Consider the following 48,783-nt stretch of genomic DNA (forward strand, 5'->3'; position numbering starts at 1 on the left):
GCGGTACGCGGCGGCCGTGCCGGCCCGGTGCCGCAGAGCGCGGCGCCCCGGGCCGCCCCGCCCGCCAGCCCCGCCCCGAGCCAAGGCCACGCCCCGAACCTGCCAGCCCCGGCGCAGCAGCTGCTGCGTGGCCTGTTGGGCCGGTGAGGAGATGCCGATGAAGCGTTTCTGGGAACAGGCTACCGCGACGCCGCGGGAGGAGGGCTGGGGCGTGCTGCTGGATGGCCGCCCGGTGCGGCTGCCGGGCGGCACACCGCTGGCCGTGCCCGCCGCCCCGCTGGCCGCCGCCATCGCCGCGGAATGGCAGGCGGCCGGCGGCACGAAGGGCGGCGAGATGCGGATGGAGGATGTGCCCCTCACCCGCCTCGCCGGCACCGCGCAGGAAAGGATCATGGCGGAGCCCGACGCGATGGTGGAGGGGCTGGCGAAATACGCCGAGACCGATCTGCTCTGCTACCGGGCGGAGGAGGCGAAGCTGGCCGCCGCCCAGGCGGCGCATTGGCAGCCCTGGCTGGACTGGGCGGCGCTGCAGCTCGATGCGCCGCTTGCCGTCACCGCCGGGCTGATGCCGGTGGCCCAGCCGCCGGCTTCGCTCGCCGCGCTGCGCCGGGCGGTCGCCGCCCGCACGCCGCTGGAGCTCGCCGCGCTCGGCGTGCTGGTGCCGGCCTATGGCTCCCTGGTGCTCGCCCTCGCCGTCGTGCATGGCGCGCTGGAGGCCGGCGCGGCGCATGAGCTGGCGACGCTGGATGAGCGGCACCAGGAGGAATTCTGGGGCCTCGACGCCGAGGCGGCGGCGCGGCGGGAGAGGGTGGCGGCGGATGTGGCGGTGGCGGCGCGGCTGCTCGGCCTGCTGCGGCAGGCGGCATGAACGCCCGGCATCTGCGCATCGAGGGCCGCGTCCAGGGCGTCGGCTACCGCGAATGGATGGTGCGGGAGGCGACGCGGCTCGGCCTCTCCGGCTGGGTGCGCAACCTGTCCGATGGCAGCGTGGAGGCGGTGGTGGCCGGGCCGGAGCCGGCGGTGCTGGCGCTGCTCACCGCCTGCCGCCGCGGCCCGCGCATGGCCCGGGTGGACGGCATCGTGGAGAGCTTTGCCGAGGTGCCGGACACGCCCGGCTTCCACCGGCGATGAGGCGCCTTGCCCTGGGCTTGGCCCTGCTGCTGGCGACCTGGCCGGCGGCGGCGGAGGTGCTGCGCGTCGGCCCCGGCCAGCGCTTCGCCCGACCCAGCGAAGCCGCCGCCCAGGCCCGTCCCGGCGACCGCGTGCTGATCGCTCCCGGCCAGTACCGGGATTGCGCCGCGTGGCACACGCCCGACCTGAGGATCGAGGCGGCGGGCGGCGAGGTGGTGCTGCAGGGCCCGGTCTGCGCCGGCAAGGCGCTGTTCGTCATTGCCGCGCCGCGGGTGACGATCGAGGGGCTGACCTTCCGCGGTGCCGCCGCGCCCGCCGGCAACGGCGCCGGCATCCGGGCGGAGGGCGGCGAGCTGACAATCCGCCGCAGCCGCTTCGAGGGCAACGAGAACGGCATCCTCACCGCCCCGGCGCCGGAGGCGACGCTGCGCATCGAGGACAGCGTCTTCCTCGGCAATGGCGCGCTGCGGCCGGGGATGGAGTGCGCGCACGGGGTCTATGCCGGGCAGCTTGGCGCGCTGGTGATCCTGCGCAGCCGGTTCGAGGCGACGCGGATCTGCCACCATGTGAAGTCCCGCGCGCTGCGGACCGAGATCCTGGACAGCCAGATCCTGGACACGCCGGCGGGCGAGGCGAGCTACCTGGTGGACATCCCGAATGGCGGGGCGCTGCTGCTGCGGGGCAGCCTGCTGCGCAAGGGGCCGCGGACGGGCAATGCCGGCACCGCCGTGGCGCTGGGCTTCGAGAGCGGGCGGAACCCGCCGGGGGCGATGCTGGTGGAAGGCAACCGGTTCGAGAACCTGCTGGGCCGGCGGACCAGCTTCGTGACCAACCGGCTGGTGCAGCCGGTGACGCTGCGCGGCAATGTGCTGACCGGGCCGGTGGTGCCGCTGGCAGGGGCGGGGCAGGTGGCGCCCTGAACTCCGGACGTCACCGATCGGGCGGAGGGCGGCCGGTGCTCGGACGGCTGAGGGCGTGGGCGTGGGCGATCAGGCGGGATGTGCATGCCCTCTGGCTGGCGGCGCGCGATCCGCGTACCCCCTGGTATGCCAAGGCCGTCGCGCTGGCGATTGCCGCCTATGCGCTCTCGCCCATCGACCTCATCCCCGATGTCATCCCGGTGCTGGGCTATCTCGATGAGGTGATCCTGCTGCCCCTGGCCATCCTGCTGGCCATACGGCTGGTGCCCCGGGAGGTGATGGCCGAGCACCGCGCCACTGCCGCGGGCGCGGCAGACAGGCCGACCAGCCGGGCGGGCGCCGCCTTCATCCTCGCCCTGTGGCTGGCCATGGCCGCGGCCCTGCTCTGGTGGCTGTGGCCCTTGGTCGAATAGCCGGGCCCCGGGTGGGCCACGGGAGGCGGCATCGGAATGGTGCCCTGCGCGGGCGGCCGCGCCGCCGCCCTGTCCCTGCGCACGCCGGCAGGTTTCCCCGCCCTGCTTCATGCCAACGGCAGTCGGTCATGGCCGATCGACGGCCCGCAGTCGCCGGGCGGGCCGCCGCCGCGGCCCTTGGCAAGGCGGCATGGGCCCCGGGCGGCATGCACAAGCTCGGCATCGGTCCATGCCCGATGTCGTTGGTATACGGTTCACGCAGGCATCCCGGGTGGAGCCCCGCCGAGGGCGCAGGGCTGAACCTCGGCAGAAAGATCGGCAGCGAAAGCGCCTGAGCTGCGTTATGCTGCGGCGCAATATACGCTAGCCGATGGAACAAGCCCTCATGACCATGGTCCCCACCCCGCCAGGCCGCGAATTCTTCACCCGCGGCGCCGAGACCATGTCGCGCGTGCTTGGCCAAGCCCAGGCCCTGGCCGATGTCGCCAACCGCCAGGCCACGGCGCTGATGCCCCGGCTGCGCCCGGCCACCCCGCCGCCCCTGCCGCCGGACCCGCTGGCGCTGCTGCGGGACGCCGCCGACTACGCCTTGGATGCCACGCAGCGCGGCCTGCTCTTCTGGGACACCATGCGCCGCGCCGGCAACGCCTTCACCGAGCACGAGGCGGCCGGCTGCCCCCCCGTGCTGGTCTTCGACTGGCAGATGGAGCTGGACGGCCGCAACCTGCCCCGGCCCTGCAACTATGCCCTGGTCCGCATCACCCCGCCGGCCGGCATGCCGCGGACCGACACGGCACTCCGCCCCTTCGTCATCATCGACCCGCGGGCCGGCCATGGCGCCGGCATCGGCGGCTTCAAGTCGGACAGCCAGGTGGGCGTCGCGCTGCGCCGCGGCCATCCGGTCTATTTCGTCATCTTCTTCCGGGATCCCGAGCCGGGGCAGACCGTGCTCGACATCACCGCGGCCGAGACCGCCTTCCTCCGCCGGGTGCATGAGCTGCATCCGGGCGCGCCGAAGCCGGTCGTCATCGGCAACTGCCAGGGCGGCTGGGCGGTGATGATGCTGGCCGCCAGCCAACCGGAGCTCTGCGGCGCGCTGGTGCTGAACGGCGCCCCGCTCTCCTACTGGGCCGGCGAGCGCGGGCGGAACCCGATGCGCTATCTCGGCGGCCTCGCCGGCGGCTCCTGGCCCGCCGCGCTGCTGGCCGACCTTGGCCATGGCAAGTTCGACGGCGCCAACCTGGTGCTGAATTTCGAAAGCCTCTCCCCCGCCAACACCTGGTTCAAGAAATACTATTCCCTGTTCCAGAAGGCCGACACCGAGGCCGAGCGCTTCCTGGAATTCGAGCGCTGGTGGGGCGGCTACTTCCTGATGAACCGGGAGGAGATCCGCTGGATCGTCGAGAATCTGTTCATCGGCGACCGCTTCGCGCGCGGCGAGATCTCGGCCGGTGGCGGCGCCACCTTCAACATGCGGGCGGTGCGCTGCCCGGTGGTGGTCTTCGCCTCGGCCGGCGACAACATCACCCCGCCTGGCCAGGCGCTGCGCTGGATCGCCGACGTCTACCGCGACGAGCAGGAGATCAAGGCGCTCGGCCAGACCATCGTCTATCTCATGCATGATGAGATCGGCCATCTCGGCATCTTCGTCTCCGGCGCGGTGGCGCTGAAGGAGCATACCGAGATCGCCGAGACGCTGGCGCTCATCGACAGCGTCGCCCCCGGCCTCTACGAGATGCTGATCACCCGGGAGCCCGGCGGCAATGCCTGGTCGGTGGAGCTGAAGGAGCGCTCCATGGCCGATATCCGGGCGCGCAGTGGAGAGGCGAAGAACGAGGCCTTCCCGGCGGTGGCGAAGATCTCCGCGCTGAACCAGTCGATCTACGACCTGGCCGTGGCGCCGGTGGTGCGGCAGGTGGCGACGGAGCAGGGCGCGGAGCTGCAGCGGCAGCTCCACCCGCTGCGGCTGCGCCGCACCCTGGTGAGCGACCGCAACCCGCTGATGGCCCCGGTGGCGCCCTTGGCTGAGATGGCGCGGCAGCACCGCCGGCCGGCCCGCAAGGGCAACCCCTTCCTCGCCTGGGAAGCGATGTGGGCCGGCGCGGTGGAGCAGGGCTTCGACACCTGGCGGGACTGGCGCGACGCCTGGACCGAGATCGCCTTCCACGGCGTCTATGGCTGGCTGGCGGCACTGGGCATGGCCGGCGGGGAGACGCCGGAGGAAGTTCCCGCCACCGCGGCGCTCGCCGATGCGCCGGAGGTGCGCCAGGCCCTCGCCCGCATCGAGGCGGGTGGCTATGCGGAAGCGGTGGTGCGGATGATGATCCTGCTGGCCCAGGCGCGCGGCGGGGTGCGGCGCTCCCGCCTCGCCCGCTCCAACGCCCTGCTGCGGACCGAGGAGCCCTTCGCCGGCATGACGGACAGTGCCCGCCAGGCGCTGATCCGTGAGCAGACCGTCATCGCCAGCATGGCGCCGGCCGAGGCGCTGGCCGCCCTGCCGAAGCTGCTGCCCGACGCTGCCGGGCGCCGCCGTGCCATCGCGGCGGTGGAAGACGTGGCCGGGCCGGAGGAGGAGCTGGGCGAGGCGGCGCAGGCCATGCTGGCGCAGCTCCGCAACGCCCTGCGCCTCGCCCCGGCCGAGGTGGTGCCCTTCCACGCCGCGGCCGTCCCGCATGGCCTCTGATCCCTATCCCCTCCCCCGCGCTGCGGGGGAGGGTCGGGGCAGCGCTGCCTACTTCCCCTTGAAGTTCGGCTTCCGCTTCTCGTTGAAGGCGCGGATGCCCTCCATCCGGTCCTCGGTCGGGATGAGCTGGTAGTAGGCCTCGATCTCGAACAGCATGCCGCTGGCGCGGTCCATCTGCAGCCCTTGGGTGATGGACTTCTTCGCCTGGCGGACCGAAAGCGGGGCGTTGGCGGCGATGGTCCGGGCGGTGTCCAGCACCGCGGGCAGCACCTCCCCCGGCGGGAAGAGCTTGTTTACCATGCCCCAGTCCAGCGCCTCCTTCGCGCTGAAGGGGCGGCCGGTCAGGATCACCTCCTTGGCGCGACGCTCACCGATGGTGCGCGGCAGGTTCTGGGTGCCGCCGGCGCCGGGCATGATGCCGAGCGTGACTTCCGTCAGCGCGAAGCGCGCCGTCTCGCTGGCATAGGCGAAGTCGCAGCAGAGGGCGAGCTCCAGCCCGCCGGCGAAGGCCGCGCCGTTGATGGCGCCGATGAGCGGCGGCGGGCAGGCCAGCACGGCGCGCGCCATCCGCTCGAACAGGTAGTGCTGCTTCGCGAATTGCTCGTCCGTCATGCCATTGCGTTCCTTCAGGTCCGCACCGGCGCAGAAGGCGCGCTCCCCGGCCCCGGTCAGCACCACGCAGCGGACGGCGCCGGGATCGGCCTCCAGCGCCTGGAACACCGCGACCAGCTCCTCGCCCATCCGCGTCGTGAAGGCGTTGGCGCGTTCCGGCCGGTTCAGCATCACCTGCAGGATGCCGGGCGAGGGCTCGGTGAGCAGCAGCGTGTCGAAGGCGCGGTCGAAGACAGGGGGCAGTGGCATGGCGAACTCTCCGGCCAGGTGATGCGAGGATGGGCGATGCCGGCGCCTGTCGCCGTGGTCGCCCGGGCTCCTTGACGGGACCGTCAACGGGACCGCCCGGGAGCCCCCCTCGCGGGGCAAGCTCCTTACCCGATCCGCCCGGCAGCCGGCGAGGGCAGCCCTCAGACCCTCGGCAGAGCGGGATCGGCGGCCTCGGTGCCCACGCCCAGGGCCCGCCGGAGCCGTGCCAGCGGGTGCCGCGCGGCCGCCGCCCGCAAGGAGTCGCGCTCCCGCCTCATCTCGGCAAGTTCGCCCCTGGCCACGGCCAGATGCGCCTGCAACGCCGCCATCTCGACCATCGCGGCCTGGGTCGTGGCCAGCTCAGCCCGGACCGTGGCCAGCGCAGCCTGGGTGCCGGCCAGGGTGACCTCGGCCCTAGCCAGCGCGGCGTGCAGCGCCGCCGCCTCGGCCTGCAGCCGGTCCCGCTCCTCGGTCAACACCGCCTGCCGCAGCCGGTCCTCGAGCTGTGCCTCGGCCCGCCGCAGCGCCGCCCGGAGGCCGGCCTCGGGTTCCTCGCCCGGCCCGAACCGCAGCCGTGCCAGCCGGTCGGCGCCGAAGGCGTAGGCCTCCGCCAGGAGACGCGAGTAGTAGGGGCCGTCCCAGGTGACATCCGGGCCGGTCACCTGCAGCGCCTCCGGCAGCGAGAGGATGTCGAGGCCGGGCAGGAGCCGCGCCTCCGCGATCATCTCCGCCAGCAGGGCATTCACCCTGGCGACCAGCCCGGTGTCCCCCCAGGGGGGGCCCGGGACCCCGAAGGCACGGCCGGTATAGCGCGCATCGTAGAGGATGACCCGGCCACCGCGCCGCAGCCGCGGCTCCAGCACCTGCGCGCGGAACCGCCGGAACCCTCGCGCCAGGTCTCGAGGAAGGCATCGTCGCGGAAGGAGAGCATGGGCGGGGCGCTCTCCAGCCCCAGCATCCGGAGCATGCCCGAGGGGTCGCTCGGGATGGTGCCGCCCCCGGGCAGGCCGATCAGCTCGGAGGGGTTGGCGATCCAGCTCTCGCCGAGCCGCAGGACGCCGGTGGCGATGTCCCGGATGAACTCGAACACCAGCGCATCGCTGCCATTCGCGGCGATGGCGGCGAGATGCACCTTGCGCAGATCGTCGCGGACATAGCGCTCGACCTCCGGCGGGGCGGCGAGGGTGCCGACCGCGCTGTCCGGCAGGGCGGGCGCCATCAGTGCAATGGTGGGCCGCCGCCAGAGCTGCGACTTGTGCAACCGGCCCGCCAGGTTGCCGATCAGCTCATGCAGGCTGCAGGCGCCGATGAGAAGCATGGAGGGCCGGGCCGGGGGCGGCGCGGCAGAAGCTGGCGATTCGTCCGCCATGCCCCGCAGGTTCCCGGCCATTCCGCCTTGGGATTGAAAATACGGGTGAATTTTCCCGCATCAAGCGAACATCTCCGCGCGGCGCCGGGGCCCGGGCACCGAAGATGTTGGCCCCGGGCGCGGAAGCGCCTAGCCTGCTAACCAAACAAGGCAAGGGAACGGGCCATGAGCAGCACACCCGATCTGGTCATCCGCGGCGGGACCATCCTGGACGGCACCGGCAAGCCAGGCTTCGAAGCGGATCTGGCCGTGAAGGATGGCCGGATCGCCGCGATCGGGCCGGACCTGCCGCGCGGGGCGGAGGAGATCGACGCCAAGGGCCGTCTGGTGACGCCGGGCTTCGTCGATATCCACACCCATTACGACGGCCAGGCGGTGTGGGACAGCCACCTCGCCCCCTCCGCGCTGCATGGCGTCACCACCGCCGTGATGGGCAATTGCGGCGTCGGCTTCGCCCCGGTGCATCCCGGGCAGGAGATGAAGCTGATCGAGCTGATGGAGGGCGTGGAGGACATCCCCGCCCCGGTGCTCAGCCAGGGCCTGGACTTCAAGTGGCAGAGCTTCGCCGAGTACCTCGCCGTGCTCGATGCCAAGCCGCGCGACATCGACATCTGCGCCCTCGTGCCGCATGCCGCCGTCCGCGTCTATGTCATGGGCGAGCGGGCGCTGGCGCTGGAAAGCGCCAACCAGGGCGACATCGCCGAAATGCGCCGTATCGTGGCGGAAGCGGTGGAGGCCGGCGCCTTCGGCTTCTCCACCAGCCGCACCATCAGCCACAAGACGCTGAAGGGTGATTTCACCCCCACCCTGCGGGCGCAGGAGGAGGAGCTGGCCGGCATCGCGGAGGGGCTGCGCGGGATCGGCAAGGGCTTCATGGAATTCGTCTCGGACTTCAACCAGCCGGACCCGGCCACTGAATTCGGCCTGATCCGCCGCGTGGTGGAGCGCAGCGGGAGGCCGGCGGTCTTCACCCTGACGGCGCGGCATGACCGCACCGAGCATTGGCGGGAGTTGCTGGCGCTGTCCAACCGCGCGGCGGCGGAAGGCGTGCCCATCCGCCCGGTCTTCCCGCCGCGGCCCATCGGCATCCTGATGGGCCTCTCCGGCAGCCAGAACCCCTTCAGCGGCACGCCGAGCTACAAGGCCATCGCCCATCTGCCGGTGCCGCAGCGCGTGGCCGCCATGCGCGACCCGGCGGTGCGTGCCCGCATCCTGTCGGAAGACCGCTTCGCCGGCAGCACCTTCCCGCTCATCGCGCGGCTGTCCTTCGAGCGCATGTTCCCCTTCGGCGACCCGCCCAACTACACCCCGGCGAAGGAGAGCAGCATCGCCGCCCAGGCGGCGCGCGAGGGCCGCACGCCTGAGGACGTGGCCTATGACATGCTGCTGGAGCAGAATGGCGAGGCCTTCATCTTCTGCGCCCTGACCAACTACGCCTATTACGACCTCTCCCCCAGCGAGGAGCTGCTGCGCCACAAGAACACCATCGTCGGCCTCTCCGATGGCGGGGCGCATGTCGGCTTCATCTCCGATGGCAGCTTCCCGAGCTTCCTGCTGGCCTATTGGGGCAAGCAGCGCGGCCTGCCCGTGGAGGAGCTGATCCGCCGCCAGACCAGCGACACCGCCAGCGCCGCCGGCCTGCCGGACCGTGGCCGGCTGGCGCCGGGGCTGCGCGCCGACATCAACGTCATCGACTATGACTCCCTGGCGCTGGAGATGCCCCGCATGGTGCAGGACCTGCCCGCCGGCGGGCGGCGGCTGATGCAGCGGGCGCGTGGCTACGACGCCACAATCGTCGCCGGGCAGGTGACCTACCGGCATGGCGAGGCGACCGGCGCGTTGCCCGGCAAGCTGGTCCGCTGCACGCACTGACCCCGGCATGGCGATCGACCGGGGCCTGAGGCTGCTGCTGCTGGCGCTGGGCGCGATGTTCGCCCAGCAGACCTTCGCCTCCATCGGGCGGGGGCTGCCGGCGGTGGTAGCGCCGGTCGTCATCGCCGACCTGCATCTCGATGCCGCCTGGCTCGGCACCTATGCCAGCCTTTCGGCCCTGGCGGCGCTCACCTTCCAGCTCGGCTGCGGCAGCTTCCTCGTCCGCCATGGGGCGCTGCGGCTGAGCCAGGTGGCGCTGGTCATGCTCAGCATCGGGCTGGCGGCCGGGGCCAGCGGCCATGTGCTGATGTTCGCCATCTCCGCCATCATCGGCGGCGGCGGGGCGGCGGTCTCCACCCCCGCCAGCTCGCATCTGCTCGGCCGCTACTGCCCGCCGCGCATCGCGCCGCTGGTCTATTCGGTGAAGCAGACGGCGGTGCCGGCCGGGCTGCTGCTGGCCGGGCTGCTGGGCCCGGCGCTGATCCTCTGGGTCGGCTGGCGCGGCACCCTGCTGGTGGCGGGCGGCGCCTGCCTGGCCTTTGCCCTGCTGTTGCAGCCGCTGCGCCGCGAATTCGACGCCGACCGCACCCCCAGCCGCCGCTTCAGCGTGAAGGATTTCGGCCGCACCATCGGCGTGGTGACGGCGACGCGAGAGCTGCGCACCCTGTCCATGGCCTGCTTCGCCTTCAACGGCTTGCAGAGCGTCTTCACCTTCTACTTCATCGTCTTCCTCACGCGGCACGGCCAGGACCTGGCGGCGGCCGGCGCCCTTTTCTCCCTGACCATGATGGTGGCGATGCCCTGCCGCATCCTCTGGGGCTGGCTCGGCAGCCTGTGGGTGGCGCCCAGGGTGATGATGGCGGTGCTGGCCTTCGGCATGGCCGCCAGCACGGCGCTGCTCGGACTGGCGGGCGAGACCTGGCCCATCTGGGTCATCACCGCCCTCGGGATCGTGCTGAGCGCCACGGCGATGTCCTGGCACGGCGTGCTGCTGGCCGAGACGGCGCGGCTGGCGCCGGACAACATGCACGGGGCGGCGACGGGCGGCGTGCTCTCCTTCGGCCAGATCGGCGCCTTCCTCCTGCCGCTGGCCTATTCCCTCTGCCTCAGCGCGACGGGGAGCCACGGCGTCGGCTTCATCGTCAGCGGCGTGCCGGCGCTGCTGGTGGCGGTGGCGCTGCTGCGAGGTGGCGGGGACGAGGAGCAGGCGCGGCAGGAGGTAGCGGCGGCGGCTTGAGGGGGACGTCGTCCCCCTCAAACTCCCCCCACCAAAGGCCGAAAGGCCTTTGGAAACCTTGAGTCTGGGCCCGCCGGTTCAGCCGACCGGCATGGTCTTCGCCATGGGGGGCAGTTCGACCACCTTGGCGTACCAGGCTTCCAGCTTCGGGTGGCCGGGGCGCCAGGGCTCATGCGGGAAGCGGAAATCGAGGTAGCCGAGCGCGCAGGCCACGGTGATCTCCCCGATCGTGGTCAGCAGGCCGAGCTTGTCGGCCTCCGCCTCCAGCGCATCCAGGGCACGCGCCACCTTGCCCTGCTGCAGCGCGATGTACTCCTTGCGGCCCTCATCCTGCGGCAGCGCCACCTCGCGCCGGCGCGGCTGGCTGGCATCCAGGATGCCGTCGCCCAGCGCCTGCAGCTGCAGCGCCTTCCAGCGCGACGGCCCGGCGGCGGGGAACAGCTTCGGCGCGTCGCCGATGCTGTCCAGATACTCGCAGATCACCGGGCTGTCATAGAGCGCAACCCCGTCATCCGTCAGCAGCGAGGGCACCTTGGAGAGCGGGTTGAGCGGCAGCAGCGCCGGGTCGGTGGTGCCGACCTTCCAGAGCTCCAGCTTGCCGTCGATGCCGCGCGCGATGGCGCAGGCGGTGCACTTCCGCACATAGGGGCTGGCGGGGGAGAAGGCGAGTTTCATATGGCGTCCGGTCCCTGTCAGTACGCATTGGTGAGTGACGGCAGACCGTAACCCGTGAACCGGCCCCCTTGATAGTGGCGGCGTTGCAGATCGGCACTCGGCGCCGGCGCATGGCAGGAGAGGCGGAAGCGGTTCAGCCGGCAGCCGCGACGGCGGGCCATTCGCCGGCAAAGCGCGTCACGGCAGCGCCTCCCGGAACCAGTCCTGCGCCGGGTCGGCGTCCCGCCGCCGCAACTCCGCCAGCAGGTCGCCGATGCGCTCGCGCAGCTCCTCCTTCCGCTCATAGACGCTGCAGAAGGTGCCGGCCAGGCGCACGGGGTCGCCGGTATAGTAGCGCTCATACAGCCGCTGCCGGCCGGCGAAGGAGGAGACGCAGGCATCATAGGCCAGCCGGTTGAGCCGGATGCGCTCCCCTGCATCGCCCACCGCCGCCTGCATGTACCGCTCGACTATCGGTCCCGCACCGCTGGCGAGCTCGACATGGGAGGGCACGCCGACCAGCCCGCTGGCACCAAGGATCTGCACGATGTCCTGCATGCGGTGGAACATGCGGGCGAAGCCCAGCCGCGTGACCCAGAGCGGCATGGGGTCCGGCGCCGTCGTGCCCCAAGGCGTCGTCACCGGGTTCGCCTCCGCCGCCACGATGCAGGCGCGGATGGTCTCGGTGGACAGCATGATCTCGGCCAGCATGCCCTGCACATGGGCATAGCCCTCGATATTGATCGCCCGCGCGATGGAGAGCGCGAGGCCCAGCATGAACTCGCACTTCGCCAGCGCCTTGATGGCCGCCTGGTGCCCGGTCTGCGGCCCGGCATAGGTCTTCTGGTAGAGGCCGTTGGCGATTTCCGGGCTGCGATGGATGAAGACCCGCTCCCAGGGCACCAGCACATCCTCGAACACCACCATCGCGTCGTTCTCGTCCAGCCGCAGCGCCAGCGGGTGGTCCAGCAGCGAGGGCGCGGTCACCGGCGAGACCGGCGGGCGGGAGACGAAGCGCATGCCCGGCGTCGCGGTCGGCAGGGCGAAGCCGAAGGCGTAGTCCAGCGCCCCGGGCGAGTTGTTGATGTAGGTGGAGGGCATCACCACGATCTCGTCGGCGAAGGCCGCGAGGGTGGAGAGCATGCGGGCGCCGCGGATGACGATGCCGGCATCCGTTTCCTTCACGATCTTCGCCGCCAGGTCCTTTTCCTGCCGCTCCACCGGGTTGGAGCGATCGACCTGCGGGTTGATGAGGACATGCGTCATCACCAGGTCGTTCTCGCGCACATGCTCGTAGAAGGCCCGCATGTTGCGGCCGAATTGCGCGCCATGGGCGGCGAAGACGGACTCCGCCGCGGCGAAGGCGGCGACGAAGCAGTTCATGTAGTCCGGGCTGCGGCCGAACATGCCCTGGGTGGCGTTCATCCAGTGGCTGATGGCGATGCGGCGGCGCTTCAGATCCCCGGCGGATTTCGGCTCGATATGCGAAAGCCCGACAAGCTGGCCGCTGCTGGGGGAGGTAAAGGTCATCTCCGCCTGCAGCGCCTCATGGTGCTGCATGTCCAGCAGCTCCGCCACGGTGCGGGCGGCGCCGGCGAAGCGGCGGTCGCGCGTCACGTCGCGGACGCGTTCGCCCTCGATCCAGATCTCCCGGTCATCCCGCAGCCCGTCGAGGTATTGCTTCCCCGTGCGGATGCCCATGGCGCCTGCTCCGTTGCCGCTGTGCCGAGACTAGCCGAAGGCCCGCAGGCCCCGCCACAATTCGCGGCGCGACGAGACGGGATCCGGCACCGGGCGCGCGGGGTGCGCGCCCGGCCCGCCCCTGTCACCCCAGCGTCAGCCCGCCATCCACCACCACCGTCTGGCCGGTCACCATCGCCGCGCCGGCCAGCAGGAACAGCATGACCTCCGCCAGATCCTCCGGCGTGCAGCGCCGCTTCAGCAGCGCCTTGTCGATGCTGCCGCTGCGCTGCTCATTCGTCCATTCGATCATCCAGGAGGAATCCACCGCCCCCGGCGCCACCGCATTGGCCCGCGCCTCCGGCGCCAGCGTCCGCGCCAGGTTCTTCGTCAGGCTGATGACGCCCGCCTTGGTCGCGCCATAGGCCATGGAGGAGCCGGGACTGTCGAGGCCCGCGATGCTGGCCGTGCTGACCACCGCGCCATGCGCCGCCTTCAGCGCCGACGCCGCCGCCTTCACGCAGCGGAAGACGCCCAGCAGGTTCACCTGCAGCACGCTCTCCCACAGCTCCTCCGTCAGCCGGTCCAGCTCCTTCGGGCCGATGGTCGTGCGGGTGCCCGGCGTGCCGGCATTGCAGGCCAGATAGTCCAGCCGGCCAAGATCCTTCACCGCGGTCAGCACCATGCGCTCGCAATCCGCCGCATCGCCGACATTGCCCGGCGCGCCGATCACGTCCAGCCCGGCATTGCGCAGCTTCTCCACCTGCTCCGGCCCGCGCGCGTCATCCGCCAGGTAGTTGATCGCCACCTTGGCGCCGTTCTTCGCCAGCTGCGTCACCAGCGCCAGGCCGATGCCGGAGGCGCCGCCTGTGACCAGCGCCGTCTTGCCTTTCAGGTCATAGGTGATCATAGCTTGCGCTCCATCCCCGCCATGGTGCCGATCTCCCGCATCGCCTGCTTCAGGGCGATCAGCTTCTTGTCGCGCGCCTCGAACAGCGCCGCCGGGTCGCCCGGCCAATCATAGTAGCCGGCGCCGGCCAGCACGCCGGTGCGGCCTTCCGCCACCAGCTTGTCCAGCACCGGGCTGCTCGGCGTCGGCTTGGGCGGGGCGTAGCTGTTGTTGCGCTTCACCGCCTGCATCAGCGCCAGCCCGGTGAAGTCCGCCTTGGCATAGAAGCCGAGGATCGGCAGCCGCAGCGCCAGCCCATGGATGATGGCGGCGTCGATCTCCTCGGCGCTCGCCACGCCCTCGTCCAGCAGATGCTGCACCTCCAGCCCGATCGCCGCCTGGATGCGGTTGGCGACATAGCCGGGGACGAATTTCTTCAGCCCGATCGGCTGCTTGCCCATGGCCCGCAGCATGTCGGAGACGCCCTCCACCACGCCCTTCTCGCACTCAGGACCCGGGATCACATCGACCAGGTCCACCAGATAGGGCGGCGTGTACCAATGCGCGATCATCGCCTTGCGCTGCCGCGCGGCGGGGATGAGCGGGAAGACGTCCAGATGGCTGGTGTTGCTGGCGAAGATCGCCTCCGCCGGGGCCAGCTTGTCGAGCTGTTCGTAGAGCGCGCGCTTCGCTTCCGGCACCTCGATGATGGCTTCGACGATCAGCTCCGCCCCGTCCACCGCCTCGGCCAGGGAGTCGTGCCGCGTGACCGCCTGGGCGAGATGGCCGGAGGTCCAGTCGGCCGGCGCCTCGCCGCCCGCCACCAGCGTCGCCAGCGCCGTCTCCATCAGCCCCTGGGCGCGCGCCAGCGTTTCCTTGTTGCTGTCGGTCAGCCGTACCCGGTGCCCACCCAGCGCAAAGACCAGCGCCAGCGCATGCCCCATGGTGCCCGCGCCGATGACCGCCACTCTTGCCATGCCTATGCTCCCTCTTCCGGCGTCCAGGGCTCCGGCGCCCGCGCCTCGATCTCGGTGACGACGTCCACCACCACCGTCTCTTCGCTGTCCAGCGCCTCCTCCAGCGCCGTCGCGATCTCGCCCGGCTTCTCGACGCGGATGCCCTTCAGGCCGAATTGCCGCGCCACGGCGGCGAAATCCGTCGGCCCGAAGCGCAGCACCTGCTCCGCCGCCTTCGGCCGGTTGCCCGCCTGCTTCAGGTAGTTCGGCCAGCCCTGGCCGAAGCCGGAATTGTTGTTCACCACCAGCACCACCGCGATGCCACGCCGCTTCGCCGTCTCCAGCTCCGGCAGATGGTAGTAGAGCGCGCCATCGCCGGACCAGGCGATGACCTTCCGGCCGGGCGCCGCGCATTTAGCGCCGAGCGCCGCCGGGAAGGCCCAGCCGAGCGAGCCGGCGGCGCGCAGATAGGTCTGGGTCGGCTCCAGCTCCACCAGCGTCCCGGTCCAGATGCCGGAATAGCCGGTATCGGCGACGAGAATGCCATCCGCAGGCAGCGCCCGCGTCACTTCGGCGCAGAGCCGCGCCGGGTCGATCGCCACCGCCTCGCTCGTCAGCCGCGGCGCCATGGCACGGCGCCATTCTGCCATCACGCCCTGCGCCCAGCGGAGGAAGTCCGGGCTGCGGGTCGGGGTCCCCAACTCCGCCACCAGCGCCGCCAGAGTGGCGCGCGGATCGCCCAGCAGCGTCACCTCGGCATCGTAGCTGCGGTGGAATTCCAGCGGATCGGCGTCGAGTTGCACAACCCGCGTGCCGGGCTTCGGCACGCGCCAGGTATGGGTCACCTGGTCGCCCGTATCGCAGCCGATGAACAGCACCAGCTCCGCCGCATGCACCACCTGGTTGGCCGGCGGCGCGGAGTAGTTGCCCACCACGCCCACCGCCAGCGGATGCGTCGTCGGGATGATGCCGCGCGCGCCGAGCGAGGTGGCGATCGGCGCCTGCAGCACCTCCGCCAGCGCCAGCAGCTCCGCCCCGCAGCCGGACAGCGCCGCGCCATCCCCGGCGACGATCACCACCTTCTGCGCCGAGCGCAGCCCAGCGGCCGCCGCCCTCACCTCCTCCGGCGCCGCCACCGGCCGATGCGACGGCGCCCGCCACGAGCCCAGCGCGGCTGGCGGCGCACCCGCCTCCCCGCGCTCCACGAACTCGCCCATCAACCCGTTGAGATCGAGATGCACCGGCCGCGGCGGCACTGACACCGCAGCGGCCCAGGCTTGGCGGAATTGCCGCGGCAGGTCCGCGCCTTCCTGCACCATGGCGGCGAATTTCGTGACGGGAGCGAAAAGCGGCGCATGCGCCACTTCCTGATAGGCGTTGCGGTGCTGATGCCCGATGGGCTTGTGCCCCGTCAGCGCCAGCACCGGGCTACGCGCCAAATAGGCATCCTGCAACCCGGCCGCGAGATTCGCCGCCCCCACCGATTGCGCCGCCACCACCCCCGGCCGGCCGGAGACGCGGCCATAGGCATCAGCCATATAGACCGCCGCCTTCTCGGTATGCGCCAGCACCGGCTGCACACCGACTCGCTCCAGCTCCAGCAAGGTGCGGCGCAGCACAGCATCGACGAAGAAGAGATGCGTCTGGCCCGATTCCTTCAGGCTGCGCGCCAACCATTCCGCGCCGTTCATCGCCGAGGCCCCCTTGCCCGTCTCCCGTGGCGGGCGATACTGCGCCAGCAACGGAGGAAACCCAATGGCCGATCTGCTGATCCAGCAAGGGCACGGCGCCGGGACGCGCTACCAGGATACCGAAAACCCGTCCGACATCTGGCATTGGCTGGAGAACCCGCCGGCCGATGCGAAGGACGGCATCCCCTACGCCTTCATCGCCTCGCTCGGCGATGTGAGCCGGCCGGCGCCCTTCCTCTATACGGTGGAACTCGACATCGCCGAGGCCGACCTGCCGGAGATCTTCCGCTGGTATGAGGAGGAGCACCTGCCCATGCTCACCTCCTGCCCTGGCTGCATCGGCGGCACGCGCTACCGCCGGCTGGATGGCGGGGCACCGAACCTGCTGGCGGCCTATCGCTTCGAGCGGGCGGAGGTGAACCAGACGCCGGAATGGATCGCGGCACGGAGCACGCCCTGGACGGAAAAGGTGCGGCCGCTGTTCCGCTCCTCGCGGCGATATGTGCGGCGGCTACTTGCTTGAGGAGGGCCCTGCCCTCCTCAAACTCCTTTCGCCAAAGGCCGAAGGTCCTTTGGAAACCATGAGTTTGGCGTTGCGCCGCGCCGCACCGCCTCGCTAGCCTCCCGGCAGGCACCCGCGGCCATAAGCGGGGCCGGAACGGGAGGAAACGAAGCGATGCGCAAAGCCTCGCTGCTGGTCGCTTGCGCGGCCGCCTGGCTGGGATGGACCCAGGCTGCCAGGGCGCAGATCCAACTCATCATTCCCTGGCCTGCGGGTGGCGGCACGGACATCATCGGCCGGCTGATCCAGCCGGTCTTTTCCGAGGAACTTGGCGGCCAGCTCGTCATCCGCAATGTCGGCGGCGCCACCGGCACCATCGGCACGGCGGAGGTGGCACGATCGAAGCCGGATGGCACCACGCTGCTGCTCACCTCCATGGCGGCCATCGCCATCCAGCCCAGCTTCCGCGCCAACGCGCCCTATCGTGCGGAGCATTTGACACCAATCTGCCTGGTGGCGGAAGCGCCGGCGACGCTGATGACGCCGAAGGAAACTGGGATCCGCACCATCGCCGACATCCAGGCGCGCGCCCGCGCCCAGCCAGGCCAGCTTCCCTATGCCTCGGGCGGCGTCGGCGGCCTTGGCCACCTGGCGATGACGGGGCTGCTGCGCGCCCTGGGGGTGGAGATGAACCACATTCCCTTCCGCGGCTCCGGAGACAGCGTGATGGCCATGCAATCCGGCACGGTGCTGATGCTGGCGGCGGAAGCCAACCTCGTGCAGCAATATGGGCTGCACGCCATCGCCGTCTTCGCCGAGAAGCGCAGCCCGGACATGCCGGGCACGCCGACGATGCGCGAGCAGGGCCATGACCTTGTCTATCCGCTCTGGACCGGCATCTTCGCCCCCGCCGGCACCCCGGATGCGGCCCTGGCGCGGCTGGACACGGCCTGCGCCCGCACCCTGCAGACGCCGAGCGTCATCGAGGGCATGACCCGCGCTGCCCATCCGATCCGCTACATGGACCGCCACGCCTTCGGCGCCTATGTCCGCGCCGAGGTGGAGAAATACGCCGAGCTGATCCGCGCTTCCGGCCTGCGTCAGGCGGATTGAGAACGCTTCCGCAGCAGGTAGCGATGCCGACCATCCATCACTAGCTCACCCCGCTGGTTATGGATGGTGACGGCAAGGCCCAGGATGCCGGTGCTCCGCTGCGGCGTCAGCTCATCCACCGTCAGCAGCGGGTAAAGCGTGTCGCCGCAGATCACCGGGTGCAGGAAGCGCGTCGATTGCTCGAGAAAGCCCTTCAGCGACTCCTCGACCATGAAGGGGAAGAGGCCGGCGCCGGCGCAGCTTTGGATCGCCACCTGGTAGCCATGCGCCAGCATGCCCGGCAGCCCATGCGCCTTGCAGAACTCGGCATCGTAGTGGATCGGGTGGTTGTCGCCAGAGGCGGCCTGGAAGGCGGCGAAGATCCCGCTCGTCATGGTGCGGGAGGGCAGCGGGAAGCGCTCGCCGAGGGCGAAATCCTCGAACCAGCGCTGCTGCGGCACCAGCCGGTGCTCCTTCGGGTCGAAGCTCATCCCACGTAGCCCAGCCGCCGGTCGCGTGCCACCGCCTCGGCATCGCGCAAAGCCGGGTCGCCAAAGCCGCCGCCGCCGGAAGTCTCCAGCCGCACCCGGTCGCCGCGTTGCAGCGGGACATTGTCGCATTTCGGCGGCAGCGGGGATTCCTCACCATCGCGCAGCAGCACCAGCCGGCCGACCGCGGCCGGCCCGCCACCGGCCAGCCCGTAGGGCGCATGGACGAAGCGGTCCATATTGGCGGTGAAGAAGCAGCGCGGGCTGTCGATGCGCCACTCCCGGGCCAGGCCGAGCCCGCCGCGCCGCTTGCCCACGCCGCCGCTGCCGGGGATCAGCCCGTAGCGCGTGATGGTCAGCGGCGTCTGCGCCTCGATCATCTCGATCGGGATATTGGCGTTGTTGTGCATGCCGGCGGAGAGGGCATTCACCCCGTCCTTCGCCGGATGCGCGCCGGTGCCGCCGATCTCGATCTCCACCAGCACCTCGCGCGAGGCATCCTCGGCCACGGTCTGGAAGGTGCAGACATAGGAATTGCCGTAATAGGCCGCCGGAATGCGGTCCGGCACCGCCTGGTGCAGCGCGCCGAACATGGCGTTCAGCAGCCGGTGCGTCACCGCGATGCGATGCACCACCGGCGCGGGATGCCGCGCATTCACCACCAGCCCCTCCGGCGCGATGGTGGTGACGGGGCGGTAGCAGCCGGCATTGGCGGCGAAGGGTTCATCGCAGGCGGACATCACCGCGAACATCACCGCCGCATTGCTGCTGGCCAGAGTCGCATTGGTCGGCCCCTGCACCTGGGGCGAGCAGCCGGAGAGATCGACCGAGATGGCATCGCCCCTGATCGTCACCGCCACATGCAGCCTGATCGGCTTGCCGAGGTCGATGCCGTCATCATCCAGCCAGTCGGTGAACTCATAGGTGCCGTCCGGCATGCGGGCGATGGCGGCGCGCATCGCCGCCTCGCTCATATCGAGGATGCGGCGCCCGGCCTCGATCATCCCCTCCGCGCCGTAGCGTTGCGCCAGCCGCCGCAGCGCCACAGCGCCGACTTCCAGGGAGGCGATCTGGCTGTTAAGGTCGCCCAGCAGCAGATCCGGCTTGCGGATGTTCTGCCGGATCATCGCCCAGACGCCCTCGTTGCGGACACCCTTCTCGATGAGTTTTACGGGTGGGATGCGCAGGCCTTCCTGGAAGATCTCGATGGCCTTGGCGGCATAGCTGCCGGCGACGAGCCCGCCGACATCGATATGGTGGCAGAGCGCGCCGACGAAAGCGATCCGCTTGCCCTCATGAAAGACCGGCTTGAAGGCGGTGATGTCCGGCAGGTGCTGGCCGCCGCAATAGGGGTCGTTGGAGATGACCACGTCATCCGGCCCCCAGCTCTCGGGGTCCACCCATTTGTCCAGCAGCTCCCGCAGGAAGTGGGACATGCTGTTCAGGTGGCTCGGGATACGCGCCGACTGCGCCAAATTGTTCCCCTCCGCGTCGAAGACGGCGGTGGAGTAGTCCAGCAGCTCCCGCACGATGGTGCTGCGGCTGGTGCGCCAGATGGTCACGTCCATCTCGGCCGCGGCGGCGGTCAGCGCGTTGCGGATGACCTCGATCTCGATGGGCCCGAGCATTAAGCGTCCCTCCGCGCGATCAGCGCTCCGGCGGCGCCGAGCGCGGCGCTCCAGCCCCGCCCGATCCAATGGGTGGCGAAGGCTTCCTCGAGGATGGCAGGGCCGGTGATGCGGTCCTCCGCCGTCAGCGCCTCCCGGTCCCAGACCGGCAGGTCCCGCCATTCCCCGCCCTCATGTACTCGGCGCCTGCCCTTCAGCGCCGGGCGCGGCGCGGGCGGCGCAACGGCGGCATCGGGCTTCGGCAGCCGGCCGGTGGCGATGACGCGGAAGGTGACGAGTTCCACCGCCTCCGCCTCATCCGCGTAGCTGAAGCGCTGGCGGTGCATGGCGTGGAAGCGGGCGAGCAGCGCGGCCAGCGCGGCCGCATCCGGCGCCGCCACCTCGCCCCAGGGCACCAGCAGCTCGAAAGCCTGGCCGTGGTAGCGCATGTCCACTGCGACCTCGAGAAGCCGCGCCGATGCCGCCACGCCATCCGCCGCCAGCCGCGCCTCCGCCGCCTCGCGCAGCGCGCCGATCAGCGTGCCGATCTCCGGCAGGCTCTCCGCCACCGCCGGCAGCACGCGGGAGCGCGCGATATCCTGCACTAGGTCGGAATAGAGGATGCCATAGGCGGAGAGGGTCCCGGGCTCCGCCGGGAAGATCACCTCATTGATCCCCATCTCCGCCGCCACATCGGTGGCATGCAGCCCGCCCGCGCCGCCGAAGGAGAGCAGCGCGAAGTCGCGCGGGTCCAGCCCCTTCTCGAACAGCGAAAGCCGCACCGCGGCGCCGAGATTGGCGTTGGTGACGGTCAGGATGCCCTCCGCCGCCGCTTCCAGCGAGAGCCCGAGCGGCTGTCCCACCTTCGCCGCGATGGCGGCGCGCGTCGCCGGCATGTCCAGCGTCATGGCGCCGCCCAGGAAGTAGTCCGGGTCCAGCCGCCCCAGCGCGAGATTGGCGTCCGTCACCGTGGGCTCCGTGCCGCCGCGGCCATAGGAAACCGGTCCCGGCCGCGCCCCGGCGCTGCGCGGGCCGACCGAGAGCCGCCCGCCATGATCCACGCTGGCGATGGAGCCGCCGCCGGCGCCGATGGTCCGCATCTCCACCATGGGCAGGCGCACCGGCAGCCGGTCGATTTCGCCCTGGGTGACGACCGAGACCCGGCCATCCTGCACGATGGAGACATCGTAGCTGGTGCCGCCCATATCCACGGCGACCAGGTTCGGCCGCGCCAGCAGCGTGGCGATCCGCCCGGCCGCCAGCGCGCCGCCGGAGGGGCCGGAGAGCAGCAGCCGCGCGGGCTGCTCCGCTACGGTGCGCAGCGAACAGACACCGCCATTGGACTGCACCAGGAAGACCAGCGGGCTGAACCCGCTCTCGCCCAGGCGGCGTTCCAGCCGGTCCAGATAGGCCTTCACCACCGGCACCAGCAGGGCGTTCAGCACCGTGGTGCTGGCGCGTTCATATTCCCGGATCTCCGGGCTGACCTCGCTGGAGAGCGAGACCGGCAGCCCCGGCCGCGCCTCCGCCAGCAGGGCCTTCAGAAGCTGCTCATGCGCCGGGTTGCGGTAGCTGTGCAGCAGGCAGACCGCGACCGCCTCCGCCCCCAGCGCGTCCAGCCGCGCCAGCAGGGCGGGCAGCGCCGCCTCGTCCAGCTTCGCCTCCACGCTGCCATCGGCGCGCAGACGTTCCGGCACGCCCAGGCGCCGGTCGCGCTCGATCAGGCAGGGGAAGGGATCGGGATCGACCTTGTAGAGCTCCCGCCGCACATGGCGGTTGATCTCCAGCACGTCCTCGAAGCCGGCGGTGGTCAGTAGCACGCCCCGGGCCAGCTTCCGCTCCAGCACCGCATTGGTGGCGATGGTGGTGCCGTGCAGCAGCAGTCCTACCTCCGCCAGGGCGAAGCCGAAGCGGGAGGCCGCCTCCTCCACCCCGCGCATCAGGCCGATGGAAGGATCCTCCGGCGTGGTGGGGGTCTTCCAGGCGCGGACGGCGCCGCTGCGGGCGTCCAGCACCTGCAGGTCGGTGAAGGTGCCGCCGATATCGACAGCAATGCGGATGGGACGGGTGCTCATGGTCTCAACCCATAACCTTCGGCAGCCACAACGCAATCCCCGGCCAGATCATCATCAGCACCACGGCCAGGAGGTAGGCGGCGAGGAAGGGCATGACGCCGGCGAAGACATCCGTGATCGGCCCCGGCTTCGGCCGCATGCCCTGCAGAACATACATCACCGTGCCGTCCGGCGGGCTGATCTGGGCGATCTCCACCAGCATGGTGACCATGACCCCGAACCAGATGGGATCATAGCCCAGCGCCGTGACGATGGGGAACACGACCGGAACGGTGGTGATGATCATGGAGAAGCCCTCCATGAAGGTGCCGAGCGCCAGATAGAGCGCCAGGATGCAGGCCATGATGGCCCAGGGCGGCAGGGGCAGCCCGCCGATGAAGCCCGCCAGGGTCTGCGGCACGTTGATCGCGGTCAGCAGGTAGTTCAGCAGATAGGCGCCGAAGATGATGAGGCCGAGCAGCGCGGTGTTCCGCGCCGTCGCCTCCGCGCTGGCATTCAGCAGGCGGAAGGAGAGCTTGCCCTCGATGGCGGCGAAGGCGGCGGCGCCGACCACGCCGAGCGCCGCCGCCTCGGTGGGCGTGGCGAAGCCGGCATAGATGGAGCCGAGCACCAACAGCATCAGCAGCAGCGTCGGCACTAAGTCCAGCAGCGCCTTCAGCTTCAGGGCAAGCGGCAGCCGTTCCGGCCGCGGCAACGGATGCGTCCAGCCATGCGCCAGGATGACCAGGATGAAGAGGCCGGTGACGAGGATGGAAGGCAGCAGCGCCGCGATGTAGAGCGCCCCGACCGAGGTCTCGGTGATCAGCCCGTAGATGATGAAGGTGATGCCCGGCGGGATCAGGTTGCCCAGCGCCCCGCCCGCCGCCAGCGAGCCCAGCACCATCCGCTGGCTATAGGCGGAGTTGTTGAAATAGGGCAGCGCCACGGAGCCCATGGTGGCCGCCGTGGCGACGGAGGAGCCGGAGATGGCGGAGAACACCGCGCAGGAGACGATGTTGGTGTGCAGCAACCCGCCCGGCAGCCGGTTCAGCCAGACATTCAGGGCGCGGTAGAGCCGGTCCGAAAGCCCGGCGCGCAGCAGGATCTCCCCCATGAGGAGAAACAGTGGCACGGCCACCAGCACGAAATTCGAGGACGGCCCCCACAGCGTCTGCCCCGCGAAGGCCCACCAGGGCCGGTCGGAGAAGGTGAGGCCGATGAGGATGCCGAGCAGTCCCAGCACCGCGGCGATATAGACGCCGGCGCCGAAGAACAGCAGGAACACGCCGGTCAGGCCGAGGATCTCGGCGACCGGCACCGCCTGGCCGCCGGTGGCCGCGGCGAAGATCGCGACTGCCAGCAGCAGCAGCAGGAACACCACCGCAATCATGGTGCGGTGCCCTCGCGCGCCATCTCAACCGCTTCCAGCGCCTCGGCCGCCTCATCGTCGATGGTGCGGGAGCCGAGCAGCCGGTCCAGCTCCTCCGCCCGCCCGAACAGCAGGGACAGCACCGATTCCAGCGCCAGCACGGCGATCATGACGCAGAAGGCAAGGATGCCGAAGGTCCAGATGCCCTGGGGGATCACCAGCGGCACGCGCAGCGCCGAATTGTCATGCGCATCGAACAGCAGGCTTTCATCCACCAACTCCAGCGCCGCCCAGGCGGCAAAGACGGCAAAGCTGCCGAGCAGCAGCAGGGAGACGAGATGCAACACCGCGCGCAGGCCAAGCGGCAGCCGGTTCACCCAGACATCCACCCGGATATGCGCCCGCCGCGCCAAGGTATGCGCCAGCCCCCAGGCAATGCCCGCGGCCAGCATGTAGCCAGTGACCTCGATGGTGGCGGCGGAGGAATAGCCGAATTGCCGCCCCACCACGTCGCCGGTGATGAACAGGGCGCAGGCCACGTAATTCCAGCCCGCCAGATAGGCCATTCCCGCCGCCAGCCAGGCCACGGCGCCGCGAAGGGCGCGCGCCCCCCGCAGCAGCCCGGGCTCCGTGCCGCTCACCCGCCGAAGCGCACGCCGGCGACGGGCGCGATCACCTGGTTGAACACCTCTCCGCAGCGCGCGCCGCAGCGGCGGACGAAGCCGGGCAGCACGGTCTTCTCCAAGATTTCCCGCAGCGCCGCCTGGTCGGCGGGCGTCGCCGGCACTTCCGTCATCGGCCGCGTGGACAGGGTGTGGATATGGCAGGCCGCGGCATTGCCGATGGCGCAGTCGAGCCCGTCCCGCGTCGCCGCGGCCCCCAGCTCCCACTGCTTCTCGTTCACCTCCCGCAGCGCGCCCTCGATCATGGCGCGTACCTGCGGGTCCAGCCGGTTCCACCAGGCGACATTCACCATGTAGCCGGCCAGCGCCCAGGAGACAGGGAGGTTGGAGACATGCGTCGTCACCTCCGGCCAGCGGGCCGCGACGCCGCTGCCGGTGCCGGTGATGGCGCAATCCACCACGCCGCGCTCCAGCGCCGAATAGACCTCCGGGAAGCCGATGGAGACCGGCTGGGCACCGAGGGCGGTGAAGAAATCCACCAGCGAATTGCCGAAGGTCCGCACCTTGCGGCCACGCAGATCGGCGAGGCTGGTGAAGCCGGCGCGGCAGAACACCACCTGCGCCGGGAAGGGGTAGATCACCATCAGCCGCGCGCCGAAGCGTTCCAGGTCGCGGTTCACCACCGGCAGCATCGCCTCCGCGATGCGCTTCGCCAGGGCGATGTCGGGCGCGAGGCCGGCGAGATCGACGCCATCCAGGATCGGCACATCGCCGGAGAGCGTCGTCAGGGTGGCCGCGGCAATATCCGCCTGGCCGGAGCGAACGAGTCGCACGAGTTCCGTGCCGGAGAGGTTGCGTTCCGCATGGGTCGAAAGCTGCACCTCGATGCGGCCGCCGCTGCGCTGGGCCAAGCCCTCCCGCAGCACCGGCACATCCACGCGGGTGAATTGCGGCTGGGTCGGCAGCGGCTGGGTCACCGCCACCACATTCACCTTCGGCCCGGGCGGCAGCGCGGCAGGTGCCTGCGCCGCGGCCGTGCCGATCAGCCCCAGCGCCGCGACGGCGCCAAGCAGCATCCTCTTCATGGTGAAGCCTCTCCCAGTTCGATGATGATGTTGCCGAAGCCATCCAGCGCGGCGCGCGCCCCGGGCGGCACCAGGCAGGTGCAATCATATTCCTCAATGATCGCGGGGCCCTGGCGCGGCACGGCCAGATCGGCGCGGGTCAGCACCGGCGTCTCCAGCCAGCCCTGCTTCGGGCCGAAATAGGCTGGGCGCGGCGGCTGCGGCGGCAGGCCGGGCGGCAGGTCCAGGGTTTCCGGCAGGCGCGGCGTCTCCGGCAGGCCGCGGCCCACCGCCTGCAGGGCGACGATCTCCACCGGCTCTGCGGCGCCGGCGCGGTGGCCATAGGTGCGCTCATGCTCGGCGCCGAAGCCCTCCGCCAGCGCGGCTGGGCTGTCCCCGGCGGCAAAGGGCACCAGCAGCTCGAAGCTCTGGCCGGAATAGCGCAGTGTCGCCGTCCGCTGCACCGCGATGCGCGCGGGGGCGAAGCCCTGGGCCAGCAGCCGCTCCCGCGCCTCCGCCTCCAGCGCCGCCGCGGCTTCTTCCAGCGCGGCGGGATCGAGCCCTGCCACTGGCCGACGCCAGGAGCGCGAGAGGTGCACCTCCACCTCGGAGGCCAGCAGGCCGACGGCGGAGAAGACGCCGGCGGAAGGCGGGATCACCACCCGCCGCATCCCCAGCGCCTCCGCCATGCCGGCGGCAAACAGCGGACCGTTGCCGCCGAAGGCCACCAGGGCGAAGCCCCGCGGATCCCGCCCGCGCTCCGAGGACACCGCCTTCAGCGCCCGGATCATGTTGGAGGCGGCGATCAGATGCGCGCCATGCGCCGCCGCTTCGGGCGAGAGCCCCAGCGGCGCCGCGACCTTTTCCGCAATGGCGGCGCGGGAGGCGGCGGCATCGATCGGCAGCGCCCCGCCCACCAGCCCGGCCGGGTTCAGATAGCCGAGCACGACATTGGCATCCGTCACCGTGGGCTGGGTGTTGCCCTTGCCGTAGCACACCGGGCCCGGGACGGCGCCGGCGCTCTCCGGCCCCACCACCGGCGCGCCGGCCGCATCGATGCGGATCAGCGAGCCGCCGCCTGCCCCCACCTCCGCCAAGTCGATGGAGGGCACCTTCACCTGGTAGCCGGCGCCGGAGAGCAGGCGGGAGCCGACCATGATGCCGCCGCCGACGCTGTACTCGGCGGCCTGCGCCACCTGGTACTCCTCGATGACGCCGGCCTTGGCCGTGGTGCCGCCCATGTCGAAGGAAATCACGTTCGGCATGCCGATGCGCTTCGCCAGCGCCTGGGCACCGATGACGCCCGCCGCCGGCCCGCTCTCCACGCAGCGCACCGGCAGCCGCGCCGCCTCCGGCGCCGGCATCAGCCCGCCGGAGCTCTGCATCAGCAGCAGCGGCGCGGCGAGGCCGCCGCCCTTCAGGTCCTCCACCAGCCCCGTCAGGTAGCGACCCAGCACCGGGCCGAGATAGGCGTTGATGACGGTGGTCGAGGTCCGTTCGTACTCCTTCATCTCCGGCAGCACATCGACGCTGAGGGACACCGGGAGCTTCGGCGCCCGCGCCCGGATGAGTTCGCCGATCCGCCGCTCATGCGCCGGGTTGGCGTAGGAATGCAGCAGGCAGACGGCGATGGCCTCGACGCCTTCGGCCAGCAGCGCCTCGATGGCGGCCACCGCCTCCGCCTCGTCCAGCGGCGTCGCCACCTCGCCGGTATGCAGCACGCGCTCCGTCACGCCCAGCCGCAGATAGCGCGGCACCAGCGGCGCCGGCTTCTCCCAGGTCAGGTCGTAGAGGCGCGGCATGCGCAGCGTGCGGATTTCCAGCACGTCGCGGAAGCCCTGGGTGGTGATGAGACCGGTTTTCGCCCCCTTGTGCTCCAGGATGGCATTGGAGGCGACGGTGGTGGCGTGCAGCACCTCCTCCACCTCCCGGGCCTGGAAGCCAACCTCCGCGAAGAGCTGGCCCAGCCCTTCCACGATGGCCCGACCGTAATCGCCCACCGAGGAGGAGACCTTCCTGGTCCGCAACTGCCCCGCCGGCCCGATGGCCACCAGGTCGGTGAAGGTGCCGCCGATATCGGCACTGACCCGCCAGCTCATGCCACGCGCTCCCGCACCACCGCCGGCAAGGGTGCCGGGCGGGCGGCGCGCATCTCCGCGCGCAGCCTCTCAGTCGCCGCCACATCCACCTCCCAGCCCTGCAGCACGACGCCATAGTCGCGCCGTGCCGCCGCCAGGCTCACCAGCCCGTTCCGCGCATCCCGCGCCACCAGCGCCGGGTCCCGCGTCAGCGGGTCGCCCCAGCCGCCGCCGCCCGGCACCTCCAGCCGGAAGACATCGCCGTATTTCAGGGTGATGCAGAATTTGGAGGGCAGCTTCTCCGGCTTCCCGTCGCGGATCAGCCAGTTCATCGAAGGCGCGCCGGGCTGCCCGCCCTGCAGCCCGAAGGGCAGGAATTCCCGCCGGTCCGCCCGCACCTGCAATACGCCCTCCTCCTCCAGGAACATGTATTCCCGGGCGAAGGGCGCGCCGCCGCGCCACTGCCCGGCGCCCATGGTGTCCGGCAGGAATTCGTAGCGGGTGATGCGGATGGGCTGCTCCGCCTCCGTCACCTCGATCGAGGGCGACGCCATGTTGGCGAACATGTGGGAGTTGCCGTCCAGCCCATCCCCCCAGGGCCGGCCACCCCAAGCAGAGCAGGTGAAGTCCACATAGATGAAGGGCGTCCGCGCCTTGGTCCAGCCGCCGAGGGACACGCCGAGATTGCCGCCATCCCCGGCCGCGCCGACGCGCTCCGGCAGCATCATCGCCAGCGCGCCGAACAGGCAGTCCACCATGCGGAAGCCGGTCAGCCCGCGCGCCGCGCAGGCCGCCGGCAGCACGCCATGCGCCACCGTGCCGGGCGGCGCGATCACCTCGATGGCGCGGAAATAGCCCTCGTTGTTCGGGATGTTGGACGGCAGGATGCTGCGGATGCCGCAATAGGCGGCGGAACGGGTGAAGCTGAAGGTGTTGTTGATCGCGCCCTTCACCTGCGGGCTGGTGCCGGTCCAGTCCACCACCATGCGGTCGCCGCGCTTCTCCACGCGCACCTGCAACGGGATGGGCTTGCCCAGCTCCACCCCGTCATCGTCGATATGGTCGAGGAAGCTCCACTCGCCGTCCGGCAGCTCAGCCAGGGCGGCGCGGGTCAGGCGCTCGGCATAGTCCAGCAGCTCGTTCATGTAGAAACGAGTCTGCGCCACGCCGTAACGCGCCACCAGCTCCTTGAAGGCACGCTCGGCAATGGTGCAGGCGGCGAGCTGGGCGCGGAGGTCGCCGAACACCTTCACGGGCACTCGCACGTTGCGGTCGATCATCATATGCAAGGTGGCATTGGGCTTGCCGCGCTCGTACAGCCGCAGCGGCGGAATCCGCAGCCCTTCCTGGTAGATCTCCGTGCTGTCGGAAGCGTTGGAGCCCGGCACCCGGCCGCCGACATCGGTGTGGTGGCAGATGGTGGCGGCGATCGCCACCCGCTCGCCATCGACGAAGATCGGCTGGAACAGGAAGATGTCGGGCAGGTGCATCCCGCCCTCGAACGGGTCGTTGAGGACGAAGATGTCGCCTTCCGCCATCTCCTCGCCATAGCGGCGCATGACGGCGGCGAGCGCTTCCGGAATGCTGCCCAGATGGCTCGGCAGGGTCAGGCCCTGGGCCACCAGCCGTCCCTCCGCGTCGCAGAAGGCGGTGGAGTAGTCCATGTTATCCTTCAGCACCGCGGAATAGGTGGTGCGATGGACGGTCAGCGCCATCTCGTCGGCGATCGAGAAGAGTGCGTTCTTGAACAGCTCGAACTCGATGGGATCGTAGCTTCGCCCCTGCATGTGCCCGCGCGGCCCCTTGCCATCGTCCGGCAGGCAGCATGCCAGGGTGGTGGCCACGGTCCACTCCCTTGCGACCCGGCAAAATCACTTCGGATCCGGCCCCTGCCGCCCGGCTGGGCAGCCCGGGCCCAGGGCTTGGGCATCCGTCCGGGCTGTGCAGCGCAACATCCCGTTGCTAGCCTTCGCCTCCTTCAGCCGGAGGGGGTCGGGTGCGCCGTCGCGTTCTGTTGCTGTCGTCGCTGGCCCTGGCCGCGTCACGCTTGGCGCGGGCGGAGGCTTGGCCCAGCCGGCCCATCCGCCTCATCGTCCCCTTCCCGCCCGGCGGCGGCGTCGATCTCACCGCCCGGCTGCTGGCGGAGCCGCTGGGCCAGGCGCTCGGCCAGACCATCGTTATCGAAAATCGGGGCGGCGCCGGCGGCGTGATCGGGGTGGAAGCGATGAGCCGCGCCGCGCCGGATGGCTATACTCTCAGCCTGGACGGCGCCGGCACCATCACCGCCGGCCCGCATCTTCGCCGCCTGCCCTATGACGCCATGGGGCTGGCGCATGTCACGCGGCTGGTGCGCATGCCCTTCATCCTGGCCGTGCGCAACAATCTGCCGGCGCGCAGCCTGGCGGAATTCCTGAAGCTGCGGGAGCTCCGCTGGGCCTCGGGCGGCATCGGCACCAGCCAGCACCTGACCGGGGAGCTGTTCCGGCAGATGTCCGGCATGGCGATGACCCACATCCCCTATCGCGGCACCGGCCCGGCGCTGAACGACCTCGCCGCCGGCGTCGTCGACGCCTATTTCGGCGACCCCGCCACGCTCGGCGTGATCCGCGGCGGCCAGGCCCGCGCCATGGCCGTGACTTCGCCGGAGCGCTGGCCGCTGCTGCCCGATGTGCCCGCGGTGGCGGAGGTGCTGCCGGGCTACGAGTCCGAGAATTGGTACGGCCTCGCCGGCCCTGCCGGCACGCCGCCGGACATCGTCGCGCGGCTGAACGCGGTGATCCGCGAGGTGATGGCGCAGCCCGCCACGGCGAGGCGCTTCGAGGAGGCCGGGCTGCACCCCGCGCCGATGAGCATCCCCGACTACCGCGCCTTCCTGGAGCGCGATTCCGCAACCTGGGCCCGCGTCGTGCAGACCGGCAACATTCGGGTGGACAGCGATTGAGTACGGCACGCCTGGCTGTCGATATCGGCGGCACCTTCACCGACCTCGTGCTGGAGCGCGGGGGGCAGAGCTGGTCCACCAAGATCCTGACGACCCCCGCCGCGCCGGAACAGGCGGTGCTGCAGGGCACGCAGCGCATCCTCCAACAGGCCGGCGTCGCCCCCGCCGAGGTGGGGTTGGTGGTGCATGGCACCACGCTGGCGACCAACGCGCTGATCGAGCGCAAGGGCGCCCGGACGGCGCTGATCACGACGCAGGGCTTCCGCGATTCGGTGGAAATCGCCTGGGAGCACCGCTTCGAGCAGTACGACATCCATATGGAGCGGCCGGAGCCGCTGGTGCCGCGGCAATGGCGGCTCGGCGTGCCGGAGCGCGTGGCGGCGGATGGCGCCGTGCTGAAGGCGCTGGACGAGGCGGCGCTGCGCGCGGCAGCGGCGGAGCTGCGGGCGGCGGGCATCGAGGCGGTGGCCATCTGCTTCCTGCACAGCTTCACCAATGACGCGCATGAGAAGCGTGCCGCCGAGGTATTGGCGGAAGCGCTGCCCGGTCTCGCCCTCTCCCTCTCCTGCGAGGTGGCGCCGGAAATCCGGGAGTATGAACGCGCCTCCACCACCATCGCCAACGCCTATGTGCTGCCATTGATGGAGCGGTATCTCGGAAGGCTGGAAAGCGGGCTGCGGGAGGCGGGGGTGGCGGCGCCGCTGCTGCTGATGATGTCCTCTGGCGGCGTCACCACGGTGGAGACGGCGCGGCGCTTCCCCGTACGGCTGGTGGAGAGCGGGCCGGCGGGCGGCGCCATCCTCGCCCAGGCGGTGGCGGCAGAATGCGGCCTCTCCCGCGCCGTCGCCTTCGACATGGGCGGCACCACGGCGAAGCTGACCCTGCTGGACGAGCTGGAATTGCAGCGTTCACGGCAATTCGAGGTGGCGCGGGCGTATCGCTTCATCCAGGGCAGCGGGCTGCCGGTGCGCATTCCGGTGATCGAGCTGGTGGAAATCGGCGCCGGTGGCGGCTCCATCGCCCGGGTGGATGAGCTGGGGCGGATCCAGGTGGGGCCGGACAGCGCCGGCAGCGTGCCGGGGCCGGCGGCCTATGCCCGCGGCGGCACGGCGCCGACGGTGACGGATGCGGACACCGCGCTCGGGCGGCTGGACCCGGCGCGCTTCGCGGGCGGGACCATGGTGCTGGACCGCGGGCTGGCGGAGCAGGCGCTGGCGCCGATCGCCAAGGCGCTGGGCAGCGATGCAGCGGGCGCGGCCTCCGGCATTGCCGAGATCGTGGACGAGACGATGGCCAGCGCCGCCCGCGTCCATGCCGTGGAGAACGGCAAGGATACCGCGGACCGCACGCTGATCGCCTTCGGGGGCGCGGCGCCGCTGCATGCGGCGCGGCTGGCGCGGAAGCTCGGCATGCGGCAGGTGGTGGTGCCGGTCGGCGCGGGCGTCGGCTCGGCGCATGGGTTCCTGCGCGCGCCCATCGCCTATGAGGTGGTGCGGACGCGGCATATGCGGATCGACGCCTTCGATGCGGAGGCCATCGGCACGCTCTTCGCCGCCATGCGGGCGGAGGCGGAAGCGGTGGTGCGGCTGGGCGCGCCGGGCGAGGCGCTGGTGGAAACGCGCACGGCATACATGCGGTATCGCGGCCAGGGGCATGAGATCGCGGTGCCGATGACGGAGCTCTCCGCCACCGCGCTGCGGGAAGGGTTCGATGCCGGATACGCCGCGCTGTTCGGCCGCACCATCCCGCGGCTGGAGGTGGAGGCGCTGACCTGGACGCTCGCCCTGGCGACGCACCGCCCCCTGCCCTCCCCGGCGCCGGAGGTGCTGCCGGTGCCGGCGGCGAAGCCGGTGGAATACCGCGCGGTGCTGGACCCGGCGAGCGGCGCGCTGGAGGAGGCGGCGGTGATGGAACGCCTCTCTCTGAAGCCTGGCATGCAATTCTCCGGGCCCGCTTTGGTGGTGGAGGCGGAGACGACGACGGTGGTGCCGCGCGGCTTCCTTGCGCGGGTGAATGCGCTGGGGCAGCTGATCCTGGAGGATGTGTCGTGACGGCTTTGACCGAAATCCGCCTGCAGGTGATGTGGAACCGGCTGCTCTCCGTGGTGGAGGAGCAGGCGCGGGCGCTGGTGCGCACCGCCTTCTCGACCAGCGCGCGGGAGGCGGGCGACATCTCCGCCGGCGTCTTCGACCTGCAGGGGCAGATGCTGGCGCAGGCAGTGACAGGTACTCCCGGCCATGTGAACTCCATGGCGCGCAGCGTTGTGCATTTCCTGCGGGAGTTCCCGCCGGAGACGATGAAGCCGGGCGACCACTTCATCACCAACGATCCGTGGAAGGGCACAGGGCATCTCTATGACATCGTCATCACCTCCCCCGCCTTCCACAAGGGAAAGCTGGTGGCGCTGTTCTCCTGCACCACGCATGTGGTGGACATCGGGGGTCTGGGACAATCGCCCGATGGGCGGCAGGTGTTCCATGAGGGGCTGTTCATCCCCCTGCTGCCGCTGGTGCGGGAAGGCGTGTTCGACGAGAGCCTGATGCGCGTGGTCCGCGCCAATGTGCGGGAGCCGGTGCAGGTGGAGGGCGACATCCATGCCCTCGTCGCCTGCAACCAGGTGGGGGAGGCCAGGCTCTCCGCCATGATGGCGGAGCATGGGATCGCGGATCTCGACGAGCTGGGGGAGCACATCATCTCCCGCTCCGCCGCCGGGATGGCGAAGACGATCCGGGCGCTGCCGCAGGGCACGTGGCATGGGGAGATGCGGATCGACGGCTATGATTCGCCGATCGACCTGAAGGCGGCCGTCACCATCGCGGGGGATCATGTGGCGGTGGATTTCGCCGGGTCCTCGCCCGCCTCGATCTACGGGATCAACTGCCCGATCTGCTACACGGAGGCCTATACGGCCTTCGGCGTGAAATGCGTGGTGGCGCCGACCATCCCGAACAATGCCGGCACGCTGGACGCGGTGCGGGTGACGGCGCCGGAGGGCAGCATCGTCAACGCGCCCTGGCCGGCGGCGGTGAATGCGCGCTCCACCATCGGGCACATGCTGCCGGATGTGGTGTATGGCGCGCTGCACCAGTGCCTGCCCGGGCGGGTGCCGGCAGAGGGGACAAGCAATCTCTGGAACCTCAAGCTCGGCGCCGGGCATGGGATGACGGGGATGGGCGCGGGCGGCGGCAATGCCCCGGTCTCCGCCCCCTTCATGGTGACGACCTTCCATTCCGGCGGGGCCGGGGCGCGGCCGCGGCAGGATGGGCTTTCGGCGACGCCCTTCCCCTCCGGCGTCCGGAACGTGCCGGTGGAGATCACGGAAACCATCGCGCCGGTGGTGATCTGGACCAAGGAATACCGGCCGGACAGCGGCGGGCCGGGGCAGTTCCGCGGCGGCCTCGGCCAGGTGATGGAGGTGGAGCACCGGCACGGCGCGCCCTTCGGCATCTTCGCCACCTTCGAGCGGGTGCACTACCCGGCGCGGGGGCGCGAAGGCGGGGCGGCGGGGGCGAAGGGCAGGCTCTCGCTGGCCAATGGGACGGAGATGAAGGGCAAGGGCTTCCAGGTGATCCCGGCCGGGGAGCGGCTGGTGGTGGAGATGCCGGGGGGCGGCGGCTATGGCGACCCCGCGAAGCGGGACCGGGCGGCGCTGGCGCGCGACTTGGCACGCGGGCTGGTGACGCCGGAGGGGGCCAAGGAGTACGGCGGCTGAGGGCGTGGCAGGCCGGGACGCTGGGGTTGGGACGAATGCCCGGGACGGCGCAGGGGCCGGGGATGGGGGTATGGGACTATTTTCCCGGCGCGGGCGGGGCTGCCGGCCGGGGGTGGTGGCGCTCAGGCGCATGAACGGCGGCCGGGCGGCGGGGGGAGGCCCCCTGCCCCGGCCATGATCGGGGGGCTTGCCGGCCTCGGGGCACGGCAGGGCTGGCGCGGGACGGCAGGCGGCGGCCGGATGGGGGCCGGGACAGCGCGGCGCGAGGCAGGCGGGTGCGCGAGAGAGCGCAGCGCGGGCGTGACGGGGCGCTGACCGGGCCGGGTGCGGCGTGGCGGAGCTGGGGTGGGACGGCGGGGGCGCGGCATGGCGCCGCGCGGCTCAGGGCGGGGCGAAGCGCTTCTGCCAGACGGCGCGGCCGCCGGCGATGACGAGGCAGCGGCCGAGCAGGTTGAGATAGCCGCGCTTGGGGCGCCAGGTGGGGTCCTCCAGCATGGTTTCCACGATCTCCTTCGCGTGGGCCCAGAGGGCGCGCGACAGTTCGAGGTTCGGCAGGAACCAGGGGAGCTGGGGCAGCGCGGTGAGGAAGCCGAGGCGCTGGGCGAGGCCGAGGCCCTGCATGCCCAGCAGGCGCATGGCGCGGCGGGCGAGGCGGCAGACCCAGTACTCCATCGCCTTGAGGAGGCGGGGGCAGTGGGGGTCGATCAGCGCTTCCAGCAGGCGGGACCAGACGCCTTCATGCGCCAGGCGGCGGAAATGCTTGGCGACGCTGAGGGGCTGGGCGCCGTGGTGGCGGGGGAGGCGCGTCCAGGGCGTATCCGTCACGCAGGCGAAGAGCATCGCCTCGAACCTCGCCCGCCGGGATTCGGTGAGGGGGCGGCCGGGGGCGGTGGCGTCCGGATCCGTATGGGGGAGATGGGGGGCGAGAACGGCCCATTCCTCATCGGTGAGCGGGGTGTAGGGGCGGCGGGGGGTGAAGTGGCGCATGGGGGGCTCCTCATGCGCTTTGTAGGGGATTCTTTCGGAAATGTAAAGAATTTCTTCCTATGCACTATGGCCACGACTGTTGCCTCTGCGCCAGTCGGCCCACCACCCAACGATAGCATTCGCCAACAAGAGGGGTCACCCCCCGAATGTGCAAGTGGCAGACATCACAGTAAACGCAAAGCGGTCAAAGGTCGCTTAGCTCAGCCTGAACTCTGGCGGAGAAGTCTTTTGGAATACCCGATGCTGCAATCATGTAATCGACCACTGCCATCACGAATTGACGTGCCCGCCGGTTAGAGGCAAAGACAGCTGTCAGCCGTTTATCGTGACTCTCGTTTTTTCCACAAATTATCCGAATTGCGAGATCGCGACAGACATCGATGCAGCCAAGGACTTCCTGAGGTGCCGTAATGACTAAACCGACCAAGCTCACCAGCTTGTCCCATGCAGGGAATTCCTGAATACCACTGACGCCTTCGGCTCTCTGCCGAATTTCCTGGCGAATTTGATAAGATTCCTTGCCGCCCCAAATATAGTAGCGCAATGCCTTCTCGAAGTCAGTCTTGCTCATTTTTGGGTCGTAAAAACGACGAATATCACGCCCAAGCGACGCCCAAAGCAGGAATACCGCGGAGAGTACGTCGAGAAAGAGTGCTATATGCGGCTCCTTCACCGGATCAAACTGGCCCCGGACGCTTCGGATCTCGGCCACAATCCGCCTGAATACGCGCCAAGGTTCATTTGTTACCGGAGCAGCATGTCTCCCCAAATTGTAAAGGCTCTCGGACCAGTTGTTGCGTTGATAGACATCGTAAATTGCATTCCACCGGTCGATTGATGACTGATAGGAATTGTCCTTCCCAAACTCCTGATCGAACGTTTTGCCGAGGTCCTCGAACGATATATCGTCATGCAGATCGACGCTAACCTGCAGTGCAGAAATCCTGTGATTGTACACCGCTCGATTCTTAAGAATGACGACCGCATCGTTGCAGCCTGTATAGGCAGCGAGGCCAGCGGCCCAGAAAGCCCGATTAATCGGGCTCATCTTATTAGTGGTCTTGCAGTCAAATATCGTTCTTCGAAACCCACCATCGCCGATGAATTCTAGGCCGAGAACGTCGATGTCAGTGAGAGTCTCGGTGGTTTCGCTTAGATCGGACGCACTCGGAACCAAGACCTCGAGGCAGGGGATAACGCCGCGCGCAAGGCAATAGCGAATCGCCATCTCTTTCTGGTGACGATCCTTGTCGTATTTTCCCATCGTCTGCTTCAATCCAGCTTGAGGATCAGCTGCTCGAATTCGTGAGCCGCCTGTGCGTCTGTGACTTGCTTCTGGCGCTTCTTCAGTTCGGCCGCAGAGATAAGCGATTGAATATATTCCTCGTCTTTTGAGAGTGCGATTCGCGCTTCTTGGTCCACCTCCATGTTAGCCATCGTGCCCGACCTGAGTAGCTGAATAGCGAGGCTCAGCGCCGCCTCGTTCTCCTGCGTTCGATTAAGATGGAGCTGCCAACGATCCGTAGCCGTTTGCTTGAGATGCGCGACACGCAGGACAATTAGATTGTGATACTGATCGCGCGCCTCCGAGTTGCCTCGGAGGTAGCCGTTGTCTCGCAGTGATTCTAAAATACGGACAGGAGATCGAATACGATAGGCATTAGGCAGAAGCTGCCCCTTCCTAACCGCCGAAATTAGCGCCATCGCCCGCTCATAAATCTCACGATTCGCGGCGTTGAGTCGGGTGGCCCCCGGCTTCGGGGTAAACAGGAATGACTCTGTCCTGCCGCCAAATCTGATGGTGGGGGGTTTGACAATACCCTCCGCGGCAAGCTTCTCGACCAACTTGGCCTCGGTCGACGACAGCTTAACCCCGCCAATTTCTCCAGTTGCCCTGACTAGAGAAAGGGGCCAGCCTTGGTTGTCTTTTACCTTCTGCAGCGCCGATTCCAACGCCGGCGTACCGGCTCCCGCAACCAAGTCTGCCAAGCCGTCCAAATTATCTGCGAAATAGTAAGGACTGATAAGAATATTCTTCCCTCTGGCGGTATGCTGCGCAACGATTCCGCTGGTCGTTCCAAGTGTTACGCAGCGGTCGAACACACCTTTTTCCATTCCCAGGCGATTAAACAGAGCATCACGGTTGCGAGGTGCCTTGTAGAGGTTCTCGAGGATCGCGAGCGTCGCCTGCTCATGCCCATTTAGGGTCAGCTCCTTAGCCGCATACTCACCGATTCCCTCGTACACATCGTCGAACAGGGGAATGTTGGGTACGATCTTCGTTATGGTCCTGCCAGTTGTGAGAAGCCGGACGAATTCAATTTCGGCCAAAAGTTCAAGAACGGGCCTGAGCGCGTAGGAAGGAATCGACATGAAATGGTCGGAAACCTTCCGCAAAACCTCATAGTCGATTTCGCCCAAACCCTTGAGATGGACCGCTAGCGTCGCGGACATCCCAATCACTTGCAGGTGGTCAAACTCCGGAACCTGCAGAACCGACAAGCCGGCATGGAGATCGTATGCGAACTCAGCAGTTTCGCGGCTCATGTCGACTCGGTTCCCTGGGGAAGACTGCAGCTAGCTACGATTATCGCCGATGCGCCACCATTACAATGACTAGTGGGCCTACAACGGGGGCAGGCGCGCCGTCTGGAGCGGGCAGCCGCGTGCCGTCTCATTCCATCCTGCATCCGTCCGGGTTCGACCCGTGGGCGGATACCGAGCGCTAGGCATACACCACTAGGTACTGCGGATTTCGCCGGAGCTGCAGATATCCGCACACCGAGGTCTTGGGTCCAAACTCACACCGGGGTCCGGGGAGGGGTCCCCCCCCCGGCGGGGGTTGTAGGGGGCAGCGCCCCCTGCCCTGCCCCAGCCGCCCCCCCCCCCTCACCCGTGCCGGTGGATGATGTCCAGCACGTCCTCGGCGTAGCGTTCCAGCTTGCTGCGGCCCACGCCCGCCACCATGGCCAGTTCCTCGGCGTCCTGCGGCCGGCGTTCGGCGATGGCGGCCAGGGTTTCGTTGTGGAAGATGACGTAGGCGGGCACGCCCTGCTCCTCCGCCTCCTGCTTCCGCCAGGCGCGCAGCGCCTCGAACAGCGGGTCGCCGGCCATGGCGGGCTGGGTGGCGCGGGCGCGGTCCCGCGGCGCGGCGGCCACCAGGGTTTCGGCGCGGAGCATGACGCGCTGCTCGCCCTTCAGGATGGGCTTCGCGGCGTCGGTGGGGACGAGCTCGCCGTGGTTCTCCACCGCCACGTCGAGGGCGCCGAGGGCGACGAGCTGGCGGGCGACGCCGCGCCAGGCGGTCTCCGACAGATCCTTGCCGACGCCGAAGGTGGGCAGGCGGTCATGGCCGAATTGCGCGACCTTGTCCGTGGTGCGGCCGCGGAGGATGTCCACCAGATGGCCGAGGCCGAAGCGGCGGCCGGTGCGGAGCACGGCGGAGAGCAGCTTCTGGGCGGCGATGGTGCCGTCGAACAGATGGGGCGGCGTCAGGCAGGCGTCGCAGGCGCCGCAGCGCTCGGGCGCGTCTTCCCCGAAGCAGCGCAGCAGGATGCGGCGGCGGCAGGTGGGGCTTTCGGCGATGGAGACCATGGCGTCGAGGCGGGCGCGCTCGATGCGCTTCTGCTCCTCCGTCGCGGGGCTTTCGGCGATGCGGTGGCGGGCCAGGGCGATGTCCCCGGCGCCGTAGAGGAGGAGGGCGCGGGCCGGCAGCCCGTCCCGCCCCGCGCGGCCGATCTCCTGGTACCAGGATTCGGGGGAGCGGGGCAGGTCGAGATGCGCCACCCAGCGGACGTCGGGCCGGTCGATCCCCATGCCGAAGGCGATGGTGGCGGCCATGATGACGGCGTCGCCGCGGGCGAAGCGGCGGTGGGCGTCGCGCTTGGCCTCTGGCGGCAGGCCGGCGTGGAAGCAGAGGGCGTCGTGGCCGTCGGCGCGGAGCCAATCCGCCGTCTGCTCGGTCTTGGCGCGGGTGCCGCAATAGACGATGCCGGCGCCGGTGCCGTCCGAGGCCTGCTTGATGAAGGCGCGGAGCTGGGCGCGTTCCTGCTCCCGCGGGGCGGCGGTGATGAAGATGTTGGGGCGGTCGAAGCCGCCGCGGAAGACGGGGCTTTCCGTCAGGCCGAGCTGGGCGCGGATGTCCTCGACCGTGCGGGGGTCGGCGGTGGCGGTCAGGGCGAGGCGGGGGACGGTGGGGAAGCGTTCGGCCAGCAGGCCGAGGCCGCGGTATTCCGGACGGAAATGGTGGCCCCATTGGGAGACGCAATGTGCCTCGTCGATGGCGAAGAGGGCGAGGGGGCGGCGGGCGAGGAAGTCCAGCGTGCCGTCCAGCGTCAGGCGCTCGGGCGAGATGTAGAGGAGCTTGGTGGCGCCGCGGGCGAGGTCGCGCTTCACCTCACGCGCTTCCTCCTCCGGCAGGTCGGAATGGAGGGCGGCGGCGGCGATGCCCTGCTGGCGGAGGGCGGCGACCTGGTCCTCCATGAGGGCGATGAGGGGGGAGACGACCACGCCGAGGCCCGGGCGGCAGAGGGCGGGGACCTGGAAGCAGAGCGACTTGCCGCCGCCGGTGGGCATGAGGACGAGGCCGGAGCCGCCGGCCATGACATGCGCCACGATCTCCGCCTGGCGGCCGCGGAAGCCGGCATGGCCGAAGACGCGGTGGAGGACGGCTTCGGGGGTGTCCTCGGTGGGGAGGGACTCCAGGCGTGCGGACATGGGGGCGGGTATAGCCCGGGGCGGGGTGGGTGTCCCGGGTCGTGGCCGGGGCGGATCAGGCCGCCGGCGGGGTTTCCGGCGGCCTGTCGCTTTCCTGCCGGGTGTTACTGGCCGACGACGATCTCCACCCGGCGGGATTCGGTGGCCATGAGCTCATAGGCGACGGCGCCGCGGGCCTCGATGCTGACGCGGGACTGCGGGATGCCGGCGGCGACGAGGGCATCGGCCACCTGGCGGGCGCGGGCCTCGGAGAGGGTGCGGTTGAAGGCGGTGGTGCCGCCATCCGGGGCGGAGAAGCCGCGGACGCGGACCGGAGCCTGGGGGCGGGCTTGGGCCTGCTCGGCGATCTGGGTGATCACCTCGCGGGCATTGTCGTCGAGGGCGGCGCTGTCCTCGGTGAAGAAGACGACGGCGCGGGCCGGACGGCGCGGGGGTTCCGCGGCGCAGGCGGAGAGGGCGGCGAGGCCCAGGAGGGCGGGAAGGACTCGTCTTTGCATGGTGCCAATGGGGCATGGCGGGGCGGGGCGGGTCAACCGCGCTGCGGTGACGGTGCCCTGCGCTGGCGCGGGGCTCGGTTGAGCTTCATCCGCCCTTCCCATGCCGGCTCATTGTCCAGCCGCGTGATTCACGGTTCGGTCGATCAGCCCTCGACCGATACGCGTCTAGGGCGTGTTGGGGACTGGGCGAGGCGGAGGGCTGGCGCGGGATTTTGTGTGCTGGGCAGGAGGGCGGCGCAGCCAAGGCTGGTTGCCGTGGTAAGCCGACCGACGCCCCCAGTGCGAAAAAGCCCCCGCCAGACCCACCCGAGGCCCATTCCCTAACAGGCCTTAGTCCGCCGTGATGGCGGCGCGCTGCACCAGGGCGCCCCAGCGCTGCTGCTCCCGCGCGATGAAGGCGCCGAATTCGGCGGGGCTGCGGCTGGCCACCGCCTCGGTGGCGGAGGCGGCGAAGCGGGTGCGGATATCCGGCTGGGTGAGCAGGGTGGCGAGGATGTTATGCCAGCGGGGGGCGATCTCGGCCGGGGCGCCGGTGGGGAGGACGAGGCCCTGCCAGGAGCTGGCGACGAAGTCCGGGAAGCCGCTTTCGGCCATGGTCGGGGTATCGGGCAGGCTGGGGGTGCGGGCAGCGGTGGTGACGGCCAGGGCCTTCAGCCGGCCGGCCTGGACCTGGCCGAGGGCGGAGGAGAGGGTGACGAAGAGGCAATGGACATCGCCCGCGACGGCGGCGGTGGTGGCCGGGCCGGCGCCGCCCGGATAGGGGACGTGGACCATGTCGAGCCCGCCGGCCTGCTCGCGCAGCAGTTCCATCTCCAGCCGGTTCAAGCTGCCGGCGCCGGGGGAGCCGTAATTCACCTGGCCGGGCTTGGCGCGGGCATGGGCCACCAGCTCCGCCACGGTGGAGAAGGGGGCGGAGGGGTGGGCGACCAGCGCGTCCGGCGTTTCCGAGACCAGGGAGATGGCGGCGAAATCCGTGGCGGGACGGACGCGCAGGGCGCGGGCGAAGACGGCGGGGTTCACCGCCAGGGTGCCGACATTGCCGAGGAAGAGGGTGTAGCCATCCGGCGCGGCGCGGGCCGCGGCCTCCATGCCGACATTGCCGGCGGCGCCGGTGCGGTTCTCGATGACGATGGGCTGGCCGAGGGCCTCGGCCAGATGCGGCTGGAGGATGCGGGCGGCGAGATCCGTCGCGCCGCCGGGGGCGAAGGGGACGAGAAGGCGGATCGGGCGGTCCGGGTAGCCGGCGGCGCGGGCGAGGCGCGGGCTGGCGAGAAGGGTGGCGGCGGCGAGCAGGATGCGGCGGCTGGCGGCGGGGTGAGGCATGGGCGGTCCTCCCGATCGGTCGTTGGGGAGGAGGCTAGCGCGGTTCCGTAAAGGAACGGCAAGGGAAACGCGGCCCTGCCCTGCCTCGGTTCCCCTCCGGGCAGCATCGCGTCCGGCACGTGCTGGGCGTCGGGGCCGGAGCCGCGCCCCGTGCGGTGCGGCGATGCCGCAGCCCCCGCTCGGAAACGGTATCGGCGCCTTCGCCGATGCAAGGCGCAGAAGGGGGCCTGCCAAGAGGGAACAGGGGAGAACCGGCGCCTTCCGGGCCAGGCTTGCTGCCCCGCACGGGCGGCCCGGGATCACCCGGTCCGAGCGAGGAGCGGCCGCAGAATGGCGGCCGACCCGCCTGCCTGCGCGGTGCCCATCGCGGCTTGGCACCATTGCGCCTCCCGGACCTGGATGCCGCCATCGCGCCTCTCGCCTCGACCGCCGAAGAAGATCCTTCGGACCATGTCGATTTCCGGGCAGCCCGTTCGTCGTGCCGATGCCAGGAGGCGGCACGCCAGGGACGGGGCGATGACCTCCCGCCCCCGCACGCTACCCCCGCCGCAACACCAGCATCCCGCCCCCCGCCAGCAGCCCCCAGAACGCGCCGGAAATCCCCGCCACCGTCAGCCCGGACGCCGTGACCAGGAAGCAGATCACCGCCGCTTCCCTGCCCTCCGGCGCCATCAGCGCCCCCTGCAGCGCGGCGCCGAAGGCGCCGAGCAGCGCCAGCCCCGCCACCGCCTGGATGAGGATGGGCGGCGCCGCGCCGACGAAGGCGGTCGCGGTGCCGGCCAGCAGGCCGAAGCCGACATAGACCACCCCCGCCACCACCGCCGCCTGCCAGCGCCGCGCCGGGTCCGGCTCCGCCTCCGGGCTGGCGCAGAGCGCCGCGGTGATGGCGGCGAGGTTCACCGCATGGCCGCCAAGCGGCGCGCCGAGCAGGGTGAAGAGGCCGGTCACGGTGAATAGCGGCCCCGGCGCCGGGCGGTAGCCATTGGCGTTCAGCACCGCCATGCCGGGGATGTTCTGCGAGGCCATCGTCACCAGGAACAGCGGCAGGGCGATGCCGAGCATCGCCGAGGGCGAGAAGGCCGGCGTCACCCAGACCGGCGCCGGGCCGGCGGCCGCCAGCAGGCCGGGCGGCAGCTCCACCGTCGCGCCGATCAGGCCGAGCGCCACCAGCACCGCGGCCGGCACCGCCAGCAGCCGGTTCAGCCGCCCCACCACCGCCCAGGCGGCGAAAATGGCAAGGCCCATGGCCGGCGCCTCCGCCACCGCCCTCACCGGCGCCAGGCACAGCCCGAGCAGCACCCCGGCCAGCATGGCATTGGCCAGCGGCGGCGGGATGGCCGCCACCGCCCGGCCGAGCGGCTTCCACAGCCCGGCCAGCACGATGAGGGCGCCGGTCAGCAGGAAGGCCCCCACCGCCTCGGCGAAGCCGCCGGCCGGCGCGGCGGAGGCGGCAAGCAGCGCAGCGCCGGGCGTGGACCAGGCGACGCTGATCGGCAGGCGCCGCCAGAGGCTCAGCAGGATGCCGCACAGTCCCATGGCGATGGAGAGCACCATGAGGCCGGAGGCCGCCTGGGCCGGGCTGGCGCCCATCGCCCGCAAGCCCTGCAGCACCACGGCGAAGGAGGAGGCGAAGCCGACAAAGCCCGCCAGCAGCCCCGCGGCCAGCGCGGGCGCCGATATGCGCATCACAACAATACCCCCCTCCCCTGCGGCAGGGTGCCGGGATAGAGCAGATCGCCGTAGAGCGGCATCGCCCGACGGCGTGAATCTGCTTTGCAAACGAAGGCGTAGAGCGCTTTCGGTGAACGCATGCGAACCGAAAATGCTCTGGCCGCCGGGCGGGGCGCTGCCTACCCCGCCAGGGCCAGGCCGAGCCCGCTGCCCTGCGGCACGGCGACCGAGCCCTGCTCCGGCGCCAGCGCCGGATAGGGCGGCTTGGCGAGATCGGCGAAATAGATCTCGAGCGGCTGCTCCTGCTCCGCCGCGGCCAGGTAGTGCAGCGTCGCCGCCAGGCCGGGGCCGAAATAGGGGCTGTGCGGCACCAGGGCGACGCCGCGCCGCTTCGCCTCCGCCGCCACCGCCAGCAGGCCGGACAGGCCGATCTTGGTGACGCTGGGCTGCACCACATCCACCGCGCCGGCCGCCAGCATATTGGCGATGTCGCCGGGCGAGCCGAGGCATTCGCCGGCGGAGATCGGGGTGTGGCCGGCGGCGCGCACCGCGGCGATGCCGGCGAAATCCTCGGGCGGCCAGACCGGCTCCTCCACCCAGCCGATGTTCCAGCCCTTGACCGCTTGGCAGAAGCCGATGGCCTCGGCGACGCTCGGCCAGGCACAGTTGATGTCGAGCATCAGCGGGATCTCGGCCGGAGCGGCGCGGCGGGCGGCCTCGATGCAGGCGAGGTCCACCTCATGCAGCTTGATGCGGCGATAACCGCGGGCGACGGCCTTCTCGGTCGCGGCGGCGACCAGCGCCGGGTCGCCATAGCGCAGCAGGCTGGCATAGGCCGGCACGCGGTCCCGCTTCGCCCCGCCCAGCAGCGCGTGCAGCGGCTTGCCCGCCACCTGCGCGGCCAGGTCCCAGAGCGCGATGTCGAGGCCGGCCAGGGCGAAGGTGACAGGGCCGTTGCGGCCGAAATTGTGGAAGCGGCGATGCAGCTTGGTCATCAGCGCCGGGATGTCGTCCGCCGCCTCGCCGATGCAGGCGGGGGCGATGAGGCGCTCCAGCGCCTCCCGGGTCGTGCCGACCAGGGTGAAGCCGAAGCCCTCGCCGAGGCCGGTGAGGCCGGCATCGGTCGTCACCTCCACCAGCAGCGTGTCCATGGCCCGGAGGTGGAGGTTGCCGCCGGGACCGGCGGGGTTGCCGTAGTCGAATGGCGTGCTGTGGATGCGGCCGGTGACGGCGGTGATGCGCATGGTGCTGGTCCCTTCCCGGCCGGCAGTCTTGCAGCCGCCGGGAAGGGTGGAAAGCCCGGGGGCGCTGCCCGGGGTGCGGGCCTTAGGCCGCCAGCGCCGCCGCCAGCGGGTTCTCCGACTCCTCCACCCGGTCGCTGCCGGCGCGGCGCCACCAGCTCTGGCCCAGCGCATCGTCCACCACCAGGGTGCGCCCCGCGGCGGCCTGGGCATCGGCCGCCACCACCAGCTCCTCCGTCCGGATCAGCGCGGCATTCACCGCGGCGAGGCTCGCCGGGTCGCTGCTCTCCGTGCCGCCATAGGGGATGCGGAGGAAGAGGCTGAGGCTCGGCGTGACGAGGTGGTAGACGAAATGCCAGGAATTCGTCCCATGGCCGAGATGGCCGAAGCCGAGCGCCGGCGGCGTCGCCGGCCCGGCCGCCAGCACGGCATCCAGGTCGCCGGGCGGGATGTCGCCCGATTGCCAGGTGGCCTCGCCGGTGCGGGTGAAGCCCGCCACCAGCTCGCGCGGGATGGGCGGCAGGCGCAGCCCGGCGCGGCGGAGGAGGAGGAAGGCCTCCTCCACGCTGGGCAGGCCGGGGGCCGGGGTCTCGCCCGGAGGTGTCGTCGTGCCGCTCATGCCTTGCCGTCCCGCCTCAGCGCCTGACCGAAGTCACGGGCGAAGAGCCCGCCGGAGGATTCCGACGGCTCCCACCCGCCATGCACGTTCTGCTGGAAGCCGTTGCCTGCCGCCACCAGATAGGCCGCGGCGGTGAGCAGATCCGGCGCCGGGGAGCGCCAGGCCTTCCAGTCCGCCACCACGTAATCGGGGTTCAGGCCGAGCGCATGCTGCTTCGAGAGGTCGAAGCGGCTTTTCGCCGCGGCCAGCTCCTCGGGCGTCAGCAGGCCGGAGAGGGTCGGCGCCAAGTCGCGGTCGAAATCCCCCGCCACCAGCCTGTCATAGACCTTCTTGTCGATCAGCGGCGGCATGCCCGGCGGGTTGGTGCGGGCGCTGGAGATCTTCGACTTGCTGCCATTCGGGTCCAGCTGGTTCTTGCCGAAGCAGACATCGTTGTCGATGCCCGTCACCTTCACCTCGTCGCCCTCGATCTCGATCATCAGGTTGCCGCCATGGCGGTCCTGCTGGCCGCAGATCACGTCCGACCAGTCGAGCGAGGTGAGCTGTTCCCCGAGCTTGGCGATGGCGTCGTCCGAGGGCGGGTGGCCCGGCTCCCAGAAGGCGCGGCGCTTGTTGTTGCCGATCTCGTCCTTGTAGTTCACCGTCTTGCCGGCGCCCTTGGTCATCAGCAGGCCAATCTCCTGCTGCCCGGTCAGCGGGTTGCTGTGCAGGCCGTAGCACACCTTCGGCACCACCTCCGGCTTGCCGAGAAATTCGGCGATGGCCGAGGTCGCGATGTTGCGGTTGCCGTTGTGCGGTGCCCCGCCATCGATGCCGATGGCGCTGGCGATGCCGAGCTGCTGGGTATCGCTGATCTTCTCGCCCTTGAAGACCAGCTCGGAACCGTCCTCATAAGTGATCTTGGCGACGGAATTGGCCATGCCCGCACCGAAATTATCGTCAACCGCGGTCGCCTTGTCGTCGTTGTAGAGGTCGAAGCGGCAATCGGCGAAGGCGATGCCGCGCCGCTTGCACTCGATGGCCTGCTTCAGCGTGATGTGGTCCTTCACCCGGTCGAAGGCCGGGTCGGCGCGCACCGCGGCCAGGGCGAGCTTCTCCGCCTCGGCGGAGGCGAGCACATCCTCCCCTGCCCCGACCTTGTTCTCCTTGCCGGCATGTGCCGCCTTGTACCGCTTGGCGGCGGCGATCAGCTCGTCGAGCGCCGTCGCCATCGCGTCGAAGTCGCGGTCGCCCAGCGTGCCGAGGCCCTTGGCGGCGGTGGTCTCCACCTTGGTGATCTCGGCGCGCATCGCCTTGTAGTCGGTGGAGCGCTTGTACTTGCCGAAGAGCTGGTTCCAGTGCGGCGTGTGGCCGATCTTCGCGGTCAGCTCCTCGAAGGTGAGCATGCGCGCCTGCACCGCCTGCACCAGGGCGGGCGGGCGGGGGGGCGCGGGGGGCGGCGGCGGCGGCAGCTCCGCCTCGTCCTCGACGACGATGGGGGAGCGGTCGATCAGCTCCAGCACCACCCGGGACCAATCCCGCTCCAGCGGCGAGACCAGGGCCTTGCCGCGCTTGCGGCGCTGCGTCCGGCTTTCGGACATCGGTCGGGCCTCCTTCAGGCGGGCTGGCGCAGGGTGGCGACGATCTGGCGGAAGGCGGCATCGAAGGTGCCGCGCAGATCCACCGTGACGCCGAGCGGATTGTCCTCCAGCGCGTCCACCAGGGCGCTGGCGTGCAGCTGGGCGCGCCAGGCCGCCACCGCCTTGCCGAGCGCGGCGCCGGCGGCGGCGCGCTCGGCCGGGGCGGCGGCGTCATAGCCACGCAGCGCCGCGATCAGCCCGACCGTCGATTGCCCGCCGGTGATCCCGAACAGCCCGTATTCCGCGATCTGGTCGAAATCCGGGTCGCCACGGCTGCGCAGCGCGCGGGCCAGCGCGTCGAGCTGCGCATCCGCCGCCTCCTTCGCCGCCTGCCAGCCTGCCAGCACCGAGGCGCCGGGACCGGCGGGCGCCCCGGGCGCGGCGGGATCCACGCCGAGCACCCGGATGCACCAACTCCGTTGCTGCTCGCTATCCGCCATGCCCCCTCCGCCGAGTCGCATTCACGCCCGATTTAGCAACTTCTGGTTACGACCACGTTTCGCTCTCGGCAAGCCCGCCCTGCCAGGGCCTGACGGATCGCGGCTGATCCGCCGGTCGGAGACGAGAGCCTCCGGATATTCGGCACGAGGCAGCCGGATGGTCGCCTGCTCGGCCCTGGCGGCGTGCCGTATCCGGCGGGGGCTGGTGACGTTGGTCGCCGGGGCGGCACTGGCCCGCACCCCCATGCGGGCTGCCCAGGCCAGAGACGCTGCGGCTGCTGCGGGCCCCGGGGACGATCACCCGGTCGCCCTTCCGGAACGCGAAGGCGAGCGCCGGGCCGATTCACCCGCCAAGCAATCCCCCGGCGTGGCGGGCTGCGGTTGCCGCCCGTTGTCCTGGGGCCATTCAGCGCCTCCAGGGCCCGCAACGGCACGCAGCGGTCTTGTGGATGTCCTGGCCGGGCGCCAGGGCCGAAACTCCCGCTTCCGGCTGGCGGAAGGGCGCGATAGGACAGTCGTAACGACAACAGCCGGAAGGGGGGAAATTCCATGCGTCGGATCCTGCTGGGGGCGCTGCTCGCGCTGCCTGCCATCTTGCCCGGCGCGGCGCCTGCCGCGGCCCAGGACGCCTTCCCCAGCCGGCCGATCCGGCTGGTGGTGCCCTTCGCCACCGGCGGCCCCAGCGACATCGTCGCCCGCGTGCTGGCCCCCAAGATGACGGCCGTGCTGGGCCAGGCGGTGGTGGTGGAGGCGCGCCCCGGCGCCGGCGGCGTCACCGGCATGGATGCGGTCGCGAAAGCGGCGCCGGATGGCTATACCTTCGGCCTCGGCAGCGCCGGGGGCCTGGCCATCTCGCCCAGCCTGCAGCCCAGCATGCCCTATCAGGTGGCGCGGGATTTCGCGCCGCTCAGCCTCGCCGTCATCGTGAACGAGCCGCTGGTGGTGCCGGCCAGCATGCCCTGGCGCAACCTGGCGGAGCTGCTGGCGGATGCCAGGGCGCGGCCGGGGGCGCTGAATTACGGCTCCACCGGTCCGGGCAGCATGCCGCATCTGGCGGGGGAGCTGATGAAGCTGACCGCCAAGGTGGACATCACCCATGTGCCCTATCGCGGCGGCGCCCCGCTCTCGACCGCGCTGGTGGCCGGGGAGGTGCAGATCGGCTTCGCCGACCTGCCGATCCTGCTGCCGCATATCCGGGCCGGCACCATGCGCGCCCTGGCGATCGGCAGTGCCCAGCGCTACCCGCTACTGCCCGAGGTGCCGACCTTCGCCGAGGCCGGGCTGCAAGGGGTGACGGCGGATAACTGGCACGGCTTCGTCGCCCCCGCACGCACCCCGCCGGCGGTGCTGGCCGCGTTGCACCGGGCGGTGGTGGCGGCGCTGACCGATCCCGAGAATGTCCGGCTGCTGAATGAGCAGGGGGCCATCCCCTCGCCGCAGAGCCAGGAGGAATTCGCCACCTTCATCGCGCGGGAGACCGAGCGCTGGGGCGAGGTCATCCGCCGGGCCGGGGTCAAGCCCGACTAGAGCGTTTTCGGTTTACATGCGCTCACCGAAAACGCTCTACCCCTTTGTTTGTAGAGCAGATTCACGCCTTCGGGCGATGCCGCCCTACGGCGATCTGCTCTAGGTTTCCCCACGACGTTGCTGCGCAACGCCGCGGGGGGCCCAGGCGGGCGCTGTGCGCCGCCATGGGGCCCGTTGGGGCCCTACGCCCAACGCCTCGCACAGCCCGTCGCGGCAAAGCCGCGGCGGGGCAACGGGCGGCGGGGTTTCGGCCCCGG

The 48,783-nt window shown here is 70.5% G+C and carries 39 protein-coding genes; 13 read left to right on the forward strand and 26 right to left on the reverse strand.

The genetic code is table 11. The annotated features are described in order from the left end of the window. Nucleotides 1–157: 157 nt before the first annotated feature. From NJ376_RS14415 to NJ376_RS14435, 5 genes are all read left to right on the forward strand, one after another. Nucleotides 158–868 carry an ATP12 family protein gene (locus NJ376_RS14415; protein ID WP_252953978.1) on the forward strand — a complete coding sequence of 237 codons (711 nt, stop codon included), beginning with the start codon at nt 158–160 and terminating at the stop codon, nt 866–868. Further along, nucleotides 865–1,131, forward strand: a complete 267-nt coding sequence (locus NJ376_RS14420; protein WP_252953980.1) for an acylphosphatase — start codon at nt 865–867, stop codon at nt 1,129–1,131. Before NJ376_RS14415 ends, NJ376_RS14420 begins: the two co-directional genes overlap by 4 nt. Continuing rightward, a complete protein-coding gene (locus NJ376_RS14425) occupies nt 1,128–2,051 on the forward strand; it encodes a right-handed parallel beta-helix repeat-containing protein (RefSeq protein WP_252953981.1) in 924 nt (307 codons plus the stop codon). The genes NJ376_RS14420 and NJ376_RS14425 overlap by 4 nt, the downstream gene beginning before the upstream one ends. Nucleotides 2,052–2,131: 80 nt before the next feature. Beyond that, entirely contained in the window at nt 2,132–2,464 is a 333-nt protein-coding gene (locus NJ376_RS14430; protein ID WP_370288276.1) for a YkvA family protein, read from the forward strand. 385 nt (nt 2,465–2,849) lie between these two features. Then, entirely contained in the window at nt 2,850–5,147 is a 2,298-nt protein-coding gene (locus NJ376_RS14435) for a DUF3141 domain-containing protein (protein ID WP_252953982.1), read from the forward strand. A 48-nt stretch (nt 5,148–5,195) separates the two neighbouring features. On the opposite strand, the gene NJ376_RS14440 is transcribed toward NJ376_RS14435, so the two are convergent. Both NJ376_RS14440 and NJ376_RS14445 read right to left on the reverse strand, forming a co-directional pair. Further along, nucleotides 5,196–6,008: an enoyl-CoA hydratase-related protein gene (locus tag NJ376_RS14440; protein WP_252953983.1), complete on the reverse strand. Its 813-nt coding sequence runs from the start codon at nt 6,006–6,008 to the stop codon at nt 5,196–5,198. Nucleotides 6,009–6,169: 161 nt separating this feature from the next. Continuing rightward, nucleotides 6,170–6,871, reverse strand: a complete 702-nt coding sequence (locus NJ376_RS14445) for a hypothetical protein (protein ID WP_252953984.1) — start codon at nt 6,869–6,871, stop codon at nt 6,170–6,172. A gap of 671 nt (nt 6,872–7,542) precedes the next feature. On the opposite strand from NJ376_RS14445, the gene NJ376_RS14450 reads away from it, so the two are divergent. Beyond that, complete coding sequence (locus NJ376_RS14450; protein ID WP_252953985.1) at nt 7,543–9,249, forward strand: N-acyl-D-amino-acid deacylase family protein; 1,707 nt, start codon at nt 7,543–7,545, stop codon at nt 9,247–9,249. A 7-nt stretch (nt 9,250–9,256) separates the two neighbouring features. After that, the gene (locus NJ376_RS14455) at nt 9,257–10,486 is read left to right on the forward strand and encodes an MFS transporter (RefSeq protein WP_252953986.1); all 1,230 of its coding nucleotides are present in this window, start codon (nt 9,257–9,259) and stop codon (nt 10,484–10,486) included. A 78-nt stretch (nt 10,487–10,564) separates the two neighbouring features. Here NJ376_RS14455 and NJ376_RS14460 read toward each other — a convergent pair whose 3' ends face one another. The 5 genes from NJ376_RS14460 to NJ376_RS14480 all read right to left on the reverse strand — a co-directional run bounded on the left by NJ376_RS14460 (nt 10,565) and on the right by NJ376_RS14480 (nt 16,356). After that, nucleotides 10,565–11,161, reverse strand: coding sequence for a glutathione S-transferase family protein (locus tag NJ376_RS14460; RefSeq protein ID WP_252953987.1), 597 nt, complete (start codon nt 11,159–11,161; stop codon nt 10,565–10,567). Nucleotides 11,162–11,338: 177 nt separating this feature from the next. Then, a complete protein-coding gene (locus tag NJ376_RS14465) occupies nt 11,339–12,841 on the reverse strand; it encodes a 4-hydroxyphenylacetate 3-hydroxylase family protein (RefSeq protein ID WP_252953988.1) in 1,503 nt (500 codons plus the stop codon). Between the two features lie 124 nt (nt 12,842–12,965). Then, entirely contained in the window at nt 12,966–13,730 is a 765-nt protein-coding gene (locus tag NJ376_RS14470; RefSeq protein WP_252953989.1) for an SDR family NAD(P)-dependent oxidoreductase, read from the reverse strand. Further along, complete coding sequence (locus NJ376_RS14475) at nt 13,727–14,686, reverse strand: 3-hydroxyacyl-CoA dehydrogenase family protein (protein ID WP_252953991.1); 960 nt, start codon at nt 14,684–14,686, stop codon at nt 13,727–13,729. The genes NJ376_RS14470 and NJ376_RS14475 overlap by 4 nt, the downstream gene beginning before the upstream one ends. Nucleotides 14,687–14,688: 2 nt before the next feature. Further along, complete coding sequence (locus tag NJ376_RS14480) at nt 14,689–16,356, reverse strand: thiamine pyrophosphate-binding protein (RefSeq protein ID WP_252953993.1); 1,668 nt, start codon at nt 16,354–16,356, stop codon at nt 14,689–14,691. Between the two features lie 64 nt (nt 16,357–16,420). Here NJ376_RS14480 and NJ376_RS14485 point away from each other — a divergent pair, with 64 nt between their 5' ends. Next, the gene (locus tag NJ376_RS14485; RefSeq protein ID WP_252953994.1) at nt 16,421–16,879 is read left to right on the forward strand and encodes a DUF4286 family protein; all 459 of its coding nucleotides are present in this window, start codon (nt 16,421–16,423) and stop codon (nt 16,877–16,879) included. Between the two features lie 153 nt (nt 16,880–17,032). After that, entirely contained in the window at nt 17,033–17,971 is a 939-nt protein-coding gene (locus NJ376_RS14490; RefSeq protein ID WP_252953995.1) for a Bug family tripartite tricarboxylate transporter substrate binding protein, read from the forward strand. On the opposite strand, the gene NJ376_RS14495 is transcribed toward NJ376_RS14490, so the two are convergent. From NJ376_RS14495 to NJ376_RS14530, 8 genes are read right to left on the reverse strand one after another with little or no spacing between them, the layout of a single operon-like run. Beyond that, nucleotides 17,959–18,441 carry a MaoC family dehydratase gene (locus NJ376_RS14495; protein ID WP_252953996.1) on the reverse strand — a complete coding sequence of 161 codons (483 nt, stop codon included), beginning with the start codon at nt 18,439–18,441 and terminating at the stop codon, nt 17,959–17,961. The two genes, NJ376_RS14490 and NJ376_RS14495, sit on opposite strands and share 13 nt — an antisense overlap. Continuing rightward, nucleotides 18,438–20,066, reverse strand: coding sequence for a hydantoinase B/oxoprolinase family protein (locus NJ376_RS14500; protein ID WP_252953997.1), 1,629 nt, complete (start codon nt 20,064–20,066; stop codon nt 18,438–18,440). The genes NJ376_RS14495 and NJ376_RS14500 overlap by 4 nt, the downstream gene beginning before the upstream one ends. Then, nucleotides 20,066–22,120, reverse strand: coding sequence for a hydantoinase/oxoprolinase family protein (locus NJ376_RS14505; protein ID WP_252953998.1), 2,055 nt, complete (start codon nt 22,118–22,120; stop codon nt 20,066–20,068). Before NJ376_RS14505 ends, NJ376_RS14500 begins: the two co-directional genes overlap by 1 nt. Before the next feature lie 4 nt (nt 22,121–22,124). After that, on the reverse strand, nt 22,125–23,489 hold the full coding sequence (locus NJ376_RS14510) for a TRAP transporter large permease (RefSeq protein ID WP_252953999.1): 1,365 nt from the start codon (nt 23,487–23,489) through the stop codon (nt 22,125–22,127). Further along, complete coding sequence (locus tag NJ376_RS14515) at nt 23,486–24,109, reverse strand: TRAP transporter small permease subunit (RefSeq protein ID WP_252954000.1); 624 nt, start codon at nt 24,107–24,109, stop codon at nt 23,486–23,488. The genes NJ376_RS14510 and NJ376_RS14515 overlap by 4 nt, the downstream gene beginning before the upstream one ends. Next, on the reverse strand, nt 24,106–25,176 hold the full coding sequence (locus NJ376_RS14520) for a TRAP transporter substrate-binding protein (protein WP_252954001.1): 1,071 nt from the start codon (nt 25,174–25,176) through the stop codon (nt 24,106–24,108). The genes NJ376_RS14515 and NJ376_RS14520 overlap by 4 nt, the downstream gene beginning before the upstream one ends. Beyond that, on the reverse strand, nt 25,173–27,254 hold the full coding sequence (locus NJ376_RS14525) for a hydantoinase/oxoprolinase family protein (RefSeq protein WP_252954003.1): 2,082 nt from the start codon (nt 27,252–27,254) through the stop codon (nt 25,173–25,175). The genes NJ376_RS14520 and NJ376_RS14525 overlap by 4 nt, the downstream gene beginning before the upstream one ends. Next, the gene (locus tag NJ376_RS14530) at nt 27,251–29,077 is read right to left on the reverse strand and encodes a hydantoinase B/oxoprolinase family protein (RefSeq protein ID WP_252954004.1); all 1,827 of its coding nucleotides are present in this window, start codon (nt 29,075–29,077) and stop codon (nt 27,251–27,253) included. The genes NJ376_RS14525 and NJ376_RS14530 overlap by 4 nt, the downstream gene beginning before the upstream one ends. A 152-nt stretch (nt 29,078–29,229) precedes the next feature. Here NJ376_RS14530 and NJ376_RS14535 point away from each other — a divergent pair, with 152 nt between their 5' ends. From NJ376_RS14535 to NJ376_RS14545, 3 genes are read left to right on the forward strand one after another with little or no spacing between them, the layout of a single operon-like run. After that, nucleotides 29,230–30,174: a Bug family tripartite tricarboxylate transporter substrate binding protein gene (locus tag NJ376_RS14535; protein WP_252954005.1), complete on the forward strand. Its 945-nt coding sequence runs from the start codon at nt 29,230–29,232 to the stop codon at nt 30,172–30,174. Then, the gene (locus tag NJ376_RS14540) at nt 30,171–32,225 is read left to right on the forward strand and encodes a hydantoinase/oxoprolinase family protein (protein ID WP_252954006.1); all 2,055 of its coding nucleotides are present in this window, start codon (nt 30,171–30,173) and stop codon (nt 32,223–32,225) included. Before NJ376_RS14535 ends, NJ376_RS14540 begins: the two co-directional genes overlap by 4 nt. Then, nucleotides 32,222–33,886: a hydantoinase B/oxoprolinase family protein gene (locus NJ376_RS14545; RefSeq protein ID WP_370288279.1), complete on the forward strand. Its 1,665-nt coding sequence runs from the start codon at nt 32,222–32,224 to the stop codon at nt 33,884–33,886. The genes NJ376_RS14540 and NJ376_RS14545 overlap by 4 nt, the downstream gene beginning before the upstream one ends. Before the next feature lie 381 nt (nt 33,887–34,267). Here the strand turns inward: NJ376_RS14545 and NJ376_RS14550 are convergent, their stop codons facing one another. From NJ376_RS14550 to NJ376_RS14600, 11 genes are all read right to left on the reverse strand, one after another. Then, nucleotides 34,268–34,873, reverse strand: a complete 606-nt coding sequence (locus NJ376_RS14550) for a transposase (RefSeq protein ID WP_252954007.1) — start codon at nt 34,871–34,873, stop codon at nt 34,268–34,270. Between the two features lie 184 nt (nt 34,874–35,057). Next, nucleotides 35,058–36,137 carry a hypothetical protein gene (locus tag NJ376_RS14555; protein WP_252954009.1) on the reverse strand — a complete coding sequence of 360 codons (1,080 nt, stop codon included), beginning with the start codon at nt 36,135–36,137 and terminating at the stop codon, nt 35,058–35,060. Nucleotides 36,138–36,145: 8 nt separating this feature from the next. Beyond that, the gene (locus NJ376_RS14560) at nt 36,146–37,420 is read right to left on the reverse strand and encodes a hypothetical protein (protein ID WP_252954010.1); all 1,275 of its coding nucleotides are present in this window, start codon (nt 37,418–37,420) and stop codon (nt 36,146–36,148) included. Between the two features lie 342 nt (nt 37,421–37,762). Further along, nucleotides 37,763–39,589 (reverse strand): DNA helicase RecQ, encoded by a 1,827-nt coding sequence (recQ, locus tag NJ376_RS14565; protein ID WP_252954012.1) that lies wholly within the window; start codon nt 39,587–39,589, stop codon nt 37,763–37,765. 104 nt (nt 39,590–39,693) lie between these two features. Next, entirely contained in the window at nt 39,694–40,086 is a 393-nt protein-coding gene (locus NJ376_RS14570; protein WP_252954013.1) for an OmpA family protein, read from the reverse strand. Between the two features lie 330 nt (nt 40,087–40,416). After that, nucleotides 40,417–41,409: a Bug family tripartite tricarboxylate transporter substrate binding protein gene (locus tag NJ376_RS14575; RefSeq protein WP_252954015.1), complete on the reverse strand. Its 993-nt coding sequence runs from the start codon at nt 41,407–41,409 to the stop codon at nt 40,417–40,419. 537 nt (nt 41,410–41,946) lie between these two features. Further along, nucleotides 41,947–43,095, reverse strand: a complete 1,149-nt coding sequence (locus NJ376_RS14580) for a benzoate/H(+) symporter BenE family transporter (protein ID WP_252954017.1) — start codon at nt 43,093–43,095, stop codon at nt 41,947–41,949. A 164-nt stretch (nt 43,096–43,259) separates the two neighbouring features. Next, nucleotides 43,260–44,324 carry a mandelate racemase/muconate lactonizing enzyme family protein gene (locus tag NJ376_RS14585; protein WP_252954019.1) on the reverse strand — a complete coding sequence of 355 codons (1,065 nt, stop codon included), beginning with the start codon at nt 44,322–44,324 and terminating at the stop codon, nt 43,260–43,262. 82 nt (nt 44,325–44,406) lie between these two features. Further along, nucleotides 44,407–44,940, reverse strand: a complete 534-nt coding sequence (locus NJ376_RS14590; protein WP_252954021.1) for a hypothetical protein — start codon at nt 44,938–44,940, stop codon at nt 44,407–44,409. Next, nucleotides 44,937–46,520: a hypothetical protein gene (locus tag NJ376_RS14595; RefSeq protein ID WP_252954022.1), complete on the reverse strand. Its 1,584-nt coding sequence runs from the start codon at nt 46,518–46,520 to the stop codon at nt 44,937–44,939. Before NJ376_RS14595 ends, NJ376_RS14590 begins: the two co-directional genes overlap by 4 nt. A 14-nt stretch (nt 46,521–46,534) precedes the next feature. Beyond that, nucleotides 46,535–46,999 (reverse strand): hypothetical protein, encoded by a 465-nt coding sequence (locus NJ376_RS14600; RefSeq protein ID WP_252954024.1) that lies wholly within the window; start codon nt 46,997–46,999, stop codon nt 46,535–46,537. Between the two features lie 549 nt (nt 47,000–47,548). On the opposite strand from NJ376_RS14600, the gene NJ376_RS14605 reads away from it, so the two are divergent. Beyond that, nucleotides 47,549–48,526, forward strand: coding sequence for a Bug family tripartite tricarboxylate transporter substrate binding protein (locus NJ376_RS14605; RefSeq protein ID WP_252954026.1), 978 nt, complete (start codon nt 47,549–47,551; stop codon nt 48,524–48,526). The last annotated feature ends 257 nt before the right edge of the window (nt 48,527–48,783 follow it).

Source organism: Siccirubricoccus soli (assembly GCF_024178315.1).
Classification (GTDB): Bacteria; Pseudomonadota; Alphaproteobacteria; order Acetobacterales; family Acetobacteraceae; genus Siccirubricoccus; species Siccirubricoccus soli.

Bases quoted from the DNA above. Each gene is read 5' to 3' on its own strand.
- NJ376_RS14415 (WP_252953978.1), top strand. From the start codon at position 158: ATGAAGCGTTTCTGGGAACAGGCTACCGCGACGCCGCGGGAGGAGGGC.
- NJ376_RS14420 (WP_252953980.1), top strand. From the start codon at position 865: ATGAACGCCCGGCATCTGCGCATCGAGGGCCGCGTCCAGGGCGTCGGC.
- NJ376_RS14425 (WP_252953981.1), top strand. From the start codon at position 1,128: ATGAGGCGCCTTGCCCTGGGCTTGGCCCTGCTGCTGGCGACCTGGCCG.
- NJ376_RS14435 (WP_252953982.1), top strand. From the start codon at position 2,850: ATGACCATGGTCCCCACCCCGCCAGGCCGCGAATTCTTCACCCGCGGC.
- NJ376_RS14440 (WP_252953983.1), bottom strand. From the start codon at position 6,008: ATGCCACTGCCCCCTGTCTTCGACCGCGCCTTCGACACGCTGCTGCTC.
- NJ376_RS14450 (WP_252953985.1), top strand. From the start codon at position 7,543: ATGAGCAGCACACCCGATCTGGTCATCCGCGGCGGGACCATCCTGGAC.
- NJ376_RS14455 (WP_252953986.1), top strand. From the start codon at position 9,257: ATGGCGATCGACCGGGGCCTGAGGCTGCTGCTGCTGGCGCTGGGCGCG.
- NJ376_RS14460 (WP_252953987.1), bottom strand. From the start codon at position 11,161: ATGAAACTCGCCTTCTCCCCCGCCAGCCCCTATGTGCGGAAGTGCACC.
- NJ376_RS14465 (WP_252953988.1), bottom strand. From the start codon at position 12,841: ATGGGCATCCGCACGGGGAAGCAATACCTCGACGGGCTGCGGGATGAC.
- NJ376_RS14470 (WP_252953989.1), bottom strand. From the start codon at position 13,730: ATGATCACCTATGACCTGAAAGGCAAGACGGCGCTGGTCACAGGCGGC.
- NJ376_RS14475 (WP_252953991.1), bottom strand. From the start codon at position 14,686: ATGGCAAGAGTGGCGGTCATCGGCGCGGGCACCATGGGGCATGCGCTG.
- NJ376_RS14480 (WP_252953993.1), bottom strand. From the start codon at position 16,356: ATGAACGGCGCGGAATGGTTGGCGCGCAGCCTGAAGGAATCGGGCCAG.
- NJ376_RS14485 (WP_252953994.1), top strand. From the start codon at position 16,421: ATGGCCGATCTGCTGATCCAGCAAGGGCACGGCGCCGGGACGCGCTAC.
- NJ376_RS14490 (WP_252953995.1), top strand. From the start codon at position 17,033: ATGCGCAAAGCCTCGCTGCTGGTCGCTTGCGCGGCCGCCTGGCTGGGA.
- NJ376_RS14495 (WP_252953996.1), bottom strand. From the start codon at position 18,441: ATGAGCTTCGACCCGAAGGAGCACCGGCTGGTGCCGCAGCAGCGCTGG.
- NJ376_RS14500 (WP_252953997.1), bottom strand. From the start codon at position 20,066: ATGCTCGGGCCCATCGAGATCGAGGTCATCCGCAACGCGCTGACCGCC.
- NJ376_RS14505 (WP_252953998.1), bottom strand. From the start codon at position 22,120: ATGAGCACCCGTCCCATCCGCATTGCTGTCGATATCGGCGGCACCTTC.
- NJ376_RS14510 (WP_252953999.1), bottom strand. From the start codon at position 23,489: ATGATTGCGGTGGTGTTCCTGCTGCTGCTGCTGGCAGTCGCGATCTTC.
- NJ376_RS14520 (WP_252954001.1), bottom strand. From the start codon at position 25,176: ATGAAGAGGATGCTGCTTGGCGCCGTCGCGGCGCTGGGGCTGATCGGC.
- NJ376_RS14525 (WP_252954003.1), bottom strand. From the start codon at position 27,254: ATGAGCTGGCGGGTCAGTGCCGATATCGGCGGCACCTTCACCGACCTG.
- NJ376_RS14550 (WP_252954007.1), bottom strand. From the start codon at position 34,873: ATGCGCCACTTCACCCCCCGCCGCCCCTACACCCCGCTCACCGATGAG.
- NJ376_RS14555 (WP_252954009.1), bottom strand. From the start codon at position 36,137: ATGGGAAAATACGACAAGGATCGTCACCAGAAAGAGATGGCGATTCGC.
- NJ376_RS14560 (WP_252954010.1), bottom strand. From the start codon at position 37,420: ATGAGCCGCGAAACTGCTGAGTTCGCATACGATCTCCATGCCGGCTTG.
- recQ (WP_252954012.1), bottom strand. From the start codon at position 39,589: ATGTCCGCACGCCTGGAGTCCCTCCCCACCGAGGACACCCCCGAAGCC.
- NJ376_RS14570 (WP_252954013.1), bottom strand. From the start codon at position 40,086: ATGCAAAGACGAGTCCTTCCCGCCCTCCTGGGCCTCGCCGCCCTCTCC.
- NJ376_RS14575 (WP_252954015.1), bottom strand. From the start codon at position 41,409: ATGCCTCACCCCGCCGCCAGCCGCCGCATCCTGCTCGCCGCCGCCACC.
- NJ376_RS14580 (WP_252954017.1), bottom strand. From the start codon at position 43,095: ATGCGCATATCGGCGCCCGCGCTGGCCGCGGGGCTGCTGGCGGGCTTT.
- NJ376_RS14585 (WP_252954019.1), bottom strand. From the start codon at position 44,324: ATGCGCATCACCGCCGTCACCGGCCGCATCCACAGCACGCCATTCGAC.
- NJ376_RS14590 (WP_252954021.1), bottom strand. From the start codon at position 44,940: ATGAGCGGCACGACGACACCTCCGGGCGAGACCCCGGCCCCCGGCCTG.
- NJ376_RS14595 (WP_252954022.1), bottom strand. From the start codon at position 46,520: ATGTCCGAAAGCCGGACGCAGCGCCGCAAGCGCGGCAAGGCCCTGGTC.
- NJ376_RS14600 (WP_252954024.1), bottom strand. From the start codon at position 46,999: ATGGCGGATAGCGAGCAGCAACGGAGTTGGTGCATCCGGGTGCTCGGC.
- NJ376_RS14605 (WP_252954026.1), top strand. From the start codon at position 47,549: ATGCGTCGGATCCTGCTGGGGGCGCTGCTCGCGCTGCCTGCCATCTTG.